Source organism: Siccirubricoccus phaeus, from assembly GCF_008360935.1.
In the GTDB taxonomy this organism is placed as follows: domain Bacteria; phylum Pseudomonadota; class Alphaproteobacteria; order Acetobacterales; family Acetobacteraceae; genus Siccirubricoccus; species Siccirubricoccus phaeus.
The window spans coordinates 1-54,927 of record NZ_SRXO01000005.1 but is presented as its reverse complement, the minus strand read 5'-3'; the positions used below and the strand labels follow the sequence as shown (position 1 = coordinate 54,927).

52 protein-coding genes and 1 tRNA gene (1 of these 53 only partly in view) are annotated in these 54,927 nt (G+C 70.8%); 21 read left to right on the top strand and 32 right to left on the bottom strand.

The annotated features are described in order from the left end of the window. From cofE to E5N76_RS08660, 3 genes are all read right to left on the bottom strand, one after another. Nucleotides 1-49: the beginning of a coenzyme F420-0:L-glutamate ligase gene (gene cofE, locus E5N76_RS08670; RefSeq protein WP_235907633.1), read on the bottom strand. The gene continues 737 nt to the left of window position 1, outside the view; the window shows 49 of its 786 coding nt (coding positions 1-49); its start codon is at nt 47-49; its stop codon lies beyond the left edge, outside the window. Nucleotides 50-126: 77 nt separating this feature from the next. After that, nucleotides 127-1,131: a glucose-6-phosphate dehydrogenase (coenzyme-F420) gene (gene fgd, locus E5N76_RS08665; RefSeq protein ID WP_149536896.1), complete on the bottom strand. Its 1,005-nt coding sequence runs from the start codon at nt 1,129-1,131 to the stop codon at nt 127-129. A 43-nt stretch (nt 1,132-1,174) separates the two neighbouring features. Next, nucleotides 1,175-2,089, bottom strand: a complete 915-nt coding sequence (locus E5N76_RS08660; RefSeq protein WP_207791918.1) for a TIGR03620 family F420-dependent LLM class oxidoreductase — start codon at nt 2,087-2,089, stop codon at nt 1,175-1,177. Nucleotides 2,090-2,248: 159 nt separating this feature from the next. Between E5N76_RS08660 and E5N76_RS08655 the strand changes: the two genes are divergently transcribed. The 3 genes from E5N76_RS08655 to E5N76_RS08645 are packed head-to-tail and all read left to right on the top strand — an operon-like array spanning nt 2,249 to nt 4,887. After that, nucleotides 2,249-3,328, top strand: coding sequence for an LLM class flavin-dependent oxidoreductase (locus E5N76_RS08655; RefSeq protein WP_149536895.1), 1,080 nt, complete (start codon nt 2,249-2,251; stop codon nt 3,326-3,328). 2 nt (nt 3,329-3,330) lie between these two features. Continuing rightward, a complete protein-coding gene (locus E5N76_RS08650; protein WP_149536894.1) occupies nt 3,331-3,996 on the top strand; it encodes a molybdate ABC transporter substrate-binding protein in 666 nt (221 codons plus the stop codon). A gap of 12 nt (nt 3,997-4,008) precedes the next feature. Beyond that, a complete protein-coding gene (locus E5N76_RS08645; RefSeq protein ID WP_149536893.1) occupies nt 4,009-4,887 on the top strand; it encodes a sulfurtransferase in 879 nt (292 codons plus the stop codon). 177 nt (nt 4,888-5,064) lie between these two features. On the opposite strand, the gene E5N76_RS08640 is transcribed toward E5N76_RS08645, so the two are convergent. Continuing rightward, a complete protein-coding gene (locus E5N76_RS08640) occupies nt 5,065-6,021 on the bottom strand; it encodes a peptidyl-alpha-hydroxyglycine alpha-amidating lyase family protein (RefSeq protein WP_149536892.1) in 957 nt (318 codons plus the stop codon). Beyond that, nucleotides 6,018-7,055, bottom strand: a complete 1,038-nt coding sequence (locus E5N76_RS08635) for an alpha/beta hydrolase family protein (RefSeq protein WP_235907632.1) — start codon at nt 7,053-7,055, stop codon at nt 6,018-6,020. Before E5N76_RS08635 ends, E5N76_RS08640 begins: the two co-directional genes overlap by 4 nt. A 100-nt stretch (nt 7,056-7,155) precedes the next feature. On the opposite strand from E5N76_RS08635, the gene E5N76_RS08630 reads away from it, so the two are divergent. After that, nucleotides 7,156-7,905, top strand: a complete 750-nt coding sequence (locus E5N76_RS08630; RefSeq protein WP_149536891.1) for a VIT1/CCC1 transporter family protein — start codon at nt 7,156-7,158, stop codon at nt 7,903-7,905. Between the two features lie 94 nt (nt 7,906-7,999). Here the strand turns inward: E5N76_RS08630 and E5N76_RS08625 are convergent, their stop codons facing one another. The 3 genes from E5N76_RS08625 to E5N76_RS08615 form a co-directional block, all read right to left on the bottom strand. Next, a complete protein-coding gene (locus tag E5N76_RS08625; RefSeq protein ID WP_149536890.1) occupies nt 8,000-8,287 on the bottom strand; it encodes a DUF3175 domain-containing protein in 288 nt (95 codons plus the stop codon). Between the two features lie 346 nt (nt 8,288-8,633). Further along, nucleotides 8,634-10,070 (bottom strand): amidase, encoded by a 1,437-nt coding sequence (locus E5N76_RS08620; protein WP_149536889.1) that lies wholly within the window; start codon nt 10,068-10,070, stop codon nt 8,634-8,636. A 352-nt stretch (nt 10,071-10,422) separates the two neighbouring features. Next, nucleotides 10,423-11,667 carry a Zn-dependent hydrolase gene (locus E5N76_RS08615; RefSeq protein WP_149536888.1) on the bottom strand — a complete coding sequence of 415 codons (1,245 nt, stop codon included), beginning with the start codon at nt 11,665-11,667 and terminating at the stop codon, nt 10,423-10,425. Between the two features lie 176 nt (nt 11,668-11,843). Here E5N76_RS08615 and E5N76_RS30985 point away from each other — a divergent pair, with 176 nt between their 5' ends. Together E5N76_RS30985 and E5N76_RS30980 are read left to right on the top strand one after the other, a co-directional pair. Then, nucleotides 11,844-12,152 (top strand): nitroreductase family protein, encoded by a 309-nt coding sequence (locus tag E5N76_RS30985; RefSeq protein ID WP_187830065.1) that lies wholly within the window; start codon nt 11,844-11,846, stop codon nt 12,150-12,152. Beyond that, a complete protein-coding gene (locus tag E5N76_RS30980; protein WP_187830064.1) occupies nt 12,140-12,484 on the top strand; it encodes a nitroreductase family protein in 345 nt (114 codons plus the stop codon). The genes E5N76_RS30985 and E5N76_RS30980 overlap by 13 nt, the downstream gene beginning before the upstream one ends. Here E5N76_RS30980 and E5N76_RS08600 read toward each other — a convergent pair whose 3' ends face one another. Both E5N76_RS08600 and E5N76_RS08595 read right to left on the bottom strand, forming a co-directional pair. Further along, nucleotides 12,485-13,447, bottom strand: coding sequence for a Bug family tripartite tricarboxylate transporter substrate binding protein (locus E5N76_RS08600; protein WP_149536885.1), 963 nt, complete (start codon nt 13,445-13,447; stop codon nt 12,485-12,487). It lies immediately after the preceding gene. Between the two features lie 422 nt (nt 13,448-13,869). Continuing rightward, nucleotides 13,870-14,307 carry a VOC family protein gene (locus E5N76_RS08595; protein WP_149536884.1) on the bottom strand — a complete coding sequence of 146 codons (438 nt, stop codon included), beginning with the start codon at nt 14,305-14,307 and terminating at the stop codon, nt 13,870-13,872. On the opposite strand from E5N76_RS08595, the gene E5N76_RS08590 reads away from it, so the two are divergent. Beyond that, nucleotides 14,306-14,602, top strand: coding sequence for a hypothetical protein (locus E5N76_RS08590; RefSeq protein WP_149536883.1), 297 nt, complete (start codon nt 14,306-14,308; stop codon nt 14,600-14,602). The genes E5N76_RS08595 and E5N76_RS08590 overlap by 2 nt on opposite strands. Nucleotides 14,603-14,790: 188 nt before the next feature. Here the strand turns inward: E5N76_RS08590 and E5N76_RS08585 are convergent, their stop codons facing one another. Then, complete coding sequence (locus E5N76_RS08585; protein ID WP_149536882.1) at nt 14,791-15,912, bottom strand: aminotransferase class V-fold PLP-dependent enzyme; 1,122 nt, start codon at nt 15,910-15,912, stop codon at nt 14,791-14,793. Between the two features lie 54 nt (nt 15,913-15,966). On the opposite strand from E5N76_RS08585, the gene E5N76_RS08580 reads away from it, so the two are divergent. Then, complete coding sequence (locus E5N76_RS08580) at nt 15,967-16,800, top strand: NAD(P)-dependent oxidoreductase (protein ID WP_149536881.1); 834 nt, start codon at nt 15,967-15,969, stop codon at nt 16,798-16,800. A gap of 334 nt (nt 16,801-17,134) precedes the next feature. Continuing rightward, nucleotides 17,135-17,467 (top strand): hypothetical protein, encoded by a 333-nt coding sequence (locus E5N76_RS08575; protein WP_149536880.1) that lies wholly within the window; start codon nt 17,135-17,137, stop codon nt 17,465-17,467. Between the two features lie 528 nt (nt 17,468-17,995). Here E5N76_RS08575 and E5N76_RS08570 read toward each other — a convergent pair. Both E5N76_RS08570 and E5N76_RS08565 read right to left on the bottom strand, forming a co-directional pair. After that, entirely contained in the window at nt 17,996-18,853 is an 858-nt protein-coding gene (locus tag E5N76_RS08570) for a metal ABC transporter permease (protein ID WP_408021701.1), read from the bottom strand. Further along, a complete protein-coding gene (locus tag E5N76_RS08565) occupies nt 18,850-19,632 on the bottom strand; it encodes a metal ABC transporter ATP-binding protein (RefSeq protein WP_149536879.1) in 783 nt (260 codons plus the stop codon). Before E5N76_RS08565 ends, E5N76_RS08570 begins: the two co-directional genes overlap by 4 nt. A 302-nt stretch (nt 19,633-19,934) precedes the next feature. Here E5N76_RS08565 and E5N76_RS08560 point away from each other — a divergent pair, with 302 nt between their 5' ends. Next, on the top strand, nt 19,935-20,576 hold the full coding sequence (locus E5N76_RS08560) for a PEP-CTERM sorting domain-containing protein (protein WP_149536878.1): 642 nt from the start codon (nt 19,935-19,937) through the stop codon (nt 20,574-20,576). 267 nt (nt 20,577-20,843) lie between these two features. On the opposite strand, the gene E5N76_RS08555 is transcribed toward E5N76_RS08560, so the two are convergent. Together E5N76_RS08555 and E5N76_RS08550 are read right to left on the bottom strand one after the other, a co-directional pair. Next, nucleotides 20,844-21,797: a Bug family tripartite tricarboxylate transporter substrate binding protein gene (locus E5N76_RS08555; RefSeq protein ID WP_149536877.1), complete on the bottom strand. Its 954-nt coding sequence runs from the start codon at nt 21,795-21,797 to the stop codon at nt 20,844-20,846. Continuing rightward, the gene (locus tag E5N76_RS08550; protein WP_149536876.1) at nt 21,797-22,693 is read right to left on the bottom strand and encodes an NAD(P)-dependent oxidoreductase; all 897 of its coding nucleotides are present in this window, start codon (nt 22,691-22,693) and stop codon (nt 21,797-21,799) included. The genes E5N76_RS08555 and E5N76_RS08550 overlap by 1 nt, the downstream gene beginning before the upstream one ends. 92 nt (nt 22,694-22,785) lie before the next feature. Here E5N76_RS08550 and E5N76_RS08545 point away from each other — a divergent pair, with 92 nt between their 5' ends. Beyond that, nucleotides 22,786-24,057, top strand: coding sequence for an MFS transporter (locus tag E5N76_RS08545; protein ID WP_149536875.1), 1,272 nt, complete (start codon nt 22,786-22,788; stop codon nt 24,055-24,057). A gap of 145 nt (nt 24,058-24,202) precedes the next feature. Here the strand turns inward: E5N76_RS08545 and fzlA are convergent, their stop codons facing one another. From fzlA to E5N76_RS08525, 4 genes are all read right to left on the bottom strand, one after another. After that, nucleotides 24,203-24,871 (bottom strand): FtsZ-binding protein FzlA, encoded by a 669-nt coding sequence (gene fzlA, locus E5N76_RS08540; RefSeq protein ID WP_149536874.1) that lies wholly within the window; start codon nt 24,869-24,871, stop codon nt 24,203-24,205. An 89-nt stretch (nt 24,872-24,960) separates the two neighbouring features. Continuing rightward, on the bottom strand, nt 24,961-29,496 hold the full coding sequence (gene gltB / locus E5N76_RS08535; RefSeq protein ID WP_149536873.1) for a glutamate synthase large subunit: 4,536 nt from the start codon (nt 29,494-29,496) through the stop codon (nt 24,961-24,963). Nucleotides 29,497-29,501: 5 nt separating this feature from the next. Beyond that, nucleotides 29,502-30,938, bottom strand: coding sequence for an NAD(P)-dependent oxidoreductase (locus E5N76_RS08530; protein ID WP_149536872.1), 1,437 nt, complete (start codon nt 30,936-30,938; stop codon nt 29,502-29,504). A gap of 246 nt (nt 30,939-31,184) precedes the next feature. Beyond that, nucleotides 31,185-32,135 (bottom strand): complex I NDUFA9 subunit family protein, encoded by a 951-nt coding sequence (locus tag E5N76_RS08525; RefSeq protein ID WP_187830089.1) that lies wholly within the window; start codon nt 32,133-32,135, stop codon nt 31,185-31,187. Between the two features lie 143 nt (nt 32,136-32,278). Here E5N76_RS08525 and E5N76_RS08520 point away from each other — a divergent pair. The 7 genes from E5N76_RS08520 (at nt 32,279) to hpf (ending at nt 38,454) form a co-directional block, all read left to right on the top strand. Continuing rightward, nucleotides 32,279-32,365 (top strand) — tRNA-Leu (locus E5N76_RS08520). A 382-nt stretch (nt 32,366-32,747) separates the two neighbouring features. Further along, nucleotides 32,748-33,419, top strand: a complete 672-nt coding sequence (locus tag E5N76_RS08515) for a ribonuclease D (protein ID WP_149536870.1) — start codon at nt 32,748-32,750, stop codon at nt 33,417-33,419. A gap of 181 nt (nt 33,420-33,600) precedes the next feature. Beyond that, nucleotides 33,601-34,296 carry an LPS export ABC transporter periplasmic protein LptC gene (lptC, locus tag E5N76_RS08510; RefSeq protein ID WP_149536869.1) on the top strand — a complete coding sequence of 232 codons (696 nt, stop codon included), beginning with the start codon at nt 33,601-33,603 and terminating at the stop codon, nt 34,294-34,296. Then, on the top strand, nt 34,293-35,303 hold the full coding sequence (locus tag E5N76_RS08505) for an LptA/OstA family protein (protein ID WP_149536868.1): 1,011 nt from the start codon (nt 34,293-34,295) through the stop codon (nt 35,301-35,303). Before lptC ends, E5N76_RS08505 begins: the two co-directional genes overlap by 4 nt. Further along, entirely contained in the window at nt 35,300-36,073 is a 774-nt protein-coding gene (lptB, locus tag E5N76_RS08500) for an LPS export ABC transporter ATP-binding protein (RefSeq protein WP_235907630.1), read from the top strand. The genes E5N76_RS08505 and lptB overlap by 4 nt, the downstream gene beginning before the upstream one ends. Before the next feature lie 81 nt (nt 36,074-36,154). Then, nucleotides 36,155-37,648, top strand: coding sequence for an RNA polymerase factor sigma-54 (rpoN, locus tag E5N76_RS08495; RefSeq protein ID WP_149536867.1), 1,494 nt, complete (start codon nt 36,155-36,157; stop codon nt 37,646-37,648). Nucleotides 37,649-37,824: 176 nt separating this feature from the next. Beyond that, nucleotides 37,825-38,454 carry a ribosome hibernation-promoting factor, HPF/YfiA family gene (gene hpf, locus E5N76_RS08490; protein WP_149536866.1) on the top strand — a complete coding sequence of 210 codons (630 nt, stop codon included), beginning with the start codon at nt 37,825-37,827 and terminating at the stop codon, nt 38,452-38,454. Between the two features lie 190 nt (nt 38,455-38,644). Here hpf and E5N76_RS08485 read toward each other — a convergent pair whose 3' ends face one another. The 8 genes from E5N76_RS08485 to pdhA all read right to left on the bottom strand — a co-directional run bounded on the left by E5N76_RS08485 (nt 38,645) and on the right by pdhA (nt 46,413). Next, on the bottom strand, nt 38,645-39,109 hold the full coding sequence (locus tag E5N76_RS08485) for a type II toxin-antitoxin system RatA family toxin (RefSeq protein ID WP_149536865.1): 465 nt from the start codon (nt 39,107-39,109) through the stop codon (nt 38,645-38,647). After that, entirely contained in the window at nt 39,109-40,194 is a 1,086-nt protein-coding gene (gene lipA, locus E5N76_RS08480) for a lipoyl synthase (protein ID WP_149536864.1), read from the bottom strand. Before lipA ends, E5N76_RS08485 begins: the two co-directional genes overlap by 1 nt. A gap of 122 nt (nt 40,195-40,316) precedes the next feature. Further along, entirely contained in the window at nt 40,317-41,714 is a 1,398-nt protein-coding gene (lpdA, locus tag E5N76_RS08475; protein ID WP_149536863.1) for a dihydrolipoyl dehydrogenase, read from the bottom strand. A 2-nt stretch (nt 41,715-41,716) separates the two neighbouring features. Continuing rightward, the gene (locus tag E5N76_RS08470) at nt 41,717-42,202 is read right to left on the bottom strand and encodes a GNAT family N-acetyltransferase (protein ID WP_149536862.1); all 486 of its coding nucleotides are present in this window, start codon (nt 42,200-42,202) and stop codon (nt 41,717-41,719) included. Beyond that, nucleotides 42,199-42,591: a VOC family protein gene (locus E5N76_RS08465; RefSeq protein ID WP_149536861.1), complete on the bottom strand. Its 393-nt coding sequence runs from the start codon at nt 42,589-42,591 to the stop codon at nt 42,199-42,201. The genes E5N76_RS08470 and E5N76_RS08465 overlap by 4 nt, the downstream gene beginning before the upstream one ends. After that, complete coding sequence (locus E5N76_RS08460) at nt 42,588-43,937, bottom strand: pyruvate dehydrogenase complex dihydrolipoamide acetyltransferase (RefSeq protein WP_149536860.1); 1,350 nt, start codon at nt 43,935-43,937, stop codon at nt 42,588-42,590. The genes E5N76_RS08465 and E5N76_RS08460 overlap by 4 nt, the downstream gene beginning before the upstream one ends. An 18-nt stretch (nt 43,938-43,955) precedes the next feature. Next, nucleotides 43,956-45,383 carry a pyruvate dehydrogenase complex E1 component subunit beta gene (locus tag E5N76_RS08455; RefSeq protein WP_149536859.1) on the bottom strand — a complete coding sequence of 476 codons (1,428 nt, stop codon included), beginning with the start codon at nt 45,381-45,383 and terminating at the stop codon, nt 43,956-43,958. 1 nt (nt 45,384) lies between these two features. Next, a complete protein-coding gene (gene pdhA, locus E5N76_RS08450) occupies nt 45,385-46,413 on the bottom strand; it encodes a pyruvate dehydrogenase (acetyl-transferring) E1 component subunit alpha (protein ID WP_149536858.1) in 1,029 nt (342 codons plus the stop codon). Nucleotides 46,414-47,133: 720 nt separating this feature from the next. On the opposite strand from pdhA, the gene parE reads away from it, so the two are divergent. Then, on the top strand, nt 47,134-49,116 hold the full coding sequence (gene parE, locus E5N76_RS08445; protein ID WP_149536857.1) for a DNA topoisomerase IV subunit B: 1,983 nt from the start codon (nt 47,134-47,136) through the stop codon (nt 49,114-49,116). Nucleotides 49,117-49,272: 156 nt separating this feature from the next. On the opposite strand, the gene E5N76_RS08440 is transcribed toward parE, so the two are convergent. The 5 genes from E5N76_RS08440 to E5N76_RS08420 form a co-directional block, all read right to left on the bottom strand. Beyond that, complete coding sequence (locus tag E5N76_RS08440; RefSeq protein WP_149536856.1) at nt 49,273-49,974, bottom strand: ABC transporter ATP-binding protein; 702 nt, start codon at nt 49,972-49,974, stop codon at nt 49,273-49,275. After that, nucleotides 49,974-50,753 carry an ABC transporter ATP-binding protein gene (locus E5N76_RS08435; protein ID WP_235907629.1) on the bottom strand — a complete coding sequence of 260 codons (780 nt, stop codon included), beginning with the start codon at nt 50,751-50,753 and terminating at the stop codon, nt 49,974-49,976. Before E5N76_RS08435 ends, E5N76_RS08440 begins: the two co-directional genes overlap by 1 nt. Continuing rightward, on the bottom strand, nt 50,746-51,690 hold the full coding sequence (locus E5N76_RS08430; RefSeq protein WP_149536855.1) for a branched-chain amino acid ABC transporter permease: 945 nt from the start codon (nt 51,688-51,690) through the stop codon (nt 50,746-50,748). Before E5N76_RS08430 ends, E5N76_RS08435 begins: the two co-directional genes overlap by 8 nt. 5 nt (nt 51,691-51,695) lie before the next feature. Beyond that, complete coding sequence (locus tag E5N76_RS08425; RefSeq protein ID WP_149536854.1) at nt 51,696-52,619, bottom strand: branched-chain amino acid ABC transporter permease; 924 nt, start codon at nt 52,617-52,619, stop codon at nt 51,696-51,698. Between the two features lie 483 nt (nt 52,620-53,102). After that, nucleotides 53,103-53,912, bottom strand: a complete 810-nt coding sequence (locus E5N76_RS08420; RefSeq protein WP_149536853.1) for an alpha/beta hydrolase — start codon at nt 53,910-53,912, stop codon at nt 53,103-53,105. Nucleotides 53,913-53,986: 74 nt separating this feature from the next. Here E5N76_RS08420 and E5N76_RS08415 point away from each other — a divergent pair, with 74 nt between their 5' ends. Beyond that, on the top strand, nt 53,987-54,541 hold the full coding sequence (locus E5N76_RS08415) for a nucleoside 2-deoxyribosyltransferase (protein ID WP_149536852.1): 555 nt from the start codon (nt 53,987-53,989) through the stop codon (nt 54,539-54,541). A 157-nt stretch (nt 54,542-54,698) separates the two neighbouring features. Next, nucleotides 54,699-54,927 (top strand): transposase (locus E5N76_RS08410; RefSeq protein ID WP_149536851.1); only part of this gene is annotated, 229 nt, incomplete at its 3' end.

The following is a 54,927-nucleotide window of genomic DNA, read 5'->3' as shown; positions in this document are numbered from 1 at the left end:
GCTGGCGCATGGTCAGGCCGTCATCATCGCCGGGGCGTGCCTGCGTCAAGGCCGGGCCCGCCCACCCGACTCATCGGGCGGATGCCCCGGCCAGCGCCGGGCGGGGGGAGGCCGCCATCGGCCACGCTAGCCGAAGCGCCGGCGCAGCAGCGGCGCCACCTGCTCGCCGAACAGCTTGAGGAAGCGCCCCTGATCCGGGCCGGGCGCGTGGAAGACCAGGTGGTTGAAGCCCAGCCCCACATAATAGCCGATGCGCTCCACCATCTCCTCCGGATCGGCGGAGACGATCCAGCGGCTGGCGGCGCGTTCCAGCGGCAGGGAATCCGCCAGCTTCTCCATCTCCACCGGGTCCTCGACCGACATCTTCTCCTCGGGCGAGAGGGCCAGCGCCGCCCAGTGGCGGGTATCCTCCAGCGCGCGCTGCTTCTCGGTGTCGAAGCTGACCTTCACCTCGATCATCCGGTCATAGTCCGGCTTCGGGGTGCCCGCGGCGTCCAGCCCCGCGGCGACATTGGGCAGCAGCGTCTCGGTATAGAGCTCCGGCTTCTTGCCGCTGGTGCAGACGAAGCCATCGCCCTGCCGGCCGGCATATTTCGCCACCAGCGCGCCGGCCGCCGCGACGTAGATCGGCAGCGGCGCGGCCGGCCGGTCATAGATCGTCGCCTTCTCGGTCCTGTAGTACTGGCCCTCGAAGCTCACCCGCTCCTCGGTCCAGAGCTTGCGCATCAGGGTGACGGCCTCGCGCATCCGGGCGAAGCGTTCCTTGAATTCCGGCCAGGGGGCGCCGGTGGAGGGCACCTCGTTCAGCCCCTCCCCGGTGCCGATGCCGAGGATGACGCGGCCGGGGAACATGGCGCCCAATGTCCCGAAGGCCTGGGCGACGATGGAGGGGTGGTAGCGGAAGGTCGGCGTCAGCACCGAGGTGCCCATCACCAGCTTCGTCGTGCGCGCGCCCAGCGCCCCCAGCCAGACCAGGGAATTCGGCGCATGCCCATCCGTATGCTTCCAGGGCTGGAAATGGTCCGAGATGAAGCAGGACTCGAAACCGGCGGCTTCCGCCTGCACGGCGAAATCCAGCAGCGTGCCGGGCGCGAATTGTTCGGCCGAGGCCTTGTAGCCGAGCTTGAGCATGGCGGGCTCCTTGCCGCGTTGCGGGGGGAAATCTAGCGCGGCGTCAGGTATCCGCCAGGGCCGCCAGCGCGGCCTGCCGCCCGGCATGGTCGCCTTCCGCCACCACCGGCTGGATCGCCACATGGGTGGCGCCGGCGGCGAAATGGGCGCGGAGGCCTGCCTTCACCGTCTCGGCATCGCCGGACAGCACCATGGCGTCGATGAAGCGGTCATTGCCGCCATTGGCCAGATCGGCCTCGGTGAAGCCCAGGCGCAGCCAATTGTTCACGTAATTCGGCAAGGTCATGTAGCGCGCCAGCTCGGCCCTCCCGAGGGCGCGGGCCTTCGCCTTGTCCGTCTCCAGGCAGATTTTCTGCTCCACCGCCAGGATCTTGCCCGGGCCGAGGATCTTCGCCGCCAGGGCGGTATGCTCCGGGGTCACGTTGTAGGGCACGGCACCCTGGGTGCGGGCGGCGGCCAGCTCCAGCATCTTCGGCCCCAGCGCGGCGAGGACCACCGGCAGCTTCTCCTCCCCCGCCTTGTCCATGCCGTCCAGATAGGCGCGCATGGCGGGGATGGGCTTGTCGTAGCGATGGCCGCGCAGCCCCTCCACCATCGGGATGTGGCTGACGCCGAGGCCGAGGATGAAGCGCCCGCCATGCAGCGCGTTCAGCGTGGCGGCGCCCCGCTGCGCGGTGAAGGCATCCCGCGCATAGATATTGGCGATGGAGCTGCCGACCATGAGCTTCGTGGAATTCGCCAGCAGGAAGCTGCCGAGGGCCATGGATTCATAGCCGCGGGATTCCGGATACCAGAAGGCGGAATAGCCCAGCCCCTCGATGGTCTGCAGCAGGGATTTCAGCCCCACCGCGTCCAGCCTGTCGGTCGAGGTCCAGACCCCGAGGCGCCCCAGCGCCTGACCTGCCGACGCCTGACCTGCCAACCCCTGGCCTGGTTGTGCCATGCCCTGCTGTGCCATGACTGTCTCTCCCATCCCAAGCCGTCGGCATGTCGGCATGCCGGGCGATTCCCGCAAGAAGCGCCGCGCCATGCCCCCCGGGGCGTTGACTCGCCGCGGGACCGGCCGCAGCCTGCCCGCAACCAGTGTCGCCAACAACATTCCCCTGGGAGGGCCGTCATGGCAAATCCGCAACGGCAGGCCGCCCCGCGCCTGCGCTATGCCTACCAGATCGGCGCGGTGGGCGAGGCGGGGAGCAGCGACCGCGCCCTGTACCGCGAAGCCATCGCCGACGCCGTGCTGCTGCAGGAGCAGGGCTATGACGCGGCCTGGATGGTGGAGCACCATTTCAGCGACTACTACCCGCAGCCCAACCCGCTGCTGTTCCTGTCGCATATCGCTGCCGCCTGCCCCGGGCTCGGCCTCGGCACCGCGGTGATGGTGCTGCCCTGGTACGAACCGCGGCGCTTCGCCGAGGACCTGGCGATGCTGCAGAGCCTGACCGAGGGCGAGCTGCATATCGGCATGGGCCGCGGCACGGCGAAATCCGAATACGACGCCTTCGGCATCCCGATGGCGACCGCCCGCGACCGCTTCCGCGACTGCTGGGAGATGCTGCGGGGGGCGATGGCAACCGGCGAGCTGGGCGAGGGCATCACCCTGCGGCCGCGCTTCGACCGCCGGCCGAATTTCTACGGCGCCATCGGCAGCCTGGAGAGCGCCGGCATCATGGCGGGGCTCGGCCTGCCGCCGCTCTGCCTCTCCTCCTTCCCCGACCATCTGCTGAAGCGCATCCTCGACACCTGGAAGGCGAAGACCGCCGAGGCGGGCGGCGATGCCGACGCCACCTTCCCCATCTCCATCAAATGCTTCGTGGCGGAGACCGACGAGGCAGCGCGGGAGCAGGCGCTGCGGCACCTGCCGGAATTCTTCGCCCTGCAGGTGCGGCACTACCAATCCGACGACGCGCCCTGGGGCGACATCCCGGGCTACCAGCAATTCAACAAGATGTTCGCCAATCTGCGCTCGCTGTCGGATCCGGCCAATCTCGGCCCCTACCTGGCGATGAACCTGGTCGGCTCGGCGGAGACCGTCACGCGGCGGCTGCGGCAGATCGCGGCGCTGGGCTTCAACTACTTCCTCATCAGCAACGCCACCTATGGCGTGCCGCGCGCCGTGCGGCACGAGACCATCCGCCGCTTCGCGGGGGAGGTGATTCCGCGTATGTCGGAGCCGGCACCGGCGGAGGCGGCGGAGTAGCGATGGCGGATCTGGTCCTGCTCTCCACCCTTGGCGTGGTCGGCGTGCTGCGGGAGGCGCTGCCGCGCTTCTCCGGCGCGGTGGATGGCCGCTACGGCCCCACCGCGGGGATGCTGGAGCGCATCCGGGGCGGGGAGCGCGGCGACGTCGCTATCCTGACCGCAGAGGGGATCGAGGCGCTGACCGCCGAGGGCGTGCTGGAGGCCGGGACGCGGGTGGACCTCGCCGCCTCCAGCGTCGGCATCGCCGTGAAGGCCGGGGCGCCGAAGCCGGACATCTCGACGCCGGAAGCATTCGTTGCGCTGCTGAAGGCAGTGCCGTCGCTGGCCTATTCCCGCGCCGGGGCCAGCGGCATCTATTTCGCCGGCCTGCTGGAAAGGCTGGGCCTGGCGGCGGAGGTGAACGCCAAGGCGACGATCACCCAGGGCTTCACCGCGGAGCGCGTGGCGCGCGGCGAGACGGCGATCGCCGTGCAGCAGATCAGCGAGCTGATGGCGGTGGAGGGCGTCGAGATCGTCGGGCCGCTGCCGCCGGCGCTGCAGACCTCCGTCATCTTCGCCGGCGCGCTGTTCGCCGAGGCGGCGCCGGAGGCGGCGGGGCTGCTGCGCTTCGTCGCCGAGGCCGCGACGCCGGCGCTGCTGCGGAGCAAGGGGCTGGAACCGGCCTGAGGGAGGAACGCCATGGCCGCGCATTACCTGCATCCAGAGGCGATCGTCGATACTGAATGGCTCGCCGCGCATCTTGGCGATCCGGCGCTGCGTGTCTTCGACTGCACCACCTATCTGCGCTACGAGACCGGCACCGGCCGGCCCTATCGCGTGGAAAGCGGGCATGCGGATTACCTGACGGGGCACATCCCCGGCTCCGCCTTCCTCGACCTGCAAGGGGAGCTGTCCGATACCAGCGCGCCGACCAATTTCATGATGCTGCCGCCGGAGGAACTCGCCGCGCGCTTCGCGTCGAAGGGCATCGGGGATGGCGCGCGCGTCGTGCTCTATGCGCGGAAGAGCCCGCAATGGGCGACGCGCATCTGGTGGATGCTGCGCGCCATCGGCTTCGACAATGCCACGGTGCTGGATGGCGGCTTCGACAAATGGGCGGCTGAGGGGCGGCCCATGGAGACGGCGGAGACGCGGTATGCGCCGGCGCAGCTTAGCGCGCGGCCACGCCCCGGGCTGTTCGTCGGCAAGGCGGAGATGCAGGCGGCGATCGGCGATGCCGCTGCCTGCTCCATCAACGCCCTGGCGCCGGATCTGCATCGCGGGGAGAATGACCGCTACGGCCGGCCGGGCCGCATCCCCGGCAGCGTGAACCTGCCGGCGGCGGCGCTGACCGATTCCGCCTCGCTGACTTTCCTCCCGCCGGAGCAGGTGAAGCAGCGCTTCGACGCCATCGGCGCGACGCCGGAGAAGCGCATCCTGCTCTATTGCGGCGGCGGCATCGCGGCGACGCTGGATGCGTTCCTGATGCACCAGCTCGGCTACCGGAACCTCGCGGTGTATGACGCCTCGATGAGTGAGTGGGCGAAGGACAGCTCGCTGCCGATGGAGACGGGTTGAGGGAGGGCTTTGGTTGCGGCAGTGCCGCACCCCCCCAAACCCCCACCTGCAAAGGGCCGAAGGGCCCTTGGAACCCTTGCGTTTTGGAACCGACGGTCGAGACGCCAAACTCATGGTTTCCAAAGGCCCTTCGGCCTTTGGCGGGGTGAGCTCGAGAGGGGCAGCGCCCCTCTCGACCTAGACTTTCCGCAGCTTCTGCAGGCTCCGCAGCCGCGCCGGCGGCGCCGCGCCAGCATTGTAGCGCGGCCAGGCAGTGTGGGAGACCTCCGCCACGTAGATGTCCCCATGGCCATCCACCGCCAGCCCATGCGGCGAGAGGAATTGCCCCGGCTCCGTTCCCAGCTCCCCGAACCGCCCCAGCAGCTTCCCCTCCATGTCCAGCACGGAGATGCGCGGCCCGAGATTGGGCGCCTTGATGTTCACCGCCAGCGCCGGCCCCAGCTCCCCCACATAGCAGCAGGGGCATTTCCCGCCGCCGAGGAAGAGCGAGCAGGGCCGGTGGAGGTTGTTCCACTGCCCCTGATACCTCCCCTTGCCGTCGAAGACCTGCACCCGGTGGCTCTCCCGGTCCGCCACATAGACGAAGCCGGCGGCGTCGCAGGCGATGTTGTGCGGCAGGTTGAACTGCCCCGGCTCGCTGCCGGAGCCGCCCCAGGAGAACAGGTGCTTCCCCTCCGGCGAGTACTTGTGCACCGCCGCATTGCCATAGCCGTCGGAGATGTAGATGTCCCCCTCCGGCGAGAGCGCGGTGTGGGTGCAGCGGTTGAAGGGCTTCCCGGACATGTAGGGGGCGGGCTTGCCCGGCAGCCCGATGGTCAGCAGCACGCGCCCGTCCAGCGTGCATTTCCGCACCGTATGGTCGCCGTCATCCGTGCACCACAGCGTGTCGTCCGGGCCGAAGAACAGGCCATGGGCGCGGGTGAAGACGCCCTCGCCCCAGGAGGTGAGGAACTTCCCATCCCGGTCGAACACCACCATCGGATGGCTGCTGCGGTTGAAGGCATAGACGCGGTCCTGCCGGTCCACCGCCACCGCCGCCGTGTCGTGCAGCGCCCAGCCCTCCGGCCATTCGCCCCAGCCGGGAACGGGTTCGTAGCGCCATTCGCCGCTGCCCAATGTCGCCGTGCCGCTCATCGCATCAGCCCCTTCGCTGCCATCCAGCCCTGGACGCGCGCGGCGATCTCGTCGCTGTTCGTGTCCATCATCAGCATGTGGGAATTGCCGCGCACGCCCTCGGCCGGCAGGTCCAGCGTGTCGGCCACGCCACCGGCCTCGCGGATGCGGGCCTGCCAGCGCTCGATATTCTGCCGCACCCGCCCCCAGAAGGGATGCTGCGCCACGTAATCGCCCCACACCACCAGATGCGGCACGCCCTTCACCCGCGCCGCCTCCGCCGCCTCGCCCGGCGCGCCGGAAGGCTCCACCGCGATCAGCGCGCGGATCCTGTCCGGGGCGTTCAGCACGGCGTTGAAGCCGAAATTGCCGCCCTGGCTGTGCACGACCACCACGCAGGGGCAGACCGCCTGCACATAGGCATCATAGGCCGCCTGGATCTGCCGGTCCGTCGTCGCCCAGCGCGGCACCCCCTGCTTCATGAACTGGTCCCAGGCAGCGATCGGAAAGCGGCTTTCCGCATGTGCCACGCGCCGCGCCGGGTCGCGGTTCCAGCCATTCGCCTCGCCCAGGCGGAACAGCCCCCAGCCCTCGCCCAGGGTGCGGAACACCGGCTGCCCAGGCAGGATCTCCGGGAAACGCGCCCAGCCGGAGCGGCCGCGCTCCATGGCGTCCGAGACATAGACATCATGCCCGGCGCGCAGGAAGAACATCTGCCAGCCCGGGCGGCCATCCGGCGTCGTCTCCCAGGTCACGCCGGTCAGCCCGCCGCCATGCCAGAGCAGCAGCGGGAAGCGGGCGCGCGGATTGGCCAGCTTCACGTACTGCGCATACATCTGCTCCACCTGGAACTCGCCATTCGGGTCCAGCATCACCGGCGGCGCCCCGGCGGAGAAACTCATTTCCTGCTGCGGCAGGCCGGAGAGGGTGGCGATGCGGCCGCCGACATGCAGGCTGCCGATCTCCCGCACCTCCAGCGGCGCCTGGGCCCAGGCGGGCATAACGGCGGCCGGCACCGCGGCGGCAAGCAGCGCCGCCATCACCCAACGCATCATCGGGCGTTCCCCCCATCTTGGTTTGGCCCCAGCCTGCCACCGCCCGGCCCGGGCGGGAAGCGCGCTGGCGGCGCGGGGGCGGAATGGCGTAGAGAGCCGCATGGTCAGCACCGCCACCCTGCCGCCCAACCGCGAGGAATTGCCGCCCCCGCCCCCCGGCCCGCCGGAAGGCGAGCAGCATTTCACCGCCTCAGAAACCGTGCGGGACCTCGTCATCGGCATGGCGGACGGGCTGACGGTGCCCTTCGCCCTGGCCGCCGGCCTCTCCGGCGCCGTTGCCGCCAACCCGCTGATCGTCACCGCCGGCCTCGCCGAAATCGCCGCCGGCTGCGTCGCCATGGGCCTCGGCGGCTACCTGGCGGCGCGCACCGATGCGCAGCACTACCGGGCGGAGCAACTGCGGGAGGAAGCCGAGATCCACGCCTGGCCAGACCGGGAGAAATGGGAGGTCGCGGCCATCCTCCACCGCTACGGGCTGCGCGGGGAGGTGCTGAAGGGCGCCACGGCGGCGATCGCCAGCGACCGTCGCCGCTGGGTGGATTTCATGATGCGCTTCGAGCTGGAGCTGGCCGAGCCGACACCGGGCCGCGCCGCGATGAGCGCGGCGACCATCGGCGGCGCCTATGTGGTGGGCGGGCTGATCCCGCTTTCCCCCTACATGCTGATGGAGGAGCCGCAGCGGGCGCTCCTCATCTCCTCCCTCCTCACCGGCGTCGCGCTCTTCGGCTTCGGCTGGCTGAAGGCGCGGGCAACGGGGCTGCCGGCGCTGCGCGGCGCGGCGCAGACGCTCGGCATCGGCGGGTTGGCGGCGGGGGTGGCCTATGTGGTGGCGAAGCTGGTCGGCGGGTAGGGCGTGACCGCCTGGGCCGCGCGGTCAGCCGCCGCGCGACGCAGGCGGCGGCCAGCGCGCCGGCGGAGGCAGCCCGCCCTGGCGCCGCCGGGCCTCAGCGCGGCTTGCGCCCGAAGGCTTCGCGCAGCTTGTCCTTCGCCCGCTCCAGCACCTGCTTCTGCCGCGCCGGCAGGTTCCGGCCGGCGCGGTTGATGTAGAAATTCAGCATCGACATCGCCGATTGGAAGGGGCTGGCCTTGCGGCGGTCGCTCTCCTCCGCCGAGTGCTTCAGCGAGCGGGCGATCTTCGCCGGATCCCGGCTTTCGAAGACATGCGGCTCGAGGTCCATCGCATTGCTGTGCTCGGTGACCTCGCCCGACCATTTCTGCTGCGTCCTGGCCATGAGGGCATTCCCTGCCTGCCCCGGATCACTGCCCGGGAGGAGGTGAACCGCCCGGGCGGGGCGCGGGTTCCCTGCCCCCCTCCCCGCCCGGGCGCTGTGCGTCAGGCCCGCGTCACGGCCACTTCCAGATCGTCGGCCGGCGCCGCCAGCGTGCCGTTCGTCGGCCGGTTGAAGCGGGCCAGCAGCGCCAGCAGGTCAGCCTGCAGCGCCGGCCCGTACCGGTCGCGGAAGATCGGCAGCGGCGGCTGTTGGCGCCGGAGTGGCGCGCAGGCGCAAGGGATGCGGAATGGGTCGAGCTCCGGCGCCTTGTTGGGTCGCGTGCTTCACGCTTGCGGTTGATGCAGCCTCAAGCGATCACGCTCTCGCCCATGCGCTGCCAGAGCGTCTGCGACAGGGTGCCGAGCCGGTCCTCGATGGCGATCATCGCGTCCACCACCGCATCCTCGCGCCAGCGGCGGCCGAAGAGCTGGACCGCGATCGGCTTCGGGCCTTCGGGGATTTCCCCCAGCCGCACCGGCAGCACACCGGCCGGCAGGCCGAGATAATTGCCCAGCGTCGACCAGAAGGCCTGCCCCATCGTCGCCCGCAGCCCTTCCGCGCCTTCCGCGTCGCGGCCCGGGGCATAGAAGGGCTGCGGGAAGAACGGCGCCAGGAAGAGCGGGTATTCCGCCATGAGCACCGACCATTGCCGGGCGTAGAAGGTCCGGCGGGCGAGGATCTTCAGGAACTCCGCCATGCCGACCGCCGGCGTGCGGCGGTAATTCTGCTCGAACACGTTGACGATCTCGGGCGAGCCGTATTTTTCGATGTCCTCCGCCATCAGATGATAGCTCTCGGTCATCAGCGCGGTCCTGCCCTCGAAGGCGATCTCGCGCAGCGAGGGCGGCGCGACCTCCTCGACGACATAGCCCGCCTCCACCAGCGCCGCCCTGGCCTCCAGCAGCGCCTTCTCCACCTCCGGGTGCAGCGGCAGGTCGAGCACCTCCAGGCTGAAGCCGACCTTGATCGGCGCTGCCAGCGCGGCGCCCCGCCAGGGGAGCGGGACGTGGAAGGGGTCGCGCGCATCGGGCGCGATCATCGCCGGCATGGCGAGATGCAGGTCGCGGGCCGAACGGACGAGAAGCCCCTGCGCCGACATCTGCTGGGCCAGGATGCCGCGTTCGGCGGTTTGCGAGGGGTTGTAGACGGGAACCCTGCCGACCCCGGGCTTGATGGTCGCAACGCCATTCCCCGCCGCCGGAAAGCGCAGGGAGCCGCCGATGTCGTTGCCATGCGCCAGCGCGCCGATCCCGGCCGCCACCGCCGCACCGGCGCCGCCTGACGACCCACCGGCGCTGACATGCCTGCCCCACGGGTTCCAGGTGGCGCCGAAGAGCGGGTTGCTGGTCTCGCAGCGGCGCGAGAATTCCGGCACGTTGGTCCGCCCGATCACCACGGCGCCGGCATCCAGCAGGTTCTTCACCAGCGGCGCGTCATCCGGGGCGATGAGGTCCTTGAATGCCGCGACGCCGTTCGAGCTGGCCTCTCCCTTCTGGTCGATATTGATCTTGATCGTCACCGGGATGCCGTGCAGCGGGCCTTTCGGGCCGGGCGCGGCATCGAGTGCCCGGGCGCGCGCCAGCGCCGACGCCGACAGATCGGTCACCACGGCGTTGAGGGCCGGGTCGACCGCCTGCATGCGGTCGACCGCGGCCTGGACGGCTTCCGAGGCGCTGACCTCGCCGGATTGGATCAGGGCGCCGAGTTCCGTCGCGGAGAACTGCCAAAGCGGGCGGGACGTCATGGCGGGCCGGACACTCCTACTGTGGGGCAGCCGAGACTCATCCGACGGGCGGCATGGGCCGCGCGAGCCCGATGGGCATGTCTGCTGCGGTCGGCGGTGCGGGAGTTTCTTCCCGGCATGCGGGGCGGCGTCAAGCCAGACCTGCCCGGCGTTGCGGCGGGCAGGACCCGGCCCTGAGCGGGGCAGTCGATGGCTTGTGCCGCTCCGTCAGCCGCTCCGCCCCGGCATCCTCGGGGACGATCGCAGCGCCGGGCGCAGAAGGCGCCGCGCCGGCCCCGCGGCCGACCATCCCGAGGGGCCAGGCATGCCCCGCCGGCTGCGCGGTGCTCGCCGCCGCGTCAGGCCGTGCCGGTCACAGCGTGCGGTTCGCCCGCGCCAGCACCGCCTCGAACAGCACCTGGCAGCCGGCCTCCGCCTCGCCCGGCTCGATGCTCTCCGCCTCGTTGTGCGAGAGCCCGTCCTTGCAGGGCGTGAAGATCATCGCCGTCGGCACGCTGCGCGCGACATACACCGCGTCATGCCCGGCGCCGGAGATGATCTCCCGCGCCGGGAAGCCGAGCTTCGCCGCCGCCTGGCGCACGAGGTCCACACAGCTCGGGTCGAAGGGCTGGGCGGGGATGCGGAACAGCTCCTCCAGCTTCAGCTTCGTGCCGCAATCGCGGGCGATGAAGCCGGCCTCGCGCGGGAATTGCGCCGCCAGCTTCTCGATCTCGGCAAAATCCGGGTGGCGGAATTCGACGCTGAACCGCACCTCGCCCGGCACCACGTTGCGGCTGTTCGGCAGCACATGGAGCTGCCCCACCGTGCCGCGGCCATCCTCGCCGCGGGCGCGCATCATGCGGTCCACCAGGTCGATGACGCGGGCGGCGCAGACCAGCGCATCGCGCCGCGCCGAAGGCGGGGTGGTGCCGGCATGCGCGTCCTGCCCCGTCACCACCGCGTCGTACCAGATTTGCGCCTGGGCGCCGGTGACGATGCCGATCTGCTTGCCCTCCTTCTCCAGGATCGGGCCCTGCTCGATATGCAGCTCGAAATAGGCATCCGCGGGGAAGGGCTTCGCCGGATGCTCGCCCTTGTAGCCGATCCCGGTCAGCGCCTGCTCGGCCGAGACGCCCTCCACATCCTGCAGCGCATAGACCTTCTCCAGCGGATAAATGCCGGCCCAGGCGCCGCTGCCCATCAGGGAATGGCCGAAGCGGCTGCCTTCCTCATCGGTCCAGTTCACCAGCTCGATCGGCGCCTCGGTCTGGATGTTCAGGTCATGCAGCGTCCGCATCACCTCGAGCCCGGCGATGACACCGAGCGCGCCGTCGAACTTCCCGCCCGAGGGCTGGCTGTCGAGATGCGAGCCCAGCAGCACCGGCAGCCGCTTCGGGTCGCGCCCCTCCCGCCGGGCGAACATGTTGCCGATGGCATCGACCCGGACGGTCAGCCCCAGCGCCTCGCACCAGCCCCGGAAGCGGTCGCGGCCTTCCTTGTCCACCTCGGTCAGGGTCAGGCGCCTCACCCCGCCCTTCGGCGTGGCGCCGATCTCCGCCATGGCCATCAGGCTGTCCCACAGCCTTTTGCCGTCGATCCGCTGGTTGGTGCCGCTCATCCCCGCCGGTCCCGTGCTCGTCAGGCCGCGCCCTGTAGCCCGAATCGGCCACCGCCGGAACCGTCTGGCCGCCGCCGCCGGGGCGTGAGAGGCTGGCACGGGTCGCCGCAGGGCGGCAGCGCCCGGGGCACGCCCCGTTCGGCATGCCGCCCGCGACGCAAAGGGAGGCACCCGCCATGGCCGAGGCCCAGGACATCTTCCACATCCTTCACACCACCCGCGCCATGCGCCGGCTGAAGCCGGACCCGGTGCCGGACGCGCTGATCGTGAAGATCCTGGAAGCCGGCACCGCCGCCGCCAATGGCGGCAACACCCAGCGCTGGCGCTTCCTGGTGGTGAAGGACAAGGCGAAGAAGGAAGCGGTGCAGCGCTGGTACAAGAAGGCCTTCGACGAGGTCATCGGCCCCCGCTACGCCAGCAGCGCCCCGCCCCCGGCGTCAGCAAGGAGCGCTACCAGCGCCAGTACGCCGCCGTGGAATACCTGACGGAGCATTACGCCGAGGCGCCGGTCTGGATCGTCGCCTGCCTGGAGGAGCCGAAGCCGAGCCGGATGTCCGGCGCCTCCATCTACCCCGCGGTGCAGAACATGCTGCTGGCGGCGCGGGCGCTCGGCCTCGGCAGCACGCTGACGACGCGGCATTTGCTGTTCGAGGCGGAGGCGGAAGCCGCGCTCGGCCTGCCGCCAGGGGTGCACAGCTACGCCATCCTGCCGATCGGCTGGCCGATGGGGAATTTCGGCCCGGTCGGGCGGGGCAAGCTTTCGGAATTCGTCTTCCTCGATGAATGGGGCAAGCCCTGGGACGCGCTGGAGGGCTGATCAGCCGGGCTTCGCCCCGGCGCGAGCGATGAGGCCGGCGATGCGCGGCAGCTCCTCCTGCAGGAAGCCGGCAAGCTCCGCCGTGCCCATCTGCGGCCAGAGCACGGTGCCGGTGCCTTCGAAGAATTCCTGCACCTTCGGGTCCTGCATCGCCTCCCGCAGCGCCGCCGCCAGCCGGGCGACGGTCTCGGGCGGCGTGCGCGGGGCGGTGAAGAGGGCCGCCCAGGGCACCAGCTCGGCGCCGGGCAGCCCGGCCTCGGCCACCGTCGGCACCTCGCCCGCCAGAGGGACGCGGCCATGGTCGGTCACCGCCAGGGCGCGCAGCCGCCCCTCCCGCACATGCGGCAGGGCGGTGAGCGGATAGTCCCAAATGACATCCACCCGCCCGGCGATGACGTCGTTCAGCGCCTGGGTGCCGTTGGCGTAGGGAATATGCGTCAGCTTCGCCCCGGTCGCCTGCTGCAGCGCCTCGCCGGCGAGGTGCGGCGAGGTGCCGACGCCGGAGGAGGCATAGGTCAGCGTCTCCGGCGCCGCCTTCGCCGCCGCCACCAGCCCGGCCAGATCGGGCCAAGGCTTGCCCGGCGCGCTGACGATGAGATGCGGCGAGGCGCCCAGCCCATGCACCGGCGCCAGGTCCCGTAGCGGCTGATAACGGAGATTGGGGTAGAGGGCAGGCGCCGCGGCAATCGGCCCCTGGCTGCCATAGAGCAGGGTCAGCCCGTCCGGCGCCGACCGCGCCACCGCCTCCGCCCCGATGGTGCCGCCGGCCCCCGGCCGGTTTTCCACCACAATCTGCTGGCCGAGGCTTTGGGCCATGCGCTGGCCGGTGATGCGGGCCGCCGTGTCGGTGATGCCGCCGGCGGCGAAGGGCACGATCCAGGTGATGCTGCGAGCCTGAGCTTGCGTCAGGGCAGGCAACGCCAGGGGCGCCGCCAGCAGCGCGCGCCGCGCGAGGGTCGGCATTCGCGTTTCCTCCGGGTTTTCCGGCAGGCTAGAGCAGTTTCACGCTGACTGTGCAGCGCGAAACCGCTCTAGTGTCCCGATTCCGAAGTCCTGCGGACTTCGGTCTCGGGCCACTGGCTTTTGTTTTCAGTGGCCTGCTTGTCCGCTCCGTTCGCTGGAAATCCAGCGAACTTCGCGGGCAGGACACTAGCTTATGGATTGTAGAGCAGAGTCACGCCTCCGGGCGATGCCGCCCCCCGGCGATCTGCTCTAGAGCGTGATCGGTTGAGGTCGAATCGACCGAAGCCGTGAATCACGCGACCGAACAATGAGCTAGAGCGGGGCGGGTGAGCGCAGCTCAACCGATCCCGCTCTAGGGCATCTCGCCTGCCGGTTGGAATGGCGGATGCCGCCGTTCCCGCCCGAACGAAACGCGCCGCCGGCTACCAGACCGGCCAGAGCCCCGGCGTCGCCAATTCCAGCAAATGTCCGTCCGGGTCGCGGAAATAGAGGCTGATGCTGGCCTTTCCTCCCCTGGGCGGCCAATCGGTGCGGCCCTCGATGGCGATGCCCGCCGCTTCCAGCCGCGCCTGCCAGGCGGGCAGATCGGCCGCCGCCACGGAGAGGGCGCAATGCAGCGGGCCATGCCCGTCATGCGGCGGGATGGTGCCGCCGGGCAGGTGCACCGTCTCCGTGGTGCTGCCGCGCAGGAAGACCAGCAGGGCGCTGCGGCCGCCGACCGGATAGGCGGTCAGCCGCTCATCCGTGAACATCGGCGTGAGGCCCAGCTTCCCCTCGTAGAAGGCCCGGGCGCGCGCCATATCCGCGACGTAGAGGGCGGTCTCCAGCACGCCTGCCAGCGGCGGGGCTTCTGCATCCATGCGACGGCGTCTCCCTTCAGCCTTCCCTATAGCGCGCTTCGGCCGCCGCGGTGCCCTGCTGGCACTATGGCTGTGGGCCAAGCCGGCGGGGGCGGAGACGCCGCCGCGGGCACCGCCGCCGGAGGAGTGGCAGAACCGGCTGGACCGCTGGTGGGACCGCCAGCGGGAGAAGGAAGCGGCGGACCGCTTCTGGAACGGGCCGCGCGAGGCGCGGCGCAACCTGACGCGGGACCAGATCGAGCGCTGGGAGGCGGATCGCGACCGCAGGCTGCGGCGGCCGAGATACCCGTTCTGAGCCTCCCCCCTGGCGGGCAGGGCCGGGGGGAGGGTCCGGCACTACCCGAGGCCGAGGGCACTGCGCGCCAGCCCCGCACGCAGCGGGCGCAGCCCGGGCTGGGCAGTCCGGCATTGCGCGGGCCTGCGGCACTGCCACCCCGACCCTCCCCTGCCCGCCGGGGAGGGCATCGCTGCCGCGGCTCCCCGTCACCCCCGCCATTCTGCCCGCAGCGCGTCGAGGATGCGGCCCACCTCGCCCAGCGCGTTGTAGCCATGGAAGCTGAAGCGCACCCGCCCGCGCCCATTCCAGGCCCAGATGCCGCGCCCATGCAGCGCCTCCGCCAGCCGCGCCGCATCGGGGATGGCGATGCAGACGCTGGCGCCATGCCGCGCCGGCGCCGCCGGGGTGGTGCTCGGGATGCCGAGCTCCGCCAGCCCGGCCAGCAGCGACGTGGTCAGCGCCTGCACATGCGCCGCCACCACCCCGGGCGGGAACCCCGCCAGATAGTCCAGCGCGCTCTCCAGCACATAGACCGCGGCATGCGCCGGATTGCCGCGGCAGAACCGCATCGCATCCGGCACCAGCTTCAGCCCCGCCGCATAGTCCGGCCGCGCCATGGAGGCGAGGGAATGCCACCCGGCCGTGCTCGGTGCCCAGCCCGGCTGCCGCGCCCGGTTCCAATAGGCCACCGCCGTCCCGGTCATGCCGAGCTGCCATTTATAGGTCGCGGCGAAGGCGAAATCCGCCAGGCGCGGGTCGATCGGCAGGTAGCCGGCGGCCTGGGTGTGATCCACCAGCAGCAGCGCCCCCACGCCATCGGCCAGGGCCCGCAGCGGCGCCAGCGCGTACCGCTCCCCGGTCAGGTAGGAAACGTGGGAGACGGCGATCAGCCGCGTCCGCCCATCCACCGCCGCTGCCACCGCCGCCGGGTCGTTCATTCGTGCCGGCCGCACCTCCACCTTCGGGTGGCGCTGCAGCGCCAGCGGCCCGACCAGGGAGGGGTATTCATCCGGGTCCAGTACGGCATTGTCCCCCGCCCGCCAGTCGAGGCTCTCCACCACCATGGACGCCCCTTCCGCCACATGGGCGCAGAAGCCGATATCCGCCGCCGCCACCCCCCAGGCGGCGGCCAGCTTCTCCCGCGCCCGCCGCACCACCGCATCCTGCGCGTCGCGGCCGGGCGGGCCGTTGGACTTGTCCGCGGCGTAGCGCAGCAGGGCGGCATCGTGGCGGTGCAGGAAGGCCGTCTCGCCCCCGGCGCAGACATGCACGATGCCGGCGGGGATGCGGAAGGCGGCGGGATCGAAGAGCGGCGTCTCGGCCGTCATGGCGGTGTCTCCGAAGGGCGCTACAATCGGGGGGCAAGTGGAGGAGGCCCCAGCATGCCGAGCATTGCCATCCTCGCCCAGGGCGCCATGGGCGCCGGCATCGCCCGCCGGCTGACGGAGCGCGGCGCCACGGTGCTGACCAGCCTCGCCGGCCGCAGCGCCGCCAGCGCCCGCCGCGCCGCCGAGGCCGGGATGCGGGACGCCATGCCGGCCGCGCTGGCCGGTGCGGACATCTTCCTCAGCATCCTGCCCCCGGCCGAGGCGCGCGCCACGGCGGCATTCCTGGCCCCGGCGCTGGCGGCCGCGCCGCGCAAGGCGGTGTTCGCCGACTGCAACGCCATCAGCCCGGAAACGGCGCGGGAGGTGGCGGCGGTCATCGCCCCCACCGGCGCGGCCTTCGTCGATGGCGGCATCATCGGCGGCCCGCCCCGGGCGGATGGCTACACGCCGGTGCTCTACGTCTCCGGTGAGGCGGCGCCGCTTCTGCTGGCGCTGAACGAATGCGGCCTCGATGTGCGCGTGACGCCGGGGGGCATCGGCGCCGCCTCGGCGCTCAAGATGTCCTATGCCGGCATCACCAAGGGGCTGGTGGCGCTCTCCTCCGCCATGCTGCTGGCGGCGACGCGGGGCGGCGCGGCGGAAGGGCTGCGGGCGGAGCTGGAACGCAGCCAGCCCCAGCTCCTCGCCTGGTTCCAGCGCATGGTGCCGCCGATGTACGACAAAGCCTATCGCTGGGTGGGAGAGATGGAGGAGATCGCCGATTTCACCGGCCCGCAGGCGGCCGGGATCTATCAGGCGATCGCCGAATTCTACCGCGGGATGGCCGCCGACCGGGCGGGGACGGGGCTGGAGGCGGCGGCTCTCGACGCCTTCCTGGGGCGGAAGTGAAGACGGGGGCTCCGCCGCCAATGCCCCCGGCAGGGGGCGCTGCTCCCTGCACCCCGCACGGACGAAAAGCTCCCCCCCCGACCCGGCCCTGAGTCGGCAGGCTGGGCCATCGAGCCTGGAACCGGGCCTTGCGGCGGAGATCGCGCGCTGCCGCCGGGCCGGAGCGGGAGACCTGCTGCGCCTCCGCGGACTGCCCAGGCGCTGCGGCAGCCGGCCGGGGATCGTTCGCCTCACGCCATCGTCACCGCCCGGCTCCGATCCGCCGGCATCCCGCCATAATCCGGCCGGTTTCGGCGCCTTATGTCAGCGGCAAGACCCATAGGAGGGTCCTGATATGAAACCTATCCTTCTGGCCGCCGCCGCGGCGGTTTCCATCGCCACCCTGGCCCCGGCCGCGCAGGCGGAGGGCTGGCATCGTGGCCGGGGCTGGGGTCCGCCTGGCCATTACCACCATCACCATGGCGGGAATGGCGGCGCCGTGGTGGCCGGGGTGCTGGGCGGGCTGGCGCTGGGCGCCGTGGCCGGCAGCCTTATCGCCCCGCCGCCGCCTCCGCCGGTGGTCTATGCGCCGCCGCCGCCCGTGGTCTACGCCCCGCCCCCGGTCGTCTATGCGCCGCCTCCGGCCTACTACTATGCGCCGCCCCCGCCGGTGGCCTATCGCTGGTAACCGCAGCCGGCAGCTCGCCCCGGCCAGGATGCGCGGGTGACGCTGCCGCCAATGGCGGCAGGGCCTCTGCCCGGGGGTCCGATACCCCAGGACAGGGCCGTATCCGATCAGGTGGAAGCGCCTGATCGGAGTTCGTGGTTCAGGACTGTCATGCTGACGATGCCGGCGTGCGCCGCTCCGCCGCCGGGCACTGCCGCGTCGCTGGCGCGGTCAGCACCGTGCCGCACAGCGCGACGCGCGCCGCCGCCAGGGCGGGGCGGCAGCAGCCCGCCCGGCACCGCCAGGGGCGGGGCGGCGGCCGGTGCCAGCGCGCCCGGGGCGGCCTGGGGGTTGCCCTGCCCGCCCCGGCCGGGGCCGCTTCTGGTCTCTCCTCTTCCGGCATCGCGCGTCACGCCCCATGCAGACAGGTCCCCCGGCGCCTCCGCCGGCACCGGGAAGCCCTGCTCCGGCGCGCCGAGCGGCGGCGGCGGCGGCACAAGGTCACCGGAGCGCGCCGCCAGCCAGGCGAACCGGGGGCCGAGCCCCTTCCTACCCTTCCAGATGCCGCCGCCGCAGCTTCGCGACAAAGCCCTCCACCGGCCCAAGCACGACGGAGAGCGCCCAAAGCCCCCCCGCCACCAGCACCACCGCCGGCCCGGCCGGCAGATCTTCATGGAAGGAGAGCAGCAGCCCGCCCACCGAGGCCAGCACCGCCAGCCCGACGGCAGCATAGACCATGCCCCCCACCTGCCGTGCCCAGTGCCGCGCCGCGATGGCCGGCAGCATCATCAGCCCCACCGCCATCAGCGTGCCCAGCGCCTGGAAGGCGGCCAGCAGGTTCAGCACCACCAGCGCCAGGAAGCCGAGATGCCAGGCGGCACCCCGCGCCCCCACCGCCTGGGCGAAGCCGGGGTCGAAGCATTCCAGCACCAGCGGCCGCCAGGCCAGGGCGAGCGCCGGCAGCGTGACCGTGGCGCTGCCCGCCATCAGCAGCAGCGCGGCATCATCCACCCCCAGCACGCTGCCGAAGAGCAGGCTGGTCAGCTCCACCGCCCCGCCCCGCCAGGAGATCAGCGCCACCCCGGCCGCCAGCGCCACCAGATAGAGCGCGGCGAGCGACGCATCCTCCCGCCCCCCGGTGACGCGGGACAGCGCCCCCGCCCCCACGGCGACGGCCAGCCCCGCCACCAGCCCCCCCGCCGCCATGGCCGGCACGGAAAGCCCCGCCACCAGGAAGCCGACCGCGACGCCCGGCAGGATGCCATGCGCCAGCACATCGGCGGTCAGCGACATGCGCCGCAGCACCAGGAAGACGCCGAGCGGCGGCGCCGCCAGGGACAAGGCGAGGCAGCCCACCAAGGCGCGGCGGAGAAAGCCGTAATCGAGGAAAGGGTCGAGCAGGATCAGGCGGCGTCCGGCCGGGTGCAGGGGGCGGCCTCGGGGTCCCAGGCCTCCGGCATCATCCGGGCGCGCAGCCGGTTGGCGGCGGTCAGCACCTCGGTCGTCGGGCCCCAGCCCAGGCAATCCCGCGCCAGCAGCAGGGTCTCGGGGAAATCCCGCCGGACCAGCTCCAGGTCATGCAGCACGGCGATGATGGTGCGGCCTTCGCCATGCCAGCGATGCAGCATGGCCAGGAGATCGGCCGCGGTCCGGGCATCCAGCGCGTTGAAGGGTTCGTCCAGCAGGATGACGGGCGCATCCTGCAGCAGCAGCCGGGCGAAGAGCAGGCGCTGGAACTGGCCGGCGGAGAGGCTGCCGACCGGCCGGGTCTCGAAGCCGGCGAGGCCGGTGGCGGCCAGCGCCGCCCGCGCCTTCCGCCTTCCGGCGGCGCCGATGGCGCGGAAGCTGCCGGTCCCGGCCCAGAGGCCGAACATCACCACATCCAGGCAGGCGATGGGGAAGTGGCGGTCCAGCGCCGAGGCCTGGGGCAGCAGCGCCACCTGGCCGGCGGCGCCCTCGATGCGGCCGGCATCCGGGCGGTGCAGCCCGGCCAGGGCGCGCAGCAGGGTGCTTTTCCCCGCGCCGTTCGGGCCGACCACGGCGGTGAGGCTGCCCGGGGTGAAGCGCCCGCTGAGATGGTGCACCGCCGGATGGCGCTGATAGGAACAGGTCAGGTCGCGCAGCCGGATCTCCGGCACCGCCAGGCCCGCCCGCGCCTCCGCCCCCTGGCTGCCCGGCGCGCTCATGCGCCGAGCGCCCAGGCGGTGGCGAGCCAGAGCAGCGCCAGCAGCGCCGCCGCCAGGCCGAGCCGCGCGAAGGCCCCCGAGGCGAGGGCGAGTGGATCCTGAAGCTGGCGCATCATCAGTTATTTTATAACGTACAGGCCGGCGGCCGCAAACCCCTCGCCAGCCGGGCGGCGCGGGGGCGGTGCGGGACCGTCGGAGAAATTTACACCTACGGGACCTGGAATGGTTTCCATAAGTCGATTCAAGGCCCTAGGCGCTGGCACAGCCATTGCTTCCGAGCCGGTATCGTCGGAGGTACCGTAATGCGTCGCGTCTTTCTGGCCTCACTCGCTCTGCTGACCGGCGCCGCGCTGCAGGTGGCCCAGGCGGCCACGGTGGTTTACGACAATCAGGGCGCCTATCTCGCGGACCTCGCCACGGCCGGCTTCTCCAGCGGCCCGACGCAGAGCTATGACGGCATCACCCCGCCCGACAGCATCACCAATGTCGCCGGCTCCATCCTTGCCGGGGTGACCTACGGCACCGCCGGCCAGTCGGCGGAAGTCGCCCGCTACGTGGCGGATGACGGGCTGCAGATCTACGATTTCGGGACCGGCGCGGTGCTCGCGCTCAGCTTCCTGGGCGAGGCGGTGACGCTGAACTTCGCCCCGACCTACGGCTTGAGCGCCCGGTTCGGCACCATCTTCGACGCGGGCAGCTTCGTCCTGGTGACGATCAACGGCGACACCTTCCTGGTGCCCACCTCGGATAATGGTGGCCTGGCCTTCCAGGGCTTCCTCTCGGACACGCCCTTCACCTCCATCACCATCGCCGGCTTCGACTCGCTGCTCTCCGTGGTCGACGATCTGAGCCTCGCCGAGGCGGTCGCGGTGCCGGAGCCCGCCTCGCTGATGCTGCTCGGCGCCGCCCTGCTGGGCATCGGCGTCTCCCGCCGCCGCCACTGACGCCTTCCGACCCGCCGACCGGGGCCGCTGCCGCGACGCAGCGGCCTTTTTCATGTGCGGCGGTAGAAGGTGAATCCTTGTGCATGGGGCGCAGCCCGCCCCTGGCCTGTCAGAAAATTTTACACCTGGCCGGGGATGGGCAGGGCCTGAGCATCGTCTCCCAGGCGGGGATGGCCGGCGCCCGGCCGTGCCGCCTTTCCTTGCAGCCGCGTCGCGGGCCGGGAAGAAAGCGGCACGGCCGGCCCCCGCAAGGCGAGGCCGCGCCGTTCAGCCTGGCTCGATCCCGGCTTCCTTGGCGCGGCTGGTCAGCTCGCCGATCTGGGCCTGGAGGAAGGTCCGGAACCACTCGGGCTCCTCCGCCCGCGGCACATAGCCGAGGCGCGCCACCTTCTCGGCGAATTCCCCCTGGCGCAGCACCTTGTTCAGCGCCGCGTTGGCCTTCGCCACCACCGGCGCCGGCGTCCCCGCCGGGGCGGACATGCCGAACCAGAAGGTGAAGCCATAGCCCGGCAGCGTCTCCGCCGCCGCCGGCACGTCCGGCAGCAAGGCGAAGCGCTGCGGCGAGGTGACGGCCAGCGCCCGCACCTTGCCCTCGCGGATCTGCGGGGCCCCGGCCGGGATATCCGTCCAGGTGCTGTCGATCCGCCCGGCGATGACATCCGTCAGCGCCTCCGGCCCGCCGCGATAGGGCACGGCCGTCATCTCCACCCCGCCCATCCGGGCGAGGGTGGCGGAGGCGATGAGCGCGCTGGAATTGCCGTGGCTGAAGGTGAGCTGCCCGGGCCGCTGCTTCGCCAGGGCGATCAGCCCGGCCAGGTCCTGCGCCGGGGAATTCGCCGGCACCACCAGGATATAGGCGGTCTCCGCCACATAGCCGATCGGGGTGAAATCCTTCACCGGGTCGTAGGAGAGGCGCGGCACGGTGTAGGTGTTCAGCGCGCCATTGGTCACGCTCAGCACGCACCAGGTATGGCCATCCGCCGGGCTGCGGGCAGCGCTTTCCGTCCCCACCACGCCGTTGCCGCCGGGCCGGTTGTCGATGATGACCGGCTGGCCGAGCTCGCGCGTCAGCGGCTCCGAGAGGTGGCGCATCAGCGTGTCCGTCACGCTGCCGGCGGGGAAGGCGACGACCAGGCGGATCGGCCGGTCCGGCCAATTCTGGGCGCGAGCGAGGGCAGGCAGGAACAGCGGGGTGGCGAGCGCCACGCGACGGGTCAGCATCAACGGCGCTCTCCAAGGAAGCGATGGATTTCGGTGTTGTCGGCCTTCGGCCCCAGCGCGGCCAGGGCGTCGGTCCAGAAGGCGCGGCAATGCGCCAGGGCGCCGGCCGCCACGCCGGTCTCCTCGGCGATGCTGCCGGCGGTCTCCAGATCCTTCCGCATCAGGCCGAGCTGGAAGCCGCCCTGGTAGCGGCCGGGCAGGATTTCCTGCTTCACCTTGGTCTCGGTTGCGATGTTGCGGCCGGAGGAAGCGTTCAGCACATCGGCGAAGATGGCGAGGTCGAGGCCGGAGGCCTCCGCCAGGCGCAGCGCCTCGGCCGTCGCCAGCAGGCCGGCGGCATAGACGTAGTTGTTCAGCGCCTTCATGGCATGCGCGCTGCCCACCGCGCCGGTGCGGATCAGCGTCTCGCCCATGCCGCGCAGCACGGGCTCCGCCTTGGCATAGGCGGCATCCTCGCCGCCCACCATGATGGCGAGCGTCCCGGCCTTCGCCTTCACCACGCTGCCGGAGACCGGCGCGTCGATCAGCGCGGCGCCGCGCGCCGCGGCCAGGGCCGCCAGCCGCCGCGTCTCGCCGGGGCGGGAGGAGCCCATATCGATCACCACCTGGCCGGGGCGGAGCGCGGCGAGCAGCCCGTCCTTCCCTTCCGTCACCGCGGCGACCACGTTGCTGTCCGGCAGCATCAGCACGATGATGTCGGCGCCATCCGCCACCGCCGCCGGCGTCGCCGCCGCGGCCACGGCGCCGGGCGCGCCGCCCTCCGCCACCGCCTCGCGCGCCGCCGGGTTCGCGTCGCAGACCACCAGGCCGAAGCCCTGGCGCAGCAGGCTGCGCGCCATGGGCAAGCCCATCATCCCCAAGCCGATGAACCCTACCGGTCCGCTGCCCTGCGGCATCCCAACCCTCCTCGAACGTCGCGGCGGTTTTGGCGCCGGTGGCGCGCGCTGGCAAGATTGCGGTGCAGCATGGGAATGCTACCGTGGCAGTGATGGCCGAAGCGTCGCCCAGCTCCGTCACGCCGCCCTCTGCCATGCCGGCCTGGGTGGCGCCGCTCGCCGCCACGCTGCTGATGCAGGCCGTGGCCTCCGCCCTGTGCCAGACCCTGCCGGTGATCGCGCCACTGCTGACGGCGGAGGCCGGGCTGGCGCCGGAGAGCATCGGGCCGCTCACCGCCGTCACCGCGGCGGGGACGGTGCTGTTCCTGCTGTTCGGCGGCGCCATCCTGGCGCGGTTCGGGCCGGTGCGGGCGCTGCAGATCGGCATCGCGATCGCCCTGGCGGGGCTGCTGCTGACCGGGTTCGGCACGCCCTTCGCGCTGATCGCCGCCTCGCTGCTGCTCGGTATCGGCTATGGGCCGACGCCGCCGGCGGGCAGCCGCATCCTGGCCGCCACCGCGCCGCCGCGGCACCGCACGCTGATCTTTTCCGTGAAGCAGGCGGGGGCGCCGCTGGGTGGCTCGCTGGCCGGGCTGCTGGCGGCGCCGATCGCCGCGGCCTGGGGCTGGTTCACGGCGGTGCTGCTGGTCTCCGCCGGGGCGGCGGTGGCGCTGCTCGCCATCCAGCCACTCCGCGCCAGGCTGGATGCGGCGCGGGAGCGGAGCCGCGCCGTCTCGCTCACGGCGCTGCTCGGCCGCGGCAATCTCGCGGCACCCTTCCGGGCGCTGCGGGTGGACCGGATGCTGCTGCCGCTCAGCCTGCTCGGCCTCGCCTTCGCGGTGACGCAGGGCTGCCTCTTCACCTTCTGCGTCTCCTGGCTGGTGGAGGTGCATGGGCTGGGGCTGGTGGCCGCCGGCAGCGTCTTCGCGGTGCTGCAGGGCACCGGCATCTTCGCCCGCATCCTGCTGGGCTGGCTGGCCGACCGCACGGGCCAGGCGACGCGCAACCTGGTGTGGCAGGGCTACGCCGCGTCGCTCTGCGTCGTGGCGCTGGTGGCGCTGCCGGTGGGGGCGGGCCTGCCCTGGCTGATGCTGCTGGCGGTGCTGAATGGCGGGCTCTGCGCGAGCTGGAACGGCATCGTCATGGCGGAGATCGCCCGGCTGGCGCCGCCCGACCACATCTCGGACGCGACCAGCGGCTCCACCCTGCTGGTCTTCTGCGGCTATGTCGCGGGGCCGGCGGGGTTCTTCGCCCTGGTGCGGGCGAGCGGCGGCTGGGACTGGCCCTTCCTGCTGGTGGCGGCGCAATTGGCGCTGGCGGCGGGGCTGATGGGGGTGAGGCTGCGGCGGCCGGTGATGCCCCGCCGCGTCCGCGCCAGCCCCTGACCCCTGCCCTGCCGCGGCTTTGCCGCGGCAGGCTGTGCGAGGCGCCGGTCGTCCGGCCTGAAAGGGCGCCATGGCGGCGCGCAGCGCCCGCCTGGGGCAAAACCCGGGGCCCCCATGGCGCTGCGCAGCAAGGTCATGGGGAGTGTCAGAAATCCGGATCGGCGTAATGCGCCGGCGGCGTCATGCCGCTGACGCGGTCCGCCAGCAGCGGGCGGAAGGCGGGGCGGGACTTGACCCGCGCATACCACTCCTTCGCCGCGTCGTTCAGCGACCAATCCACCTCCCCCATATAGTCGAGCGTCGAGAGATGCGCGGCGGCGGCGAAATCGGCGAGGCTCACCTGGTTGCCGGCCAGCCAGGCGCGGGTTTCCGCCAGCCAGCCGAGATATTCGAGATGCGGCTTGAGGTTGGCGTAGCCGGCGCGGATCGCCCCCGCATCGGGATTGCCGCGGCCGAGCAGGCGCTTGAGCTGCTTCTCATAGTACAGGTTCTGGGTGACCTCGGCATTGAACTTGCCGTCGAACCAGGCGGTCAGCCGCCTTGCCTCCGCCCGCTCCGCCAGCGTCCGGCCATAGAGGCTGAGGTCGGGATAGGCCTCATCCAGATATTCGCAGATGGCGGCGCTGTCGGCGATGGCGAGGCCGGTCTCCTCCACCAGCACCGGCACGGCACAGGCGGGGTTGAGATCGAGGAATTCCGGCCGCCGGTCCCAGACGCGCTCGATCCGGAGCTCGAAGGGGATGCGCTTCTCGGCGAGCGCGAGGCGGACCTTGCGGCAGAAGGGGGAGAGCGGAAGGTGATGAAGAATACGCACGCTGCCGCTTATGCCACCATGCCGCGGGTGCGAAAAGCAGCGGCGGGGCGGCGGGCGGGGAAATACCTCCCCGCCCGCCGCCCCCTGCCCTACTCGGCCGCCACCGCCGCCGCTTCCTGCATCGGCTGCGGCAGGTATTTGGCGTATTCCTTCGGCACCACATGCCAGAAGCGGTCGCGCTCCACCTGCCAGTCATTCAGCAGGCGGGCGGCGAGGCGGGAGCCCGTCTCATCCGCATGCCGCTGCACCAGCGCCTTCAGCACCCCCTCCCAATACGTGGAAGCCAGGCGCGACCAGAGCAGCGTCTCCGGGTTCAGCCGCTTCTCGAAGGTCTCGTCCGCGTCGTAGAGGAAGGCCATGCCGCCGGTGAAGCCGGCGCCGAAATTATCGCCCACCGGCCCGAGGATCGCCACCGTGCCGCCGGTCATGTACTCGCAGCCATTGGCGCCGCAGCCTTCCACCACCGCGGTCGCGCCGCTGTTGCGCACGGCGAAGCGCTCGCCCGCCTGGCCGGCGGCGAAGAGCTCGCCCGCCGTCGCGCCGTAGAGGCAGGTGTTGCCGATGATGGTGTTCTCGTTCCAGACCAGGGAGGAGGAGGGCCCCGGCCGCACCACGATGGCGGCGCCGGAAAGCCCCTTCCCCACATAGTCATTGGCGTCGCCGAACACCTCCAGCTTCAGCCCGCGCACCGCGAAGGCGCCGAGGGACTGGCCCGCCGTGCCCCGCAGGCGCACCGTCAGGTGGCCCGGCTGCAGCCCGGCCATGCCGAATTTGCGGACGATGCGGCTGCTGATCTTGGTGCCGATCGCCCGGTGGGTGTTCCGGATGTTGTAGGCAAGCTGCATCTTCTCGCCGCGGTCGAAGAGCGGCTGGGCGTCGCGGATCATGTCCGCGTCCAGCGTCTCCGGCACCTCGTTGCGGCCCTCCAGCGTGCAATAGGCGGCGTGCGGGCCGGCATCCGCCTTCACCAGCAGCGGGTTGAGGTCGAGATCGTCCAGATCCTCCGAGCCGCGGCTGACCTGCTTCAGCAGCTCCGTCCGGCCGATCACGTCGGTGAGTTTCCGGAAGCCGAGGGCGGCGAGGATTTCCCGCACCTCCTCCGCCACGAAGCTGAAGAGGTTGATGACCTTCTCCGGCGAGCCGGTGAATTTCTGCCGCAGCGTCTCGTCCTGGGTGCAGACGCCGACCGGGCAGGTGTTGCTGTGGCACTGCCGCACCATGATGCAGCCCATCGCCACCAGCGAGGCGGTGCCGATGCCGAATTCCTCGGCGCCGAGCATGGCGGCGATGACGACGTCGCGGCCGGTCTTGATGCCGCCATCGGTGCGCAATTTCACCCGATGCCGCAGCCGGTTGAGCTGCAGCACCTGATGCGTCTCCGAGAGGCCCATCTCCCAGGGCAGGCCGGCATATTTGATGGAGGAGACCGGCGAGGCGCCGGTGCCGCCGGAATGGCCGGAGACCAGGATGGCATCCGCCTTCGCCTTGGCCACGCCCGCCGCGATGGTGCCGATGCCGCTGCGCGAGACCAGCTTCACGCAGACGCTCGCATCCGGGTTGATCTGCTTCAGGTCGTAGATGAGCTGCGCCAGATCCTCGATGGAGTAGATGTCGTGATGCGGCGGCGGCGAGATCAGCGTCACGCCCGGCGTCGAATGCCGCAGCCGGGCGATCAGCCCGGTGACCTTGAAGCCGGGGAGCTGGCCGCCTTCGCCGGGCTTGGCGCCCTGCGCGACCTTGATTTCGATCTCCCGGCAATTGTTCAGGTATTCCGCCGTCACGCCGAAGCGGCCGGAGGCGATCTGCTTCACCGCGCTGTTGGCGTTGTCGCCATTGGCCCGCGGCCGGGCGCGGGCCGGGTCCTCGCCGCCCTCGCCGCTGTCGGAGCGGGCGCCGATGCGGTTCATCGCGATGGAGAGCGTCTCATGCGCCTCGGGGCTCAGCGCGCCGAGGGAGATGCCGGGCGCCAGCAGGCGCTTGCGGATCTCAGTGATGCTCTCCACCTCCTCCAGCGGCACCGGGGTGCGGCCCTCGCTGCGGAAATCCAGCAAATCGCGCAGCGCGACGGGCGGCAGCTTGCGCACCGCTTCGGAGTAGCGCTTGAAGATGGCGTAGCTCTCCGTCTCCACCGCCCGCTGCAGGGTGTGGATCAGGCTGCCGTCGAAGGCGTGGTTCTCGCCCCGCTTGCGCAGCTTGTAGAGGCCGCCGACCGGCAGGGTCACCACATCCGCATCCCAGGCCCTGGCGTGCAGCGCCAGCACGCGGCGGGCGATGCCGTTGAGGCCGATGCCGGAGATGCGGCTCGGCGTGCCGGGGAAGAACTCGTTCACCAGGGCGCGGGAGAGGCCGATGGCCTCGAAATTCATGCCGCCGCGATAGGAGGAGAGGACGGAGATGCCGAGCTTCGACATCACCTTCAGCAACCCCTTGTCCACCGCCTTCTTGTAGCGGGCGACGCAATCCGTCAGCTTCATCTCGCCGAACAGCCCGCGCCGATGCCGGTCGGCGATGCTCTCCTGCGCGAGATAGGCGTTCACCGTGGTGGCGCCGGCGCCGATCAGCACCGCGAAGTAATGCACATCCACGCATTCCGCGACGCGGACATTCAGGCTGGTGAAGGTGCGCAGCGAGGTCTTCACCAAATGGGTGTGCACGCCACCCACGGCGAGGATCATCGGAATCGGCGCCCGCTCCGGCCCCTGATGCTCATCGGTCAGGACGATATGGGCGCAGCCGCTGCGCACGCCCTCCTCCGCCTCCCGCCTGATGCGGTCGAAGGCGCGGCGGAGGCCGGCGGCGCCTTCCGCCACCGGGAAGGTGCAATCCACCTCCCAGGCGCTGGCGCCCATATACTGGCGCATGGCGGCGAATTCGGCATTGGACAGCACCGGGCTGTCCAGCATGAGCATGTCGCACTGCGTCGGGTCCTCGTCGAGGATGTTCCCGAGATTGCCGAGCCGGGTCTTCAGCGTCATCACCCGCGTCTCGCGTAGCGAGTCGATGGGCGGGTTGGTCACCTGGCTGAAGGTCTGGCGGAAGTAATGGTGCAGGCCGCGATACTGGCCGGAGAGCACGGCGATGGGCGTGTCGTCGCCCATGCTGCCGATGGCTTCCTGCGCTTCCTCCACCATCGGGTGCAGGATGGTCTCCAGCTCCTCCAGCGTGTAGCCGACGGCGAGCTGTCGGCGCCGCAGCTCCTCGCCGCGGAACAGCTCCGGCTCCTGCCCATCCGCCTTGACGATGCCGTCGATGCGGGTGGTGCGCTCCGTCCATTGGCCGAAGGGCTTGCGGGCGGCGAGCAGATCCTTCAGCGCGGCGTCGCTGAAGAATTCCGCCGCGTCGAGATCGACGCCGATGCACTGGCCGGGGCCGACGCGGCCCTTGGCGACGATCCGGTCCTCCGAGAGCTTCACCATGCCGGTCTCGGAGCCGACCACCAGGAGATGGTCGGCGGTGACGGTGTAGCGCAGCGGGCGCAGCCCGTTGCGGTCCAGCCCGGCAATCACCCAGCGCCCATCCGTCCCCGCGATGGCCGCCGGTCCGTCCCAGGGCTCCATCACCGCATTGCAGTAGAGGAAGAGGTCGCGATGCGCCGCCGGCATGGTGGCGTTGTTGCCGAGGCTCTCCGGGATCAGCATCGCCTTGGCCATGGGCGCGTCGCGGCCGCCGCGCACCAGCAGCTCGAAGACATTGTCGAGCGTCGCGGTGTCCGAGCCGCCCGCCTGCACCACCGGCTTGATCTCCTCCAGATAGGGATCGAGCAGCGGATGGGCAAGCCGGGTCTCGTGCGACTTCATCCAATTGGCGTTGCCATGCACCGTGTTGATCTCGCCGTTATGCGCGATCATCCGGAAGGGCTGGGCCAGGCGCCAGGTCGGGAAGGTGTTGGTGGAATAGCGCTGATGGTAGATCGCGAAGCGGCTGACGAAGCGCGCATCCAGCAAATCCGGGTAGAATTCCGTCAGATGCTCCGCCAGGAACATCCCCTTGTAGATGAGCGAGCGGCAGGAGAGGGAGCACAGATAGAGCTCCGGGATCTGCGCCGCGATGGCCTGCTTCTCGATCCGCCGGCGGATGACGTAGAGGTCGCGCTCATAGAGCGCAGCGTCGCGCTGCTCCGGGTCATAGACCAGGATCTGCTCGATCTCCGGCCGCGTGGCATTGGCCTTCTCGCCGATGCACTCGACATTGATCGGCACCTGGCGCCAGGAATAGATGGCGTAGCCGGCGGCGAGGATCTCGCTTTCGACGATCTGCCGGCAGCGCTCCTGCGCGCCGAGATCGGTCTTCGGCAGGAACACCATGCCGACGCCGATGCGGCCGGGCTGCAGCCTATCGCCGCCGCGGCGCACCACCTCGGCGAAGAAATCCTGCGGGATCTCGATATGGATGCCGGCGCCGTCGCCGGTCTTGCCATCGGCATCCACGGCGCCGCGGTGCCACACCGCCTTCAGCGCGTCGATGCCGGCCTGCACCACCTCCCGCCGCGGCTTGCCGTCCAGCGCGGCGACCAGGCCGACGCCGCAGGCATCGTGCTCGGTGAGGTCGATATGGGCGGCCGCCAGCGTCGCCGTGTTGTCCAGGAAGCCCTCGACGAAAGCCTGGCCGTTCTCGTGCTCGCTCATGGCTCTCACTCCGCCGCCAGCGCCTGCTGCGCCTTCGCCTTCACATAGGCGTCGATCTGTTCCGCCGCGTCGCGGCCGTCGCGGATCGCCCAGACCACGAGGCTCGCGCCCCGCACGATATCGCCGCCGGCGAACACGCCGGGCAGCTCCGTCATCATGGTGCGGTGATGCACCTTCAGCGTGCCCCAGCGCGTCACCGGCAGGCCCGGCTCGCCGAAGGCCGTGGGCAGGTCCTCCGGATCGAAGCCCAGCGCCTTGATGGCGAGGTCGCAGGGGATGGTGAAGGCGGAACCGGCGATCGGCGCCACCTGCTGCCGCCCCGTCGCATCCGGCAGGCCGAGATGCATGCGCACCGCCCGCACCCCGGTCACCGTATCGTCCCCGAGGAACGCCTCCGGCGCCGCGAGCCAGGTGAATTCCACCCCCTCCTCCTCGGCATTCTTCACCTCGCGCAGGGAGCCCGGCATGTTCGCCTTGTCCCGCCGGTAGAGGCAGGTCACGGAGGCCGCGCCCTGGCGCACCGCGGTGCGGACGCAATCCATGGCGGTGTCGCCGCCGCCCACCACCACCACCCGCTTGCCCTTGGCGTTCAGCGCGCCGGAGGCGAAGGCGGCGACCGTGTCGCCGAGATTGTCGCGGTTGGAGGCGGTGAGGTAGTCGAGTGCCGGGACGATGCCCGCCAGCCCGCTGCCGACGCATTCGATGTCGCGCGCCTTGTACACGCCGGTGGCGATGAAGACCGCGTCGTGCCGCTCCCGCAGCGCCGCCAGGGTCACCTCCTGGCCGATGGCGGTGTTGAGGTGGAACTGGATTCCCGCCGCCTCGAATTGCTGCCAGCGGCGCAGCACCACCTCCTTCTCCAGCTTGAAGTTCGGGATGCCGTAGATCATCAGCCCGCCGACGCGGTCGTAGCGGTCATAGACATGCACCTGGTAGCCGCGCAGCCGCAGCCGCTCGGCCGCCGCCAGCCCGGCCGGGCCGGCGCCGATGATGCCGACGGAATAAGGCAGCTCCGCCCGCGGCTTCGGCGGCGTCACCCAGCCGCGGTCCCAGGCGGTGTCCGTGATGTACTTCTCGACCGCGCCGATGGTGACGCTCTCGAACCCCTTCTCGATGACGCAATTGCCCTCGCAGAGCCGGTCCTGCGGGCAGATGCGGCCGCAGATCTCGGGGAAGGTATTGGTCGCCGAGGAGACCTCATAGGCCTCCTCCAGCCGCCCCTCCGCGGTCAGCTTCAGCCAGTCCGGAATGTTGTTGTTCAGCGGGCAGTGGACGGAGCAGAAGGGCACCCCGCACTGGCTGCAGCGGCTGGCCTGCTGGCTGGCCGCCTCGGCGGCGAATTCGCGGTAGATCTCGCCGAAATCCGAACGGCGCGCCGCGATGTCGCGTTTCTCCGGCTGGGCCTGCTGGAGGCGGACGAATTGCAGCATGCGCTCGGCCATAGGCGGAATCCCCTGGGCAGCCGGCATGCTCTGGGGTCCGGGGGATAGCGCCGCGGCTGCAACAGAGCCGAGCGACATCCCCCGACCGTTGCCGGCGGGTACACCGCAGCTTTAGGGGCCGGAAGACGGGAATGCGAGTCCTTTTTGCCTGTTAGGACAGTTCTTCTGTCCCAATTTCCCTAGCGCCTCGCAAGAAGTGGCCAGGCTCGCCATTGTGGCCTGCCATAAATGTCCGATACGGACCTTTTACGCCGCAAATACCGGCCGGCGGCCACCGCCGGCCCGGAACCGCGAGAGATAGCCGGGCACCACCGCCTCCACCGCCTTGGCCTGAATCCCGAGCGCCGCCAGCCCAGGCGCCCCCTCCGTCACCACATTGTCCCGCTGTAGCATCAGCAACTGATCCGCGGTCAGCGGCGGGTTGGGCAGGAACCGCCCCAGCGCCACCTGCAGCTTCACCAGCGCGGCAGGCAGCGTCACCAGCCGGCGCCGGTGCCCGGTCACCTCCAGCACATAGGCCAGCAGCTCCCGCATGCTCATCACCCGCGGCCCGCCCAGCTCATAGGTCTGGCCCACCGCCTCCGGCCGCTCCGCCGCCGCCAGCACGGCATCCGCCACATCCCCGACATAGACCGGCTGGAAGCGCGTGGCCCCCGCCACCACCGGCATCACCGGCAGCAGCCCGGCCAGCGCAGCGAAACGGTTGAAGAACTGGTCTTCCGGCCCGAAGACGATGGAGGGGCGCAGGATGGTCGCCGCCGGGAACGCCGCCTTCACCGCCGCCTCCCCTGCCGCCTTGCTGCGGCCATAGGCGGAGGGGCTGGCCGGGTCGGCCCCCAGCGCCGAGACATGCACCAGCCGCTCCACCCCCGCCGCCGCGGCTTCCCGCGCCGCCGTGCCGGCGCCCTCCGCATGCACCTTCTCGAATTGCCCGGGCTTCTTCTCCGCCAGGATGCCGACCAGGTTCACCACCAGCGTGGCGCCTGCCACCGCCCGCGCCACCGCGCCGGCATCGGCCAGGCTGGCGGCCAGCGGCACGATCTGCCCGACCCGCCCCTGGGTCTGCAGGAAGCGCGCCCCCGCCGGGTCCCGCACCGCGACGCGCACCAGCCAGCCCTGATGCGCCAGGCGCTGCACCACGTAGCGGCCGATGAAGCCGGAGCCCCCGAATACCGTGGCGGTTTTCCCAATCGTCAGTCCGGTCATGGTCCAGCGGGCCTCCGTTCTCCCGGCGGCGCGGACCATATGGCGCGTGCGCGAAGCCGCCAAGCAGGTGCTTGACGTCCCGCCCCGCGCCCTCTATCTCGCCGCTCCGCCCACGGTGCTCCGGCGCCGTGACTGCCCAGGTGGTGGAATTGGTAGACGCGCTGGCTTCAGGTGCCAGTGACCGCAAGGTCGTGAAGGTTCGAGTCCTTTCCTGGGCACCATTTCCCTAGGTTTCTGCGGCTTTCGGGACGTTTGGCACGCGCTTGGTGCAAACGTCAGCGGAAACGGGGAGTTTGGTGCGATTTCGCTCCGCCCAACCGCACCATTTTCTTTCGCGCGATGCCGCCCACCAACCCATCGCGCTGGTGCGATTTCGCTCCGCTCAACCGTACCATCTCCTCCGGTTCCGTTGTCGGGGGCCGGCTTTCGTAATCGGGGATGGTAGGACGCGGCCGGGCCGGCGGCGGATATCCTCGATACGCGGAGCGCGCCGGGACGGCCGGGGCCCGGCGATGGTCCCGCTTGCGTTGCCTCGGCCCGGCCTCTAGATGGCCGGGGCCGCCCGCCGCCTTGCAGCCCTTGGCCAGCCCTTGGAAAGACCCCATGGCGGTCACCCTCTTCGCCCCCGCCCCCCGCTCGAGGAGCCCCGCCGTGATCCGTCTCCACCGGCATGACCTGCCCGAGGACCTCGCTTTGGGCCCGGTGGTGGCCGTGGATACCGAGACCATGGGCCTCAACCCCCATCGCGACCGGCTCTGCCTGGTGCAGCTCTCGGCCGGGGACGGCGATGCGCATCTGGTGCAGATCATCCCGCCCGCGCTCGGCGGCCGCGGCGCGGACTGCCCCAACCTCAAGCGCCTGCTGACCGACCCGGCCACCACCAAGCTCTTTCATTTCGCCCGCTTCGACTGCGCCGCCCTGCAGCAGCATCTCGGCATCGCCGTCCAGCCGGTGATCTGCACCAAGGTCGCCGCCAAGCTCATCCGCACCTTCACCGACCGGCACGGGCTGAAGGATCTCTGCAAGGAGCTGCTGGGGGTGGAGATCTCCAAGCAGCAGCAGAGCAGCGATTGGGGCGCGCCAGATCTGAGCGCGGAACAACTTGCCTATGCTGCCTCGGATGTGCTCCACCTGCATGCGCTCTGGGCGAAGCTCGAAGCGCTGCTGCGGCGGGAAGGCCGGCTGGAGCTGGCGGAGGCCTGCTTCCGCTTCCTGCCAACCCGCGGCGCGCTGGACCTTCTGGGCTATGAAGACCCCGACATCTTCGCGCATTGAGGCGTGGTCAAGCCCCGCCTGCCTCGCTTTGGCATGATTCTTGTCCCGCGATGTCCAGGAGCGTTGACCCGTCGCGCGGCGGGCCCCATACATCGGGCGTGATCGCTTCCCCAACCTTTCCCGGTACGCCCTGCCAGGCCCTTTCGCGGCGCCCTGGCCTGGCCCCTTTGGCGGGGGTGGGATGATCCCGCACCGCAACCGCCCCTCGCCGGGCCCCGCCGCCCGCGCCATCGTGCTGTCGGGCCGCCAGCTTCTCGCCCCGTCGCGGCAACGCCGGCCCCCCACCTCCGGCCAGCTCGCCCGCCGCCGCTTCGCGGTGCGCTGGGCCAAGCGGCTGCTGCCCGTCCTCGCCCTGCTGCTGCTGGCCGCCATCGCCTTCTGGCCGGAGCTGGAAGGCAATGAGGACCGTTCCCGCGTCTCCTTCCGCCGCACCGTCCAGCCGCGGGCCGAGGCGCTGCGCGTCGTCAACCCCCGCTACCAGGGCATCGACGACCAGAACCGCCCCTTCACCGTCACCGCCCTGGTCGGCCAGCAGCCCGGTAGCGCCGAGATCCTGGAGCTGGAGGCACCGCGCGCCGACATCACCCTGACCGACGGCGCCTGGGTGCATCTCAGCGCCCGGCGCGGCCGCTTCGACCGCCCGGCCCAGCATCTGGATCTCGCCGGCGAGGTCACCATCAACCACGATGACGGCACCCAGCTCGTCACCGAGACCGCCGCGGTGGAGATCGAGGCCGGCAGCGCCAGCGGCGATAGCCCGGTGGCGGCCCAGGGCGGCTTCGGCACCCTGACCGCCGAGGGCTTCCGCCTGACCGAGCGTGGCGCCGTCATCCTCTTCACCGGCCAGTCCCATGCGGTGCTGGAGGGCGGGGAATGAGGCGCCCGCTGCTCCTCGCCGCCCTGCTGCTGGCCGCGCCCTTGGCCGGCCCTTGGGCGGCCGGCCCCGCCCTGGCCCAGGGAATCGATCTCAGCCAGGGCGGGCCGATCGACGTCACCGCCTCGGACGGCATCGAATGGCGGCAGGCGGAGCAGGTCGTGATCGCCCGCGGCAATGCCCGCGCCGCCCGCGCCGATGTCGTCGTCACCAGCGACAGGCTGCTGGCCCGCTACCGCCCGCGCGGCGGCGGCGCCCAATCCGGCGCGCCACGGCCTGGGGCGCCCGGCAGCGCGACCCAGGCCGCCGCCCGGCCGCCAGGAGCGGAAGGCACCGGCGGCGCCAGCGAGATCTGGCGGCTGGAAGCGGAAGGCCGTGTCCGCATCGCCACCCAGACCGATACCGCCCGCGGCGACCGCGCCGTCTATGACATCGACCAGGCGGTGCTGGTGCTGACCGGCCGCGACCTCGGCCTCGACACCCCGCAGCAGCGCATCACCGCGCGGGACAGCCTGGAATACTGGTCCCAGCGCAAGATGGCCGTCGCCCGCGGCAATGCCGTGGTGGTGGACACCGTGGAGGATCGCCGCATCACCGCCGATACCCTCGTCGCCTATTTCCTCGACGCCCCTGGTTCCTCCCCTGCCCCGCGCCCCGTCGTGGCGCCCGGAGAGCGGGAGGTGCCCGGCTCCGGCCGGCTGGACCGGGTGGAGGCCTTCGGCAATGTCGAGATCCGCACCCCGACGGAGGTGGTGCGCGGCACCCGCGGCGTCTATTCCGCCGCCACCGGCATGGCGCGGCTGCTGGGGGAGGTGCGGATCACCCGCGGCGAGAACCAATTGAACGGCCGGGAAGCCATCGTGAACATGCGGACGGGCGTGGCCCGGCTGGTCTCCGCCCCCGGCGCCCGGGTGCAGGGCCTTGTGGTACCGAACAGCGAGCAGGGCGGCGCCGCGCCCGGGGCGCAGCCCCAGCCCGCCGAATCCCCGGCCGGGGAGCGCCGGCCATGATGGACCAGCCCATGGCGAAAGCCCCGCCGCTGCGTGCCCTGCCGGGCGAAGGCGGGCTGGTCGCGACCGGCCTCGGCAAGCGCTACAAGAAGCGGCCGGTGGTGCGGAACGTCTCCATCAGCCTGAAGCGGGGCGAGGCGGTCGGGCTGCTCGGCCCCAACGGCGCCGGCAAGACCACCACCTTCTACATGATCACCGGCCTGGTGCAGCCGGATGAGGGCAGCGTCGTCATGGACGGGCATGACGTCACCATGCTGCCCATGTACCGCCGCGCCCGGCTCGGCCTCGGCTACCTGCCGCAGGAGGCCTCGATCTTCCGCGGCCTCAGCGTGGAGGACAATATCCGCGCCGCCCTCGAGGTGGTGGAGCCGCTGCGCGATAGGCGGGAGCAGATGCTGGATGCGCTGCTGGCGGAATTCGGCATCGCCCATCTCCGCCGCGCCCCGGCGCTGGCGCTTTCGGGCGGCGAGCGGCGGCGCTGCGAGATCGCCAGGGCGCTCGCCACTCACCCTTCCTACATCCTTCTCGACGAACCTCTGGCGGGCATCGACCCGATCGCGGTGGGCGAGATCCGCGACCTGGTGAAACACCTGAAGAATCGCGGCATCGGCGTGCTGATCACCGACCACAATGTGCGGGAAACGCTCGAGATCATCGACCGCGCCTACATATTGCACGAGGGCAAGGTGCTGATGGAGGGCGCGCCGCAGGACATCGTGGCGCATGAGGGGGTGCGGCGCGTCTATCTGGGCGAGAGGTTCAGCCTGTAGCGCGATGGCCCACAGCGCCGGCGACATATCCCAGCCCTGCCGCCGAAGGGCGCACCGCGCCCGCTTGCCCGGAGGCCGGGCATGAGCCTCGCGCCGCGCCTCGACCTCCGCCAGTCGCAATCGCTGGTGATGACGCCGCAATTGCGGCAGGCCATCAAGCTGCTGCAATCCAGCAACCTGGAAGTCGCCGCCTTCGTCGAGGAGGAGCTGGAGCGCAACCCGCTGCTGGAGCGCGATGAGCGCCCCTTGCCCGGCCCCGATGCCGGCCACCGGGTGGACCCGCTGCCGGCCCAGCCGGAAGCGCCGGACAGCCACGCCGCCGCCACCTCGGAGGCGCTGCCGGCGGCCGCTGCCGGGCCGCTCGATGCCGAGTGGGACAATGTCTATGACAGCGGCGGCTATGAAAGCCCCTATGGCCGCGGCGGCCGCGCCGATTTCGCCGACGACCTCTCCGGCGTCGAGGATCTGGCCGGCAGCGGCAAGACGCTGCGCGAGCATCTCGGCGAGCAGGTGCGGCTGACCTTCACCGACCCGAAGGACCGGCTGATCGCGGCGCAGCTCGTCGCCCTGGTGGATCCCGCCGGCCGGCTGGCGGTGCCGGATGAGGCGCTGGCCCAGGCCCTGGGCTGCGAGGTGGAGCGCGTCGCCGGCGTGCGGTCCCGGATGCAGCTTTTCGACCCGGCGGGCATGTTCTGCCGCGATCTGCGGGAATGCCTCGCCGTGCAGCTTGCCGAGCGCAACCGGCTGGACCCCGCCATGCAGGCGCTGCTGGACCATCTGGACTTATTGGCGCGGCGGGACCGGCTGGCGCTGATGCAGGTGTGCGGCGTGGATGCCGAGGATCTGGCGGACATGATCGCCGAGCTGAAGCGGCTGGACCCGAAGCCCGGCGCCAGCTTCGACGCCGCTCCGGCGCCGGCCGTGGTGCCGGACGTGCTGATGCGCCGCGCCCCGGATTTCGCCGAGAGCGGCGCCTGGATCCTGGAGCTGAACCCGGAGACGCTGCCCCGCGTGCTGGTCAATCGCGGCTTCCACGCCCGCTGCCAGGTCGGCGCCAGGAACCGGGAGGACAAGGCCTTCCTCGCCGAGAAATTGCAGAGCGCCAATTGGCTGCTGAAGAGCCTGGAGCAGCGCGCCACCACCATCATCAAGGTCGCGCAGGAAATCGTTCGCCGCCAGGACGGCTTCTTCCGCCATGGGGTCGAGCACCTTCGCCCCCTCATCCTCCGGGATGTGGCGGAGCAGGTCGAGATGCATGAGAGCACCGTCTCGCGCGTGACGGCGAACAAATATATCGCGACGCCGCGCGGCACCTTCGAGCTGAAATACTTCTTCACCACCGCCATCGCCGGGACCCTGGGCGGCGAGGCGCATTCGGCGGAAGCGGTGCGCCACCGGATCCGCGCCATGATCGATGCCGAGGATCCCGAAGCGGTGCTGTCGGACGACGCGATCGTGGACCGGCTGCGGCAGGAAGGCGTGGACATCGCCCGCCGAACCGTGGCCAAATACCGGGATGCGCTGCGCATCCCATCCTCGGTGCAGCGCAAACGGGAGAAGGCCGTCCCGGCCTGATCCCGCCCGGGCGCTGCCCGATTCCGTCCGCGGAGGCGGGCATGCCGCCAGGCGTGATCCACGCGGTTCGGCCGCGCGCTGCTACCCTGGGTAGCACTTTCCCTCGGTAGTGGGCCGGCCGCCGCAGCGCCGGGAGGAGCCTTTCCCGTCACAACAGGGAAAGGAGCGAAGCCCATATGCACATCACCGTCGCAGGCAAGCAGGTCGAAACCGGCGAGGCGCTGCAGCAGCATGTCCGTGAGGGGCTGGAGGGCATCGCGCGCAAATATTTCGACCACGCGCTGGAGGCCAATGTCACCTTCCGCCGCGACGCCAAGGGCAAGCTGGCCGCGTTCTTCGCGTGCGACATCAACCTGAAGGCCGGCCGCAACCTGTTCATGCGCGGGGAGGGGGAAGGGCCCGACGCCCACCGTGCCTTCGAGGAAGCCGCCAGCCATGTCGCCAAGCGGCTGCGCCGCTACCGCCGCCGGGTGAACGAACACGCCCGCAGCTTCGCCGAGGCGCGCGACGCGGCGACGGACGCCGTGCTGCGGCCGGACGGGGAGGCGGAGGACGGCCTGGCCGATGGCGAGGCGGCGCCGGACGGGCTGGCGGACGGCGCGGCGGCGCCGGAGGCCGTGCACCCGCCGATCGTCGCCGAGCAGCCGGCCGACATCGCCCGGCTGACGGTGAGCGAGGCGGTGATGCGGCTGGACCGCACCGCCCAGGCGGTGATGATGTTCCGCAACATCGCCTCCGGCGCGCTGAACGTGGTGTACCGGCGGGCGGATGGGTGCGTGGGGTGGATCGACGCCTCGGCGGCCTGAGGGCTGAGGGAGGCTCTGCCTCCCTCAAGCTCCCTCCGCCAAAGGCCGAAAGGCCTTTGGAAACCATGGGTCCTGGACCCGTCGGCCGAAGCGCAGACTCAAGGGTTCAAAGGGTCTTTTCGGCCCTTTGCGGGAGGGAGCTTGAGGGAGAGTCGCGCCGTAAGGCGTGCCTTGCGGCGCGACGCCTCCCTCAAACCACCGGCGCCACGGCCGGCGGCGCCTGCGGCCTGCCATAAAGCTGCATCGCCCGTCTTTCGAAGGCCCGCACCATCAGCCGCACCGCCTCGTTGAACACCGTCCCGATGACGGCCTGCAGCAGCCGCGAGCGGAATTCGAAATCGACGAAGAACTCCACCTCCGTCCCATGCGGGTGGGGGTGGAAGCGCCAATGGTTGTTCAGGTAGCGGAAGGGGCCGTTCAGGTAGCGCACATGGATGTGCTGCGGCCGTTCCAGCGTCACCTCGCTACGGAAGCTCTCGCGGAACATCTTGAAGCCGATGGTGAGGTCCGCCACCAGCTCCGTCTCGGTCGCGGTAAGGACGCGGGCGCCGACGCACCAGGGCAGGAATTCCGGGTAGCGGCGCACATCCGCGACCATGTCGAAAAGCTGCTCCGGCGTGTAGCGGAGCACTTTCCTCTCAGCATGGGTCGGCATCAGGCGGAAGCAGGCTCACGCTTGCGCGCCGCGCGCAGTTGCTCGTCCCGCGCACCGCGAAGCTGTGCCTCCCGCGCGTCGCGAAGCGCGACGAAATCGCGATCCGCATGGTAGCTGCTGCGCGTCAGCGGGGTGGCGGAGACCAGCAGGAAACCCTTGGCGCGGGCCAGCCGGGCATAATCCTCGAACTCATCCGGCGTGACGAAGCGGTCCACCGCCGCGTGCTTCACGCTGGGCTGCAGGTATTGGCCGATGGTGAGGAAATCCACCTCCGCACTGCGCATGTCGTCCATCACCTGCAGCACCTCCATCCGTTCCTCGCCGAGGCCGACCATGAGGCCGGATTTGGTGAAGATGGCAGGATCGAGCTGCTTCACCCGGTCCAGCAGCCGCAGCGAATGGTAGTAGCGCGCCCCCGGCCGGATGCTGGGGTAGAGCTTCGGCACGGTCTCCAGGTTGTGGTTGAACACATCCGGCCGCGCTTCCACCACCACCTCCAAAGCGCCGTCCTTGCGCAGGAAGTCGGGGGTCAGCACCTCCACGGTGGTGCCGGGCGCCGCGGCGCGGATGGCGCGGATGGTCGCGGCGAAATGCGCGGCGCCGCCATCGGGCAGATCGTCCCGGTCCACGCTGGTGACCACCACATGGCGCAGGCCGAGCTGCGCCACCGCCTCGCCGACGCGGCGCGGCTCGTCCTGGTCGAGCGGCCTGGGCAGCCCGGTCGCCACATTGCAGAAGGAGCAGGCGCGGGTGCAGGTCTCGCCCATGATCATCATGGTGGCGTGGCGCTGCGACCAGCACTCGCCGATATTCGGGCAGGCCGCTTCCTCGCAGACCGTGACCAGCTTGTTGTCCCGCATCAGCGCGCGGGTCTCGTGATAGATCGGGTGGGTCGGTGCCTTCACCCGGATCCAGGAGGGCTTGCGCTGGATGGGGTTGTCTGGGCGATGGGCCTTCTCCGGGTGGCGCAGGGGCGCTTGCGCCCCCTCCCCTCCCCGGGGATGCGCCCCCTGGGGATGCGCCCCCTGGGGATGCGCCCCCTGGGGATGCGCCTGGTGCCGGATTTCGATGCGGGTGGTCGCCATTATGCGGGTATCCCGAGTCCGAAGCCCTGCGGCCTTCGACCTCGGGCCACCAGACTTTGTTTCAGCCTTCTGCCGGTCCCGTCCGGCCCCGGGCAGGAGCCGGGGCCTTGGGGGGCAGGCCCCTAGATATGGATAACCTGCCCATAGGCGTCCAGCACCGCTTCGTGCATGGCCTCCGAAATGGTCGGGTGGGGGAAGACGGTCTCGATCAGCTCCGCCTCCGTCGTCTCCATGGTCCTGGCGATGGTGTAGCCCTGGATCATTTCGGTGACCTCCGCCCCAGCCATATGGGCGCCCAGCAGCTCGCCCGTCTTCGCATCGAAGACGGTCTTGATGATGCCTTCCGGCTCGCCCATCGCAATCGCCTTGCCATTGCCGATGAAGGGGAAGCGGCCGATTTTCACCTCATGCCCCTTGGCCTTGGCGGCTTCTTCCGTCAGCCCGACGCTCGCGACCTGCGGCCGGCAATAGGTGCAGCCGGGGATGACAGACACGTCCAGCGGATGCGGATGCCTGCCGGCGATCGCCTCGACGCAGATCACCCCTTCGTGGCTCGCCTTATGCGCCAGCCAGGGCGGGCCGGTGAGGTCGCCGATGGCATAGATGCCGGGCTCGTCGGTGCGGCTGTACTCATCCACCACCACATGGGTGCGGTCCACCTTCACGCCCGTGCCCTCGAGGCCGATATCCTCGACATTGCCGACGATGCCAACCGCCGAGATGACGCGGTCCGCGGTGATCTCCTGCACCTTGCCGCCGGATTCGACGATGGCGGTGACGCTGTCGGCGGCTTTGCGCAGGCCCTGCACCTTCACGCCGGTCAGCACCTTCATGCCCTGCTTCTGGAAGGCTTTCAGGACGAAGGCGCTGATCTCCGCATCCTCCACCGGCAGGATGCGGTCCAGCACTTCGATCAGCGTCACCTCGGCGCCCAGGTTCAGGTAGAAGCTGGCGAATTCCGCGCCGATGGCGCCGGAACCGATGACGATGAGCCGCTTCGGCATCTCCGTCGGCACCATGGCTTCCCGGTAGGTCCAGACCAGCTTGCCGTCCGGCTCCAGCCCCGACAGCACCCGCGCGCGGGCGCCGGTGGCCAGGATGATATGCGGCGCGGTGAGGTCGGCGACCGGCTTGCCGTCCTTGGTGACCGAGAGCTTGCCCTTGCCGGCCAGCCTGCCCTGGCCGTCGAACACCGTGACCTTGTGCTTGCGCAGCAGGAATTTCACACCGTCCGAAAGCTGCTTGGCCACGGCGCGGCTGCGCTTGACGATCTTGCCCAGATCGAAGCGGATATTGTCCGCAGCGAAGCCATAGGCATCCAGCGTGTGCAGCATGTGGTTGATCTCGGCGCTGCGCAGCAGGGCCTTGGTCGGGATGCAGCCCCAATTCAGGCAGATGCCGCCCAGATGCTCCCGCTCCACCACCGCCGTCTTCAGGCCGAGCTGGGCGGCGCGAATGGCCGCCACATAGCCGCCCGGGCCGCCGCCCAGGATGATGACGTCGAATTGCGTGTCGGCCATGGTCAGTTTTCCTTGCCGGCCAGCGCGCGCAGGGCGTCGCCGCTCAGGCGTTGCAGGGTCCAGCCCTCGCGCGGGAGGGCACCGATGGAGCGGTAGAAACCGATGGAGGGCGCATTCCAGTCCAGCACGTTCCACTCCATGCGGGAGCAGCCTTCCTTCAGCGCCCGGCGCGCCAGCTCCGCGAAGATGGCGCGGCCGATGCCGCGGCCGCGCTGGGCGGGATCGACGAAGACATCCTCCACATAGAGCTTCGGCGCACCGTCGAAGGTGGAGACGGAGTAGAACCACAGGGCGAAGCCGCAGGGCTCGCCCGCCCAGCGCGCGATCAGCGCCTCCGCCCGCGCCGGGCTGCCGAAGAGCAGGCGGCGAAAGTCGTCCTCCGTCGCGCGGACCTCGTGCAGCAGCTTCTCATAGTCCGCCAGGGCGCGGACGTAGCGCAGCACCAGCGGCAGATCGGCCTCGGTGGCGTCGCGCAGGGCGAGGCTCACGGCACCGCCTCATGGCAGACGGCCTCGATGCGGTTGCCCGCAGGGTCACGCAGGAAGGCAGCGTAGTAGTGCGGGTGGTAGCGCGGCCGGAGGCCGGGCGCCCCGTCATCCACCCCGCCCGCAGCCAGCCCGGCGCGCCAGAACCCGTCCACCGCCGCGCGGTCCGGCGCCTTGAAGCACCAATGGCGGCGCGAGTCCGGCTCCGGCGGATTGCCGAGATAGATTGCCAGGTAGCTGCGCCCGGGCTGCGCCGCATCCGCCCGCAGCCCGTAGCCCAGCCAGGTCCCGCTGCGCCCGACCGCCGGCACGCCGAGCGCCGCCATCACCGCATCATAGAAACGCGCGGCGGCGGCAAGGTCGGGCACCGTGATCGAGACGTGGTCGATCACAGCATCAGGCTCAGCGGCTCCTCCACCACGCCCTTCAGCGCCTGCAGGAATTCGGCCGCCAGCGCGCCGTCGATGACGCGGTGATCGACCGAAAGCGTGCAGGTCATCAGCGTGGCGATGCCGAGCTGGCCATCCTTCACCACCGGCCGCGGCTCGCCCGCCGCCACGGCCAGGATGCCGGCCTGGGGCGGGTTGATGATGGCGCTGAACTCCCGCACGCCATACATCCCCATGTTGGAGATGGAGAAGCCGCCGCCCTGGAATTCCTCCGGCTTCAGCTTGCCGGTGCGGGCGCGGACGGCGAGGTCCTTCATCTCATTGCTGATCGTGCTCAGCCCCTTCTGGTCCGCCTTGCGGATGATGGGGGTGATGAGGCCGGTCGGCGTCGAGACGGCGACGGAGATGTCGACATCCTGGAATTGCAGGATGGCGTCCTCCGTCCACATCGCGTTGACGTTGGGGAAGCGCCGCAGCGTGGCGGCGACGGCCTTGATGACCAGGTCGTTCACCGAGAGCTTGAAGGAAGCGGGACCGTCCTTCGGCGACTTCGCGTTGAGGTCGGCGCGCAGCTTCAGCAGCGCGTCGATGTGGAAATCCATCGTCACATAGAAATGCGGGATGGTCTGCTTGGATTCCGATAGGCGCCTTGCGATGACCTTCCGGATGGTGCTGTTCGGCACCGGGGTATGCGGCGCGGTCACCGTGGGCGCCGGCGCGGCGGGTTTCGGCGCCGGGGCTGGCGCGGCCGCCGGGGCAGGCGCCGCTGCCGGGGCCGCGGCAGGCGCGGGGCCCTTGGCCAGCGCCGACTCGACATCCGCCTTCACCACCCGGCCCTGCGGGCCGCTGCCCTTCACCTGGCCAAGGTCCAGCCCCGCCTGCAGCGCCATGCGCCGCGCGAGGGGGGAGGCGAAGACGCGCTCATTCGGCGCATGCCCGTTGGCGGCGGGCTTCTCCGCCGGCGGCAAAGGCTGCGGGTTCAGCGCCACCTGCTCCGTCTTCGGCGCGGCAGCGGGCGCAGCCGCGGGCGCCTCGGCCTTGGGCGCGGGGGCCGGGGCCTCCGCCTTCGGGGCCGGCGCCGGCTTCGGCGCCGCCTCGGCGCTCTCCCCCGGCTCGACCAGCACGGCGATCGGGTCGTTCACCTTCACGCCGGCCGTGCCGTCCGCCACCAGGATCTTGCCCAGCACGCCCTCATCCACGGCTTCCACTTCCATGGTCGCCTTGTCGGTCTCGATCTCGGCGAGGACGTCGCCGGCCTTGACCTGGTCGCCTTCCTTCTTCAGCCAGCGCGCCAGCGTGCCCTCCGTCATGGTGGGCGACAGGGCGGGCATCAGGATGTTGGTAGCCATCGGACGGATCCCCCTGCCCTATTTGTAGGTCACGCGCTTCGCCGCCGCCACGATGTCGGGCACCGTCGGCAGCGCCAGCTTCTCGAGATTGGCGGCATAGGGCATGGGCACGTCCTTGCCGGTGACGCGCACCGGCGGCGCGTCCAGCCAGTCGAAGGCCGCCTCGATCACCTGCATCGCCACTTCCGTGCCGACATTGGCGTAGGGCCAGCCCTCCTCCACCGTCACCAGCCGGTTGGTCTTCTTCACGCTCCCGGCGATGGTCGCGGCGTCCAGCGGGCGGATGGAGCGAAGGTTGATCACCTCCGCCTCGATCCCTTCCTTCGCCAGCTCCTCGGCGGCCTGCATCGCCCAGGTGACGGCGATGGAATAGGCCACCAGCGTCAGATCCTTGCCCGCGCGCTCCACCTTCGCCTGGCCGATCGGCAGGATGAACTCGTCATCCATCGGGCATTCGAAAGTGTGGCCGTAGAGGATCTCGTTCTCCAGCACGATCACCGGGTTGGGGTCGCGGATGGCGGCGCGCAGCAGCCCCTTCGCGTCCGCCGAGGACCAGGGCGCCACTACCTTCAGCCCCGGCACATGCGCGTACCAGCTCGCATAGCACTGGCTGTGCTGCGCCGCGACGCGCGCCGCCGCGCCGTTCGGCCCGCGGAAGACGATGGGGCAGCCGAGCTGCCCGCCGCTCATGTACAGCGTCTTCGCCGCCGAATTGACGATCTGGTCGATCGCCTGCATCGAGAAATTGAAGGTCATGAACTCGACGATCGGCTTCAGGCCCGTAAAGGCCGCCCCTACCGCCATACCCGTAAAGCCGTGCTCGGTGATCGGCGTGTCGATCACCCGCTTCGGGCCGAATTCCTCCAGCAGACCCTGGCTGATCTTGTAGGCGCCCTGATACTGGGCGACTTCCTCGCCCATCAGGAACACGTCCGGGTCGCGGCGCATTTCCAACAGCATGGCGTCGCGCAGCGCCTCGCGCACCGTGATCGGCTTGGTCGGGCCCCAATCCTTCTCCGGCGTCGCCGCCGCCTCACCGGCATGGGCCGCGCCCTCGCCGCGCTGCTGGCCGCGGGCGGCGATGGCGGCATGGTCCTCGGCCTGCTTCGCCACCTGCCCTACCTCGGGGCTCGCCGCCGCGGGCGGCGCCGGCTGCTGCGTCACCGGCCCGGCCTGGCCGGGCGCGGCGCCGTTGGAGGCGCCGCCGCCGCCATCCAGCTCGGCGATCGGGGCGTTGACGGAGACACCTTCCGTGCCTTCCGGCACCAGGATCTTCGTCAGCGTGCCCTCGTCCACGGCTTCCACTTCCATGGTCGCCTTGTCGGTCTCGATCTCGGCGATGACGTCGCCGGATTTCACCGCATCGCCTTCCTTCTTCAGCCAGCGCGCCAGCTTGCCCTCCGTCATGGTGGGCGACAGCGCGGGCATCAGGATCTGCACGCCCATCTCAGCCTGCCTTCTCGATGAGGATATCGGTCCAGAGCTCGGCCTCGTCCGGCTCCGGGCTCGACTGCGAGAAATCGGCGGCGTCCTGGACGATGCCCTTCACCTCGTCGTCGATCGCCTTCAGCTCCGCCTCCGCGGCGCCCTGTTCCAGCAGCTTCTTGCGCGCGGTCTCGATCGGGTCCGACTGCTCGCGCATCTTCTGCACCTCCTCCCGCGTGCGGTATTTCGCGGGGTCGGACATGGAATGGCCGCGATAGCGGTAGGTCTTCATCTCCAGCAGATAGGGGCCGTTGCCGGCGCGGCAATGCGCTACGGCGCGCTCCCCCGCCTCCTTCACCGCCACCACATCCATGCCGTTCACCTGCTCGCCCGGAATGCCCCAGGCGGCGCCGTTTTTCGAGAGGTCGCGGGAGGCGGAGGCGCGCTCCACGCTGGTGCCCATGCCGTATTTGTTGTTCTCGATGATGTAGATGCAGGGCAGCTTCAGCAGCGCGGCCAGATTGAAGCTTTCGAACACCTGGCCCTGGTTGGAGGCGCCCTCGCCGAAATAGGTCAGGGTGACGGCGTTGCTGTCCCGGTAGCGGTTGGCGAAGGCGAGGCCGGTGCCGAGCGAGACCTGCGCGCCGACGATGCCATGGCCGCCGTAGAAGCCCTTCTCGCGGCTGAACATGTGCATCGAGCCGCCCTTGCCCTTGGAATAGCCGCCGATGCGCCCGGTGAGTTCGGACATCACGCCGCGCGCCTCCATGCCGGTGGCGAGCATATGGCCGTGATCGCGGTAGGAGGTGATGACCTGATCGCCCGGCTCCAGGCACATCTGCATGCCGACGACGACGGCTTCCTGGCCGATATAGAGATGGCAGAAGCCGCCGATGAGGCCCATGCCGTAGAGCTGCCCCGCCTTTTCCTCGAAGCGGCGGATCAGCAGCATGTCGCGATAGGCCTTGAGGAGCTGGTCCCGGCCGAGCGCCGGTTCCTTGGCCGTTCGCCCGCGCCGCTTCGCGCCCGCGGTCTCCGCTGCCTGGGCCATCACCCACCTCCCCGATCGGTCTCCGAGGCCTCCGACTTACGCGGGAGACCCGGCTTCTTCAAGCGAGCCAGATTGCAAATTCGGCATCATCACGGCGGCGAAAAGCGTGATTGTGCAATGCAATACGACGCTTAACCGCATTTTGGTTAATAGGTGAAGTTGCGGGGTCGGCGGAGGGACGGAAAAGCATGTCGGCCGACAGCCCCACCGCGCAACAACCGCCATGGCCCAAGGTTGGTCGGCGCAGTTTTCTTAAGGCGGCGCAGCCGCCGGCCGCGGTGCCGGAGAGCGGCGCAGCCTCCGGCCGGGTGGCTGCGCGCTCGGCGATCGCCCCGTTCCGCCTCCGCAGCGCGGGAGAGGCTGGGTGAGCCCCGTGGCGCAAAGGCAGAGCGCCGCGGCGGTGACGGCACTCCCGGATACCGCGGCAGAGATCATCCGCCGAGGGTTCCGGATGGCGGCGGCGCTGCAGCATGCGTACCCCGTACCCTCGCCCCCGGCGGCGGCAAGTGCTGCGCCTCCCCGTTCGGGCGCAGGGGAATGCGGCGCCGACGCATGCTGCCTGCCGGTCCCCTGGTCGATTTTTCACCTCGCCGGCCGCCGCGTGATCAGCCGCCTTCCCTTGCCGCAAAAGAACATATAATGAACATCGTCATGGCCAGGCGGCGTGCCCCATGCCGCCGCCTGTTGCCCTCGACTCGCGGAGGACGCTAGTTGGCCCGCATGAACGACCTCTTCTCCAAGGGCGGTGCCGCCTCCGGCGCCACCTACACCGCGGCCGATATCGAGGTGCTGGAGGGGCTGGAGCCGGTCCGCCGGCGCCCCGGCATGTATATCGGCGGCACGGACGAGAACGCGCTGCACCATCTGGCGGCCGAGATCCTCGACAACGCCATGGACGAGGCGGTGGCCGGCCATGCCGACCGTATCGAGGTGACGCTGGAGCCGGGCAATTGGCTGACGGTGCGCGACAATGGCCGCGGCATCCCGACCGACCCGCACCCGAAATTCCCCAAGCTCTCCGCGCTGGAGGTGATCTTCACCACCCTCCATTCCGGCGGCAAGTTCAGCGGCAAGGCCTATGACACGTCAGGGGGCCTGCACGGCGTCGGCTCCTCCGTCGTGAATGCGCTGAGCGAGCGGCTGGAGGTGGAGGTGGCGCGCGACCGCACGCTCTTCACCCAGGCCTATGCCCGCGGCAAGGCGATAACCAAGCTGAAGCATGCCGGCGCGGTGCATAATCGCCGCGGCACCACCATCCGCTTCCGGCCGGACCCCGAGATTTTCGGCCGCCAGGAATTCTCGGCCGCCAGGCTCTACCGGCTTTGCCGCTCCAAGGCCTATCTCTATCGCGGCGTCGAGATTCGCTGGGCCTGCGACCCCGCGCTGGCGAAGGAGGAGGTGCCGGCCCAGGCCACGCTGCACTTCCCGGGCGGGTTGGCGGACTTCCTCGCCACCGCCATCGAGAGGCGCAGCCAGGTGACGCCGGCCCCCTATACCGGGGAGGCGAGCTTCGCCGAGAACGCCCAAGGGGAAAAATGGGGCCGCTGCGAATGGGCGCTGGCCTGGCTGGAGCAGGGCGACGGCTTCCTCTCCACCTACGCCAACACCATCCCGACGCCGCAGGGCGGCACGCATGAGGCCGGGCTCCGCGCCGCCCTGGTGAAGGGGCTGCGCGCCTATGGCGAGCTGAAGAAGGAGAAGCGCGCCGCCAGCGTCACCGCCGAGGATCTGTTCGGCGGCATGGCCGGCATGCTCTCGGTCTTCATCCGGGATCCGCAATTCCAGGGCCAGACCAAGGACAGGCTGACCTCGCCGGAAGCCAGCCGGCTGGTGGAGGCGGCGCTGCGCGACCATTTCGACCATTGGCTCGCCGGCGACCCGAACACCGCGGACAACCTCCTCGCCTGGGCGATCGAGCGGGCCGAGGAGCGCATCCGGCGGCGGGAACAGAAGGACACGCCGCGCAAATCCGCGACGCGCAAGCTGCGGCTGCCGGGCAAGCTGGCGGATTGCGCGCGGGAAAGCGCCGAGGGGACGGAGCTGTTCCTGGTGGAGGGCGACAGCGCCGGCGGCTCCGCCAAGCAGGCCCGGGACCGCGAGACCCAGGCGGTGCTGCCCTTGCGCGGGAAGATCCTGAACGTCGCCTCCGCCAGCGCCGATAAATTGCGGCAGAACCAGGAGCTGAAGGACCTGATCGAGGCGCTGGGCTGCGGCGCCGGGGAACGCTTCGATATCGGCAAGCTGCGCTATGGCCGCGTCGTCATCATGACCGATGCGGATGTGGACGGCGCGCATATCGCGGCGCTGCTGATGACCTTCTTCTACAAGGAGCTGCCGGAGCTGGTGCGGCAGGGGCGCGTGCATCTGGCGCAGCCGCCGCTGTACCGGCTGCAGGCGGGCGGGAAGTCGGTCTACGCCATGGACGACCGGGACCGGGAGAGGCTGCTGAAGACGGAGTTCAAGCCGAACCAGAAGGTGGAGGTAAGCCGCTTCAAGGGCCTCGGCGAAATGCCGCCGGCCTCGCTGAAGGAGACGACCATGGACCCGCGGAAGCGCACCCTGCTGAAGGTGGTGCTGCCGCCGGAGGACCGGGCCCGGACCTCCGAGCTGATGGAGGCGCTGATGGGAAGGCGGCCGGAATTGCGGTTCAAATTCATCCAGGAACAGGCGGCGAAGCTGGATACGGAAGACCTGGACGTGTGAGCAGGGGGCGCTGCCCCCTGGCCCCGGATGCCCGGCTGAGTTTGATGATCGGACCGTCGGGTCTGAAACTCACACCGGGGTCCGGGGAGGAGTATCCTCCCCGGCGGGAGTGCAGAGGGCAGAGCCCTCTGCCGGGGCGCAGGGCGGAGCCCCGCCTCACACGTGCAGATAGCCTTCCAGCACCTCAGGGCTCCTCGCCAGTTCGGCGCTGTCGCCCTGCCAGACGGTGCGCCCCTTCTCCAGCACCACATGCCGGTTCGCCAGCCGCATCACCGCGGCCAGGTTCTTGTCGATCAGCAGGATCGCCTGACCTTCCGCCTTCAGCCGCGCCAGCACCGCCCAGATCTCCGCCCGGATCAGCGGCGCCAGCCCTTCGGTCGCCTCGTCCAGGATGAGCAGCGCGGGGTTGGTCATCAGCGCCCGGCCGATCGCCAGCATCTGCTGCTCGCCCCCCGAGAGGTTGGCCCCGGCATGCCGGCGGCGTTCGGCGAGGCGCGGGAACAGCCGCACCACCTCCGCCAGGGTCCAGCGGCCAAGGCGGGCGGTGGCGGTCAGGTTTTCCTCCACCGTCAGGGTGGGGAAGATCTGCCGCCCCTCCGGCACCAGCCCGAGGCCGAGCCGCGCCACCTTATGCGCCGGCCAGCCCGCCACCGCCTGGCCCCGGAAGGCCACGCTGCCGCCCAGCAGCCGCCCGCCCTGACTCGGCAGCAACCCCATCACGGCGCGTACCGTCGTCGTCTTGCCCATGCCGTTGCGGCCGAGCAGGGTCACCACCTCCCCCGCCCCCACCTCCAGCGAGACATCGAACAGCACCTGGCTTTCGCCATAGCCGGCCGCCAGATGCTTCACCGCCAGCATCACGCATCCTCGCCGAGATAGGCGGCGCGCACCGCGGGATCGGCGCGGATCGCCGCCGGCGCGCCGCTGGCGATGAGGCGGCCATAGACCAGGACGGAGACGGCATCGGCCAGGGCGAAGACCGCCTGCATGTCGTGCTCCACCAGGAGGATGGCGTAGTCGGCTTTCAGCCGCCCGAGGAGGGCGATGAGACGTTCCGTCTCCTCCGGCCCGGCGCCCGCCAGGGGCTCGTCCAGCAGCAGCAGCTTCGGCCGCAGCGCGAGCGCAATGGCGAGTTCGAGCTGCCGCTTCTCCCCGTGCGAAAGCGCGCCGGCCTTCACCGCCGCGCGCGCCGCCAGCCCCACCTGCTCCAGCGCCGCCATGGCCGGTTCGTTCAGCCGTGCCTCGCCGGCGGCGGGGCGGAAGAAGCGGAAGGAGGACCCCGCCCCCGCCTGCACCGCCAGCGCCACATTCTCCAGCGCGGAGAAGCCGGGCAGCACGGCGGTGATCTGGAAGCTGCGCGCCAGCCCCAGCCGGGCGCGGCGATGCAGCGGCAGATGGGTGATCTCCCGCCCGGCGAAGCGGATGCGGCCGGCATCCGGCCGCAGCGTGCCGCTGATCTGATGGATCAGCGTCGTCTTGCCCGCACCATTCGGGCCAATGACGGCATGGATGCCGCGCGGCGCCACCGCCAGCGAGACGTCATCCGTCACCGTCAGCCCGCCGAAGCGCTTGCGCAGCCCCTCCAGCGCCAGGATCGGCGTTCCGGCCCCCGGCCGGGCGGGTGGCAGGTCAGCCACGCCCCGCCCCCCGGAGCTGCGCCGGCAGCCCGGCCAGCCCGCCCTTCAGGAACAGCACGGCGAGGATCAGCAGCGGCCCGAAGATCAGCCGCCAATGCGCCGTCCAATGCCCCAGCCACTCCTCCAGCAGCACCATGGCCAGCGCCCCCAGCACCGCCCCATGCGGCGCCCCGAGCCCGCCCAGGATGACCATGAACAGCAGATCGCCCGAGCGCTGCCAGGCTAGGTAGGAGGGCGCGACGAACTCGGTGGCATTGGCCAGCAGCGCCCCCGCCAACCCGGCCATGCCGCCGGCGATGACATAGGCCAGCAGCCGGTAGGGCACCGGATTGAAGCCGAGCGCCGCGACCCGCAGCGCATTCTCCCGCGCCGCCCGCAGCACCCGGCCGAAGCGGGAAGCGAGCAGCATCCCCACCAGCGCCCAGGCGCCGGCCAGCAGCGCCAGGCAGAGATAGTGGAAGACCAGCCGGTCCTCCAGCCAGCGCCGGCCGAACAGCTCCGTGCGGCCATACAGCGTGTAGCCGTCATCCCCGCCATAGACCGAGAGCGAGCCGGCGATGAAGAACGCCATCTGCGCGAAGGCCAGGGTGATCATGATGAACTGCACCCCGCTGGTCCGCACCGCGACGGCGCCGGTCAGCAGGGCGAAGAGCGCGGCGCCGAGGATCGACGCCGGCACCACCCAGACGGCCTCGGTGACGCGCGCCGCGTCCAGCACCACCACCGCATAGGCGCCGATGCCGAGCAGCGCGGCATGGCCGAGCGAGACCAGCCCCGCCCCGCCCACCAGCAGATGGAGACCGAGCGCGGCAATGCCGAGGATCATGGCGCGCGCCAGCAGGCTCAGCACATAGCCCTCGCCGAAGCCGATCCAGGGCGCGGCGCCGAGCAGGGCGAAAAGCAGCAGCGGCAGCGCCGCCTCGCGCCAGCGCGGCATGCGGCTCAGCCGGCCCGGGCGGGGAAGAGGCCGCGCGGCCTGAACGCCAGCACCAGCGCCATGGCGAGATAGACCAGCATGGAGCCGAGCGCCGCCCCCGCCTGCCGTGCCGGGGAAGGGGCGAGGACCAGCCGCAGCAGGTCGGGCAGCAGCGCCCGCCCTAGCGTCTCCACCAGCCCCACCAGGATGGCGCCCAGAAAGGCGCCGCGTACGCTGCCGATACCGCCGATGACGATGACGACGAAGGCGGTGATCAGCACGCCATCGCCCATGCCGGGCTCCACCGAGAGGATCGGCGCCGCCATCACCCCCGCGAAGCCCGCCAGCATGGCGCCGCAGCCGAAGACCAGCATGAACAGCCGGTGGATATCGACGCCGAGCGCTGCGACCATGGGCGCGTTGGAGGCCCCCGCCCGCACCAGCGCCCCCACCCGGGTCCGCTCCACCAGCAGCCAGAGCAGCGCCGCGGTACCGAGCCCGGCGGCCAGGATCGCCAGCCGATAGACCGGGTAATTCAGCCCTGGCATGAGCTGGATGCCGCCGGAGAGCGCCTCCGGCAGCCGCATCTGCAAGGGCGCGCTGCCCCAAATGGCCCGCGCGCCTTCGTTCAGCACCAGGATCACCCCGAAGGTGGCCAGCACCTGCGCCAGATGGTCCCGCGCATAGAGGTGGCGGAAGACCAGGAATTCCAGCGCCAGCCCGGCCAGCAGCGTGGCCGGCAGGGCGAGCGCCAGCCCGGCCCAGAAGCTGCCGGCCAGCGCGGCGAATGTCGCGCCGAGATAGGCGCCCAGCATGTACTGCACGCCATGCGCCAGGTTGATGAAATCCATCACCCCGAAGACCAGGGTGAGGCCGGCCGCGACGAGAAACAGCAGCACGCCGTATTGCAGCCCGTTCAGCGCCTGGATCAGCAGCAATTGCGCGGTCATGCCGGCCGGCCCGGATCGGCCCCGCCCAGGCGCACCGGGGGCGCGGCCGCGCCCCCGCCATGCGGCGCGAATGGCCGCGCCGGCCTCCGGCCCCGGGCGCCGTCCCGCCGGTCCGGGCCAGGGCCCCTGGCACGGGCGCGCGCCGTAACGCAGCCACCCGCTCCCCAGGCGCGCCGGTGCCCGCAGCCGGACGCCCCGCCGGGGCCAACACCCCCTGCGCGCGGCGGCATCGCCATTCCGCCCTTCCCCTTCGCTGCGGCATTCCCTGCCCGGCGCCCCCGGGGCGGCTTGGGGACCCGATCCCTCGGGACCCCGATCCCCAGCAGGGCTTGATCCCGGGTCGATCCCAAGGGGCCTGATCCCTGGAGGATCCCCAAGATCTCCGGTCCCAGAGATCCGATCCCCGAGGCCCGAACCCCGGGACCCAATCCCCAAGGGCCCGGTCCCAGGCAGCGCCTCGTTGCGCCGGTTAAACTGGAATGCTCAGCCCAGGGCAAGCGCCATCGCCGCAGCGCGCTGCGCCAGGCCGCTCTCCGGCTCGGCCAGCGGGTCCAGCACGGTGAAGTGGTTGCAGCCCGGCAGCTCCTCCACCGTGCCGCCCCAGGCGGCGGCGAAATCCCGGGCCTGGCGGCGGAATTCGGTGCTTTCCGCCCCACCCACCACGGCATGCAGCGCACCGCCTGGGGGCGGCAGGAAACGGGGGGAAAGCGCCCGCGCCTCCTCCGGCGTCAGCCGCAGCGCCGCTGCCATGCTGGTCGGCAGCAGCGGCTCCAGTTCGAAGACGCCGGAGATGGGCAGGGCGGCGGCGACGAGGTCGGGCGGCAGGAAAGGGTCCAGCGCACGCCATTCCGTCGCCAGCAGCAGCGCCGCGAGCTGCCCGCCGGCGGAATGCCCCATGGCCAGCAGCCGCCGGCCGCTGCGCCGGTGCAGATAGGCCGCCGCCGCCCGCGCCTGGGTGACGATGACGCGGAGCGGCACGGCGGGGCAGAGATCATAGGACGGCATGGCCATCGCCACGCCCCGCGCCAGCACCCCGCGCGCCATGTGGCTGAACCAGCGCCGGTCCAGGGACTGCCAGTAGCCGCCATGGAAGAACAGGGCGACCGGCCAGCCCTCGCCCGGCCCCGGGCGGAACAGGTCCAGCCGCTCCCGCTCCCCCGGGCCATAGGCGAGGTCGAGCTCCGCCTCCGGCCAGGTGGCGCGGAATTTCGCCGCCTCCACCGCCCAGGCGGCCAGGATGGCGGGGTGCTCCGGCACCCGGGCCCGGTTGTTGTACTCGGCTTCAGCGTCCATGCCGCAACCTAGCGTGCTTTGTTCCGCGGCGCATTCATCGTTCCCTTTTTACCCCATTCATGGGATGGATCGGCATGCGCATCTATCTCGCAGGGCCAGAGGTTTTCCTCGCCGATTCGGCGGATATCGCCGCGGCGAAGCGGGCAATCTGCACCGTCCATGGGCTGGTCGGCATCTTCCCGACCGACACCCCCTCCCCCCTGCTCGAAGCACCCGAATGGATTCGGCTCTATCAGGGCTTGGAGGCGGAAATGCGGAGTTGCGATGCCATCATCGCGAACCTCACCCCCTTCCGCGGCCCCTCCGCCGACCCCGGCACGGTGTTCGAGCTGGGCTTCATGCGGGCGCTGGGGCGGCCGGCCTTCGGCTACAGCAATGTGGCGGCCCGGTTCGGCGCCCGCACCCTGGCGGCGCTGGGTCCCGCCGCCCGCCGCCGCGGCGTGGAATGGGAGGATGCGGAGGGCATGGCGGTGGAGGCCTTCGACCTGCACGACAACCTGATGCTGGAAGGCGGGCTGCAGGCAGCGGGCGGCTTCCTGACGGTGCAGGAGGTGCCGGCCGAGCGCCGCTGGCGCGACCTGACGGGCTTTGCACGCTGCGTCGAAGCGGTGGCGCGGCTGCGGGGCTAGAGCGTGATCGGTTGAGGTCGAATCGACCGAAACCGTGAATCACGCGGCCGAACAATGAGCTAGAGCGGGGCGGGTGAGCGCAGCTCAACCGATCCCGCTCTAGGGTCTGTTGAGATTTGGGATTTGCGACCTGTGCGAGATGTGATTCAAGCTCTGGATGGAGCGATTCGTTCTGACTGACGCGCAATGGGCGAAGATGGAACCGCACTGCCTGGGCAAGCTGGGTGATCGCGGGCGGAGCGGTGCAGACAACCGCCTTTTTGTCGAGGCGGTGCTATGGATCGCGCGGACCGGCAGTCCGTGGCGTGACCTGCCGCCGATGTTCGGCAAGTGGAACTCGGTCTACGTCCGCTTCCGCGACTGGGTGCGGGCCGACGTATTCCAGC

Excerpts from the sequence above, each read along its gene's own strand:
- fgd (WP_149536896.1), bottom strand. The coding sequence starts at position 1,131 with ATGCTCAAGCTCGGCTACAAGGCCTCGGCCGAACAATTCGCGCCCGGC.
- E5N76_RS08660 (WP_207791918.1), bottom strand. The coding sequence starts at position 2,089 with ATGGCACAGCAGGGCATGGCACAACCAGGCCAGGGGTTGGCAGGTCAG.
- E5N76_RS08655 (WP_149536895.1), top strand. The coding sequence starts at position 2,249 with ATGGCAAATCCGCAACGGCAGGCCGCCCCGCGCCTGCGCTATGCCTAC.
- E5N76_RS08650 (WP_149536894.1), top strand. The coding sequence starts at position 3,331 with ATGGCGGATCTGGTCCTGCTCTCCACCCTTGGCGTGGTCGGCGTGCTG.
- E5N76_RS08645 (WP_149536893.1), top strand. The coding sequence starts at position 4,009 with ATGGCCGCGCATTACCTGCATCCAGAGGCGATCGTCGATACTGAATGG.
- E5N76_RS08640 (WP_149536892.1), bottom strand. The coding sequence starts at position 6,021 with ATGAGCGGCACGGCGACATTGGGCAGCGGCGAATGGCGCTACGAACCC.
- E5N76_RS08635 (WP_235907632.1), bottom strand. The coding sequence starts at position 7,055 with ATGATGCGTTGGGTGATGGCGGCGCTGCTTGCCGCCGCGGTGCCGGCC.
- E5N76_RS08630 (WP_149536891.1), top strand. The coding sequence starts at position 7,156 with ATGGTCAGCACCGCCACCCTGCCGCCCAACCGCGAGGAATTGCCGCCC.
- E5N76_RS08625 (WP_149536890.1), bottom strand. The coding sequence starts at position 8,287 with ATGGCCAGGACGCAGCAGAAATGGTCGGGCGAGGTCACCGAGCACAGC.
- E5N76_RS08620 (WP_149536889.1), bottom strand. The coding sequence starts at position 10,070 with ATGACGTCCCGCCCGCTTTGGCAGTTCTCCGCGACGGAACTCGGCGCC.
- E5N76_RS08615 (WP_149536888.1), bottom strand. The coding sequence starts at position 11,667 with ATGAGCGGCACCAACCAGCGGATCGACGGCAAAAGGCTGTGGGACAGC.
- E5N76_RS30985 (WP_187830065.1), top strand. The coding sequence starts at position 11,844 with ATGGCCGAGGCCCAGGACATCTTCCACATCCTTCACACCACCCGCGCC.
- E5N76_RS08600 (WP_149536885.1), bottom strand. The coding sequence starts at position 13,447 with ATGCCGACCCTCGCGCGGCGCGCGCTGCTGGCGGCGCCCCTGGCGTTG.
- E5N76_RS08590 (WP_149536883.1), top strand. The coding sequence starts at position 14,306 with ATGCGACGGCGTCTCCCTTCAGCCTTCCCTATAGCGCGCTTCGGCCGC.
- E5N76_RS08595 (WP_149536884.1), bottom strand. The coding sequence starts at position 14,307 with ATGGATGCAGAAGCCCCGCCGCTGGCAGGCGTGCTGGAGACCGCCCTC.
- E5N76_RS08585 (WP_149536882.1), bottom strand. The coding sequence starts at position 15,912 with ATGACGGCCGAGACGCCGCTCTTCGATCCCGCCGCCTTCCGCATCCCC.
- E5N76_RS08580 (WP_149536881.1), top strand. The coding sequence starts at position 15,967 with ATGCCGAGCATTGCCATCCTCGCCCAGGGCGCCATGGGCGCCGGCATC.
- E5N76_RS08575 (WP_149536880.1), top strand. The coding sequence starts at position 17,135 with ATGAAACCTATCCTTCTGGCCGCCGCCGCGGCGGTTTCCATCGCCACC.
- E5N76_RS08565 (WP_149536879.1), bottom strand. The coding sequence starts at position 19,632 with ATGAGCGCGCCGGGCAGCCAGGGGGCGGAGGCGCGGGCGGGCCTGGCG.
- E5N76_RS08560 (WP_149536878.1), top strand. The coding sequence starts at position 19,935 with ATGCGTCGCGTCTTTCTGGCCTCACTCGCTCTGCTGACCGGCGCCGCG.
- E5N76_RS08555 (WP_149536877.1), bottom strand. The coding sequence starts at position 21,797 with ATGCTGACCCGTCGCGTGGCGCTCGCCACCCCGCTGTTCCTGCCTGCC.
- E5N76_RS08550 (WP_149536876.1), bottom strand. The coding sequence starts at position 22,693 with ATGCCGCAGGGCAGCGGACCGGTAGGGTTCATCGGCTTGGGGATGATG.
- E5N76_RS08545 (WP_149536875.1), top strand. The coding sequence starts at position 22,786 with ATGGCCGAAGCGTCGCCCAGCTCCGTCACGCCGCCCTCTGCCATGCCG.
- gltB (WP_149536873.1), bottom strand. The coding sequence starts at position 29,496 with ATGAGCGAGCACGAGAACGGCCAGGCTTTCGTCGAGGGCTTCCTGGAC.
- E5N76_RS08530 (WP_149536872.1), bottom strand. The coding sequence starts at position 30,938 with ATGGCCGAGCGCATGCTGCAATTCGTCCGCCTCCAGCAGGCCCAGCCG.
- E5N76_RS08515 (WP_149536870.1), top strand. The coding sequence starts at position 32,748 with ATGGCGGTCACCCTCTTCGCCCCCGCCCCCCGCTCGAGGAGCCCCGCC.
- lptC (WP_149536869.1), top strand. The coding sequence starts at position 33,601 with ATGATCCCGCACCGCAACCGCCCCTCGCCGGGCCCCGCCGCCCGCGCC.
- E5N76_RS08505 (WP_149536868.1), top strand. The coding sequence starts at position 34,293 with ATGAGGCGCCCGCTGCTCCTCGCCGCCCTGCTGCTGGCCGCGCCCTTG.
- lptB (WP_235907630.1), top strand. The coding sequence starts at position 35,300 with ATGATGGACCAGCCCATGGCGAAAGCCCCGCCGCTGCGTGCCCTGCCG.
- rpoN (WP_149536867.1), top strand. The coding sequence starts at position 36,155 with ATGAGCCTCGCGCCGCGCCTCGACCTCCGCCAGTCGCAATCGCTGGTG.
- hpf (WP_149536866.1), top strand. The coding sequence starts at position 37,825 with ATGCACATCACCGTCGCAGGCAAGCAGGTCGAAACCGGCGAGGCGCTG.
- E5N76_RS08485 (WP_149536865.1), bottom strand. The coding sequence starts at position 39,109 with ATGCCGACCCATGCTGAGAGGAAAGTGCTCCGCTACACGCCGGAGCAG.
- lipA (WP_149536864.1), bottom strand. The coding sequence starts at position 40,194 with ATGGCGACCACCCGCATCGAAATCCGGCACCAGGCGCATCCCCAGGGG.
- lpdA (WP_149536863.1), bottom strand. The coding sequence starts at position 41,714 with ATGGCCGACACGCAATTCGACGTCATCATCCTGGGCGGCGGCCCGGGC.
- E5N76_RS08460 (WP_149536860.1), bottom strand. The coding sequence starts at position 43,937 with ATGGCTACCAACATCCTGATGCCCGCCCTGTCGCCCACCATGACGGAG.
- E5N76_RS08455 (WP_149536859.1), bottom strand. The coding sequence starts at position 45,383 with ATGGGCGTGCAGATCCTGATGCCCGCGCTGTCGCCCACCATGACGGAG.
- pdhA (WP_149536858.1), bottom strand. The coding sequence starts at position 46,413 with ATGGCCCAGGCAGCGGAGACCGCGGGCGCGAAGCGGCGCGGGCGAACG.
- parE (WP_149536857.1), top strand. The coding sequence starts at position 47,134 with ATGAACGACCTCTTCTCCAAGGGCGGTGCCGCCTCCGGCGCCACCTAC.
- E5N76_RS08440 (WP_149536856.1), bottom strand. The coding sequence starts at position 49,974 with ATGCTGGCGGTGAAGCATCTGGCGGCCGGCTATGGCGAAAGCCAGGTG.
- E5N76_RS08430 (WP_149536855.1), bottom strand. The coding sequence starts at position 51,690 with ATGCCGCGCTGGCGCGAGGCGGCGCTGCCGCTGCTGCTTTTCGCCCTG.
- E5N76_RS08425 (WP_149536854.1), bottom strand. The coding sequence starts at position 52,619 with ATGACCGCGCAATTGCTGCTGATCCAGGCGCTGAACGGGCTGCAATAC.
- E5N76_RS08420 (WP_149536853.1), bottom strand. The coding sequence starts at position 53,912 with ATGGACGCTGAAGCCGAGTACAACAACCGGGCCCGGGTGCCGGAGCAC.
- E5N76_RS08415 (WP_149536852.1), top strand. The coding sequence starts at position 53,987 with ATGCGCATCTATCTCGCAGGGCCAGAGGTTTTCCTCGCCGATTCGGCG.